Origin of the sequence: Rhodococcus spelaei (assembly GCF_006704125.1) — a bacterium.
GTDB classification, from domain to species: Bacteria; Actinomycetota; Actinomycetes; order Mycobacteriales; family Mycobacteriaceae; genus Rhodococcus_G; species Rhodococcus_G spelaei.
This window is the reverse complement of sequence record NZ_VIGH01000004.1, coordinates 1-57,426: the sequence shown is the minus strand read 5'-3', so window position 1 is coordinate 57,426 and position 57,426 is coordinate 1. Positions and strand designations below refer to the sequence as shown.

Here is a 57,426-nt window from a genome sequence, read left to right as displayed (position 1 = left end):
CCCGGAACACGCGACGCAGCCGAGGAACAACGCGCAGTGGTGGGCCGACAAACTGGCCGCGAACGTCGCGCGCGACCGGGACACCGACGCACGACTCGCCGATGCGGGCTGGCTGGTGGTCCGGGTGTGGGAACACGAGAACCCGTCGCCCGCAGCCGACCGGGTCGAGCGGGCGCTGACGGACGGCCGCTAGGACGAGACCGGCTCGCGGCCGTGGGCCGGTCCGGGCTCGCCGTGCAGGGGCACGAACCGCCGCACGAGCATCGCCGTCACCGGTGTCAGGGCCACCGCACACGCCAACGTGATGCAGGACCCGAAGACCAGTCCGGCGGCGACGTCGTGCGGGTAGTGCACGCCGCTGACCACGCGGGACAGACCGACTACCAGTGCGGTCAGGACCGCGAGCACGGACAGCCATACCCGTCCAGCCGCGTAACCGGCGAGTACCACGGCGGTCGCGAGGGCGGCGGCGATGCCGGAGTGGTTGCTGGGGAACGACCAATCGCCGAGCGGTGGACATTCCGACAGCGCGTGCACCCCGGGGATGGCGGTGCAGGGGCGTTCCTCGGTGACTACGGACTTGACCGCGAGGGTCGCAATCGCCGACCCGACCGCACCGGCGCCTGCCGCGATGCCGACCGCGAGGGTGCGGGCGTCGCCTCGTCCCCACCACAACACCAGCGCCAGCATCCCGGCGAGGGCGAACAGTCCGGCTTCGGCGACGAGGTCGCTGAGGGTGCCCGCAGCGCTGGGCCAGGAGGCGGTGGCCGAATCGATGCTGGTGTACAGCGAGGTGGACGCCCGGATGATCGGGTTCTCGCTCATGTCCCACGGACCGAACACGCCGAGGATTCCCGCCGCGACGATGAGAGCTGCGAGGCCCAGGGGCCAGTTACGGGGAAGGGCGAGATGTCGGGCCTGCATTTGACGGAATCTACTCATTCAAGCTGTAAGAACGCTGAGAGGCGGCTTCGCCGCCTGTGAGTCCTTCTGGTCCACCACGGGGCCAGAAGGACTCACGGGCGCGAAGCGCCTATCCCCAGCGGGACTGGCCGCCGTCGAGCGGCATGGTCGAGCCGGTGAGGTAGCGGGAGTCCTCGGAGCACAGGAACACCACGGCGCGACCGATGTCGGCCTCCGGGTCGCCGACCCGGCCCAACGGGATACCGGCGACAAACTCGGCGGCCTCCTCCGGGTTCTTTTCCATCCACCACTCCAGGGCGGGCGTCACGGCGTGCGGCGCAACGTTGTTCACGCGGATGCCCTCGCGGCCCCACTCGGCGGCGGCGGCGCGGGTGAGCACGCGGGTGCCCTCCTTGATGGAGCCGTAGACGCCGTAGTTGCTCGCATCCCAGCGCACCGCAGCGGACGTCACCAGGTTGACGATCGAGCCGCCGCCGCGGGCGACCATGTGCGGGTGGCAGGCGCGCATGAATCGCAGCGTTGCGAGCGGGCCGGAGGCGAATGCCCGCTCGAAGTCGGCGTCCACGACGTCGAGCAGCTTGCCGGGCTTCGAGTCGTTGGCGTTGTTCACCATGATGTCGATGCCGCCCAGCTCGCTGACGGTCTGCTCGACCGACGCGGTGATGTCCTCGCCGACCGAAACGTCACAGCGGACCGGGATCGCGCGGCCACCGAACTCCTCGATCTCGGCGACGGTCTTGTGCAGCTTGGACTCCGTACGGCCGGCGACCGCGATCGCGGCGCCCTCCTTGGCGAGGGCCAGCGAGATGCCGCGGCCGATGCCCTGGCCTGCGCCGGTGACCAGCGCGACCTTTCCGTCGAGGATTCCCATGGTCATGCTCCGATCATGAAGTGAGTCAGCCGATTTCGGGGTGAGTGGCGATGTAGCGAGCCGGGTACTCGCCACCGCCGTGGACGGCGATGTCGGCACCGTTGACGTACGACGCCAGCGGACCGGCCAGGAACAGGCAGGCGCCGGCGATGTCGGACGGCACCGCCATCCGGCCGATCGGCAGCGTGGCGGTGACGGCGGCGCCGCCGTCCTCGCCGTACACCGACGCCGCGGCCTCGGTGCGGATCAGTCCGGTGGTGATGTGGTTGACGCGGACCTTCGGCGCCCACTCCAGCGCGAGCGCCTTGGTGAGCATCAGCAGGCCGGCCTTGGCCGCCGAGTAGGCGGCGGTACCGGGCTGCGGGTCGTGCGCGGACACCGACCCGATGTTGACGATCGCGCCACCGGTCTCCTGCTGCTGCATGATCGCGTTGGCGGCCTGCGCGACGTAGAAGGGGGCCAACAGGTTCAGGGCGACGATCTTGTCGACGAACCGGGTGGACACGGTCGCCGCGTCGGCGTCCGGCGATCCGCCCGCGTTGTTGATCAGCACGTCGAGCCCACCCATCGCGGCGCGGGCGGCCTCGACCATCTCCTTGACCGCGTCTGCGTCACGGACGTCGACGGGCAGGAACTCGGCCCGTCGACCGTCGGTCTCCGGCAACGTCTCCGGCTCACTGCGCGCGCAGACGGTCACCCGCGCGCCCGCGGCGAGGAACGTCTCCGCGGTGACGCGGCCGATTCCCTTGGTACCGCCGGTGATCAGGACCGACTTGCCGGTGAAGTCGGCGGGATTCGCGATGGCCACCCGCTCAGCCCGCGAACTTCACGCGGGCGCCGGAGATCGCGTCGCCCAGCTCGAAATCGACGGCGCGGTCGGTCTGCCAGCCACGGATAGGCAGGCTCTGGCCCGGAAACACCGGCGCCGCAAAGCGACCCGACAGCTCGACCAGATCCGCGGGATGCACGCCCAGTTCCCGCGCGATCGGCAGCGTGCTCGCCGCGAGCGTGCACAGGCCGTGCATGATCGGGCGCGGCTGACCGATGTGCGCGGCCGCCTCGGGGTCGATGTGGATGTGGTGCTTGTCGCCGAGCAGGCGGTACAGCGCGGTCTGATTGGCGCTGGTGACCAACTCGGTCGTGACCGTCGGCTCCCCGACCGGGGCGGCGGGCTTGGACGGTCCCCGCTCCCCGCCGAATCCGCCGTAGCCGGGCGCGAACAGCGACCAGGTCGCCACGAAGTACTCGCTCTCGACGACCACCTCGAACACCGCGGCAGCGCCCTTGTCCCAGACCTCGCCGACGCTGGCCTTCAGCGTGATCTCACCGTTGCGGGGCATCGGTGCAAGCACCTTGAGCTCCTGCGAGCCGTGCAGCGCCGTCTTCATGTCGAAGGCACCTCGCAGCCCCAGCTCGTCCGGCGCCCACTGGGCCAGGGTCAGCGCGAACGTCGGCAGCACCCGCAGCCGCTCCTCGAAGACGAGGTCCAGCTCGGTGGCCTGGGCGCCGACCGCGAGCGCGTAGATGATCGCGTCGCGTTCGGTGTAGCTGACCGTGCGAGTGCCGAGGTCGACGCCCCGCCACTGGCCTGCATTCAAAGTCGTCGTCATCACGCTGCTCCCAGAATCAGTCCGCTGGTCGGCACGGCGGTGCCCGCGGTCACCAGTATGTTCTCCACGTCGCCCGGCTGGTTCGTCGAGGTTCCGCGGATCACGCGGACGGCCTCGGCGACGCCGTTGACGCCGTGCAGGTAGGCCTCGCCGACCTGGCCACCGTGGGTGTTGGTGGGCAGTCGGCCACCGATCTCCAGGTTGCCCTCGCGGATGAAGTCCTTGGCCTCGCCGGGCTTGCAGAAGCCGAGTTCCTCGAGCTGCGGCAGCACCAGCGGGGTGAAGTGGTCGTAGAGGACCGCGGCCTGGATGTCGTCGGGGGTCAGCCCGCTCTGTCCGTACAGCTGGCGGCCGACCAGTCCCATCTCCGGGATGCCGGTGATGTCGGGACGGTAGTAGCTGGTCATCATGTGCTGATCCTTGCCACTGCCCTGCGCGGCGGCCTTGATGACGACGGGCTTGTTGGCCAACGTCTTTGCCCGCTCCGCGGAGACGATGACGAGAGCCTGCCCACCGTCGGTCTCCTGGCAGCAGTCCAGCAAGTGCAGCGGCTCGGCGATCCAGCGCGAGTTCTGGTGGTCCTCGAGCGTGATCGGACGCTCGTAGAACCACGCGTGCGGGTTGTTGGCGGCGTGCTTACGCGCGACCACCGCGACCCGACCGAAATCCTCACTCGTCGCACCGTACTGATGCATGTACCGGCGGGCGAACATGGCGACCCACTGAGCGGGAGTCGACAAACCCTGCGGGGTCATCCACGCGTAGGCGGCGCGGTCCGCGGTGCTGTCCATCGGCCGATCGTGCTGGCCGAGTCCGTACCGCACACCCGACCGTTCGTTGAACGCGCGGTAGCAGACGACGACGTCGGCGACACCGGTTGCGACCGCCATCGCGGCCTGCTGCACCGGCCCGCAGGCGGCACCGCCGCCGTACCCGATGCGGGAGAAGAACTTCAGCTCGCCGAGGCCGCAGTTGCGGGCCACGTGAATCTCGCCGTTGGTTTCGGCGGTGAAGGTGGACAGGCCGTCCACCTCGGACGGGTCGATGCCGGCGTCGGCGAGCGCGGCGACAACAGCCTCGCAGGCCAACTGCAGTTCACTGCGGCCGGAATTCTTGGAGAACTCGGTGGCGCCGATACCGACGATCGCGGCGGCGCCGGACAGGGGGCTGATCGCCATCATCTGGTCCCTTCTGCGAATGCAACGGTGACTGTGCCGGAGAGGTGGTTGCCCATGCTGTTCGCGCCCTGCACCTTCACCTCGACCAGTCCGTCCGCCTTGGAGACGACCTCGCCGGTCATCGTCATGGTGTCGCCGGGGTAGTTCGGGGCACCGAGACGGATCTTCACCCGGCGCAGTACGGCGTGCGGGCCCGCCCAGTCCGTCACGAAGCGCCCCGCCAGACCGTTGCTGGTGAGGATGTTCATGAACACGTCCTTCGAGCCGCGCTCGCGCGCCAGCTCGGGGTCGTGGTGCACGTCCTGGAAGTCGCGGGTCGCGATCGCGGTGGCCACGATCAGCGTGCGGGTCAGCGGGATCGCCAGCTCGGGCAGCACCTCGCCGACCGTGATGTCGTCGTAGCTGCGCCCGGTCAGGGCGGGTGCGGTGATCATGAGACGAGGTCCTTCCGGAGCATCGCAGCGAGTACCGCAGCGCAGCGAGGAACGCAGCGAGGAGCGGATGGACGGGCCGAGATGGGAGTCAGGCTCATCCGACCACCTCGACACCGGCCGCGATCTGCGCGCCGAGGCGTGCGAGATCGGACGCGGAGCCGCCGAGGGTGGCACCGATCTGCTTGCCCCACAACAGGTGCCGGTGGACCGGGTAGTCGGTGTCGACGCCCATGCCGCCGTGCAGGTGGGTGGTGCGGTGCACGATGCGCTGGCCGCCGTCGGTGGCCCACCACTTCGCGACCAGCACGGAGGTGCCCGGATCGATGCCGTCGGCGAGGTTCTGCGCGGCCTGCGACAGCGTCACGCTCATCGCCTGGAGGTCGATGTAGCAGTCCGCCAGCTGGTGGTTGACGGCCTGGAACGTCGCGAGCGGGCGCCCGAACTGGTGCCTGCCGTTGAGGTAGGTGACCGTCTGCTCCACCGCCGCGGAGCCGACACCCAACTGGATCGCGGCGAGTGCGAGCTCGACGCGGTCGACCAGCCACTGCGCGGCGGTGCCGTCGGCGGGGCCGAGCAGCTCGGCCGGAGCGGACTCGAACGTGACGTTGCCGCAGATCTCCCAGTTCGTGGACTGCGTCTGCTCGACCGAGACGCCCGCGGCGGCCAGGTCGACGACGAACAGTGCGGCACCGGTCGGCGTGGTCGCCGAGACGATCGCGCGGTCCGCGACGTGGGTGATCGGGACGACGGCCTTCGCGCCGGTCAGCGTCCACTGGCCGGCGACCTCGGTGGCCGTGGTCTCCGGGTCACCGTCGACGTACGGGCCGAACTCCTCGAGTCCGACCGTCAGGAAGCTGGTGCCCTCGGCGACACCGGGGACCAGCGCTGCGGCCTGCTCGTCGGTGCCGAACTCGGCAACTGCGAGGGCCGCGAGGGCCGACTGCCAGATTGGCACGGGCGCGACATGCCGGCCCTGCTGCTCGAGCAGCACGTACAGCTCGGCGAGGCCGAGTCCGCCGCCGCCGAGGTTCTCGGGCAGGGCGATGCCGAGCAGGCCGGTGTTCGCCAGTTCGCGCCAGAGGTCGCGGTCGATGCGCTCGTCGCTCAGCTCGACCTGCTTGACCCGGTCGATGTCGGCCTTGCTGGTGAAGACCTCGCCGGCGAGGTTGCGAATTGCTTCTTGCTCTTCGCTGTACTTGAAATCCATTACGAGTCCTCCCGTGCGGCCGGCCGGAACGCGGGCAGCGTCAGATCCGGGTCGGCGTCGATCCAGTCCAGTACCACCGGCATGTCGATCTCGACGTCGTCCGGCGTCACACCGGTCATGTTCGCGATCAGTCGGGTGCCCTCTTCGAGTTCGATCGTCGCAACGACGAGCGGGTACTCGAATCCGGGGATCCGCGGGTGGTGGTTGACGACGAAGCTGTAGACGGTGCCGCGGCCCGAGGCGTCGACGGTGTCCCAGTCGAGCGACTGGCACGCCCCGCACATCGGTCCCGTGGGGTGGCGCAACGTGCCGCAGGCGGTGCAGCGCTGGATCACCAGTCGGTGCTCCTTGGCGGCCTCGAACCAGAAGGCGTTGTCGGCGTTGAGCGCCGGACGCGGGCGCAGGCCCTTGGGCTCTTCCGCGGCCTTCGGCTTGAAGCGGAGGGTGCGCCACCGCTGGGTGGCGACAACCTCGTCGTCGCCACTGTGCGCATTTGCGGCACCGCCGCGGCGGTACGTCTTCAGTGTCGTGACGAAGTGCCCGACACCGAGACCCGTCTTCTTCTCCTCGGAGATCGACTCGATCACCTCGGTGAGCGAAACCCGGTCGCCGGGGCGAAGTTCCACGAAGAACTCGAAGTCCGAGTCGGTCGCGACGACGGACGTGAAGCCCTCGGCGTCGAGCGTGGCGATCAGGTCGGTCCACACCTGCGACGGATCGTTGTTCGCCATCTTGTCGTTGAACGTGCGCATGGTCCACACCTGTGCCATCAGCGCGGGCGCGACGGCCCCGTCACGTCCGGTGGCGCGGGCGGCCTCGTCGTCGAGGTAGACGGGGCTGGTGTCGCCCATCGTCTCGACCCAGTGCCGGATCATCGGAGTGTTGACCGCGTCGGGGCCCCACGTCGTCGGGGTGAGGACCTGTCCCTCGAATTCCTTGAGTGTGGTGAGGAAGTCGCTCACTTGACCCTCTTCTCCCGCACCAGGCCCAGGCCCATCGTGCCGACCATGTCGCGCAGGACCTCGTTGACGCCGCCACCGAACGTGTTGACCATGCCCTGGCGGGAGATCTGCTCGATCTGACCGGCCAGCAGCGCACCCGGCGACTCGGGCCGGATTCGTCCCGCAGCGCCGAGGATTCCGAGCAGGGTGCGGTAGACGTCGATGTGCGTCTCCGTGCCGTACGCCTTGGTGGCGCCGGCGTCCGCGCCGGACAGGGTGTCCGCCGCGACGGCTGCCGTCATTTTCCAGTTCAACAGGCGCATGGCCTCGAGCTTCGCGTGGGTGCGCGCGAATTCCTGCTGCACCCAAGGGATCTCGATGGCGCCATTCTCCTTGGCCCAGGCGAGGACCTGGTGCCACAGGCCGTAGGTGCGGCCACCGATCGCGGCGAGGCCGATGCGCTCGTGGTTGAGCTGCGCGGCGATCAGCTGCCAGCCACCGTTGACCTCACCGATCACGTCGGCCTGCGGAACACGGATGGCGCTGTAGTACGTCGAAGTCACCGTCAGGCCACCGACGGTCGGGATCGGGGACCACGAGAAGCCGGCGTCGTCGGTGGGAACGACCAGGATCGAGATGCCCTTGTGCTTGGGGGCCTCGGGATCGGTGCGGCACGCGAGCCACACGTAGTCGGCGGTGTTGGCGCCGGAGGTGAAGATCTTGTTGCCGTCGACCACCCACTCCTCGCCGTCGAGGACGGCGCGAGTCTTGAGCGAGGCCAGGTCGGTGCCGGCCTCCGGCTCGGTGTAGCCGATCGCGAAGACGATGTCGCCTGCGAGGATGCCCGGCAGGAAGCGTTCCTTCTGCTCCTCGGTGCCGTACTTCATCAGCGTCGGGCCGACGGTGTTCACGGTGACGAACGGGAACGGCAGCCCGGCCCGCTGGACCTCGTCGAAGAAGACGAACTGCTCCTCGATCGAGCGGCCCTGCCCGCCGTACTCGACCGGCCACCCGATGCCCAGCCAGCCGTCCTTGCCCAGCAGCTTGACGACCTCGCGGAAGTACTGGCCGCCCACGCCCTCCTCGCCTGCCTTGCGGCGCTTCTCCTCCGGCAACAGCGCCGCGAAGTACGCACGCAGCTCCCTGCGCAGTTCGACCTGCGCTGCAGACTCCCTCAACTCCATCGATGCACTCCCGTTTCTCGCGCTGTATCCACGTACACCTCGCGCAGGATCGGACGCTACGGAGCGATGCGGATTCGGTCCTGACCAGTCTCACTGAGCGGTAGACCGGCGTCGATGCCGGCGTCGCGCGGAATGAGGGCCGCAACGACGAACGCGCACACCGCGGCCAGCGAGCCGATCGCGAACACCGCCGCGTAGGCACCCGCCGTCGGGAGGGTCACGCCCGCGACCTGCACCACCGAGGCGGTGGTGACCGCGGCAACGACCGCGCTGCACGTGGAGGTGCCGACGGACCGGGCCAGCGCGTTGAGACTGTTCGCGGCAGCGGTCTCCGACAGCGGGACTGCCCGCATGATCATCGCCGGGATCGCCCCGTACGCGAAGGCCGCGCCGATCGAGGTGACCGCGATCGTGACGACGACCACCACGAGTTGATGCGGAGCCACCGTGCGGACGAGATTGGCGGTGGCCAGGACCGCGGCGCCGACGAGGAAGGTGGTGCGGGGTCCACGCCTGCGGGACAGTCCCGCTGTCACCGGGGAGAAGGCGATCATCATCAACCCGCCGGGCAGCAGGGCCATGCCGCTGCGGGTGAGACTCATCCCGAAACCGTATCCACTGTCCGTCGGCGCCTGGAAGATCTGCGCGCTGACCATGAAGGACGTGAACATGGCGAAACCGATCAGCACCGACGCGATGTTCGTCAACAGCACCTGCGGGCGCGCCGAGACACGCAGGTCGACCAGCGGTTGCCGGGTGCTCCCGCCCGCGCGGCGCGGCAGCCGTAGCTCGTAGACGCCCCAGCCGAGGAACACCAGCATCGACCCGCCGAACAGCCCGAGGATCGCCGGGCTCGTCCATCCCCAGCCGTTGCCTTGCGTGACGGCGAGCAGCAGGCAGACCAGCGCCGCGGAGAGCCCGACCGCTCCGATCAGGTCGAAACGACCCCCGGTCCGGACCGGGGACTCCGGCACCAGCCGCCAGATCGCGACCAGCTCGACCACGCCGAGCACCGCGGCACCGCCGAACAGCCAGTGCCAGCTGAGGTTCTCGGCGACCACCCCGGTCAGCGGCAGGCCGATGGCGCCGCCCGCGCCGAGCGTCGAGCTCATCAGCGCGATGCCGGAGCCGACCTTCTCCTCGGGCAACTCGTCGCGCATGATGCTGATGCCCAGCGGCACCACACCCATCGCGGCTCCCTGCAGCGCCCGCGCGACGAGTACCACCAGGAAGTCGTCGGACACCGCACCGAGCATGCTGCCCGCGACCATCACGGCCAGTGCCACCAGCAGCATTCGTCGTTTGCCGAACATGTCGCCGAGGCGACCGAGCACCGGGGCGCAGACGGCCCCCGCGATGAGGTTCGCGGTGACCAGCCACGCGGCGTTGGTCGGCGTCGTGTTCAGCAGCCGGGGGAACTCGGGCAGCAGCGGCATCACAATGGTCTGCATCAGGGAGACCGCGATGCCGCAGGAAGCCAGCGCGACCACCACGAGCCGCGGCGACGACGTCCGATCGGCGTGTGACGGTGCTGGCAACGACCCTCCCGAGGTACTTCACTCACTTGTACGCCAACATTCGCGCACCGGACCGGGTTTCGGTACACCCGCTCCCGCCCAGCGGACGGCGCGCTCGCGCGGGACCGCATACTCGGGACTATGGATGTTGTGGACCGGATGGCCTTGTCGGATCTCGTGGGGCGGTACGCCGCGGCGGTCGACAGGAGGGACGCGGCGACGGTGGCGGGACTGTTCACCGCCGATGCGGAGTTCGTGCAGCCGCCGGCACTGGTGCGGCGTGGCGGCAGTGCGACCACGGTGGGTGGCGACGCGATCGCGAGCACCGTGCTGGCCGCGACCGCGCACCTGGACTCCACGCATCACGCGGTGCACCAGCAGGTCCTCGACTCCACCGACATCGACGCGGTTGGGCAGACGTACTGCACCGCGCACCACATCTACCGCGCGAAGGACGGCGCCCTTCGGGACAACGCCGTCGCGATTCGATACCAGGACCGCTACCGCAAGACCGACGGCCGCTGGCAGATCGCGCGCCGCGAGCTGGTGGTCGACTTCGCCGACGACCGCGCCATCACCGTCCCTTGACCCTCGTCCTGGGTCCTGATCTCCGAGCACCCCTGACGGGACCTACGACCTCCCAGTGGACTGCCGTCCGGCGGTCCGGTGCGAATCGCGGGCGCGGGCGGCCTGCTCCTCGGTGACATTGGGGCTCACCCGCAGCTCGGCCAGCGGCACCTCGCGGCCGGACTCGCTGCGCACCTCGACCCGGACCGGATCGCCCGTCGTGTCGTCGCTGAGCCCGAGCGGTCCCCCGCGACCGCCCTGCAGGTACTTGTCGCCCCACAGCATCAGGGCCAGCACGGCCGGCAGCAGATCGGAGCCCTTCTCCGTGAGTACGTACTCGTAGCGGGTCCGCTGGCCGGGTTCCTTGTACGGCGTGCGCTCGAACAGCCCCTCCGCCGTCAGCTCGCGCAGTCGGGACGCGGCGACTGCCTCGGTGATCCCGACCCTCCGCGCGAAGTCGTCGAATCTGGTTGTGCCGTAATAGGCCTCGCGCAGGATCAGCATCGCCGAGCGGGTGCCGACCACCTCCATCGCCCTGCCGATCGAGCAGTGCGTGGCCTGCCAGGCCTCTCGGTCCGCCAGGAATCCGTCCAGTGTTGCCGCCTTCATGCCGCCAGCCTACCCCTGGCTTGCCAATACCAGAGTCAGTGTCTACGTTGCTGGCTATGGCAATCAATAGTCAGATACCCGCGGGGCTCGCGCCGGGGAACACCCGTGTCGGCCCCCTGCTCGCGGTCCTGTCCGGAGCCTCCTTCCTCGCGAGCCTCGACCTCTTCGTCGTCAACGTCGCCTTCGCCGACATCGCCACCAGCTACCCCGGGCACACGCTCGGCCAGCTCAGCTGGGTGCTCAACGGCTATGCCATCGTGTTCGCGGCGCTGCTCGTCCCGCTCGGCCGCTGGTCCGACCGCGTCGGACGCAAGCGCGGGTTCGTGGCCGGGCTCGCGCTGTTCATCGCCGCGAGCGCGGCCTGCGCCGTCAGCCCCACGCTGTGGCTGCTCGTCGTCTTCCGGCTACTGCAGGCGGTAGGCGCAGCGGCTCTCACCCCGTCCAGCCTCGGACTCGTGATCAGCGCTGTCCCCGAGGCCAAACGCGCCGGCGCCGTACGCATCTGGGCCGCGACCGGGGCAGCGGCCGCGGCCCTCGGCCCGGTGATCGGTGGAGTTCTCGTCGAGGCGTCCTGGCGGTGGGTGTTCCTGATCAACCTCCCGATCGGACTCGCCTTCCTCATCGCGGCACTGCGGCTGGTGCCCGACGTCCGGCCTGCGCGGGGCGGAGCCGGCCTCGACCTGTTCGGCGCCGCGCTCCTGACGGTCGGAATCGGGGCGTTGGCCTTCGGCCTCGTACAGGGTCCCGAGTGGGGGTGGTCGGACCCGCCGATCCTCGCGGCCCTCGCCGTCGCCGTCGTCTCGGCCGCCGCGTTCTGGCGACGGAACACCCGGCACCCGGACCCGCTCGTCGAACCGGCCCTGCTGCGGGTGCGCACCTTCGCCTGGTCGAACGCCACGGCGCTCCTGTTCAGCGCGGCGTTCGCGGCCGGGCTGCTGGCGAACATCCTGTGGCTGCAGCAGGTTTGGGGCTACTCCGCACTGCTGACCGGGTTGGCGATCGCGCCGGGCCCGCTGCTGGTGCCGGCCTTTGCCGCGGTCGGGCAGGCATTGTCCCGACGAGTGCCACCCGGGACCATCACCGCCGCGGGGTGCGCCCTGTGGGCTCTCGGCACCGTCGCGATCCTCGCCTCCGTCGGCCCGGACCCGAGCTATGCGACGCAGATGCTGCCCGGTTGGCTGGTCGCGGGAATGGGGGTCGGGCTGGCCCTGCCGACGATCCTGTCCGCCGCGACCGCCGAACTGCCCGCCGACCGGTCCGCGACCGGCAGCGCGATCGTGAACATGACCCGACAGATCGGCACGGTGCTCGGAGTGAGCCTGCTCGTCGCCGTGCTCGCACAGGGCCGGGCTGCCGGCGACGAGGTGGCCGCGTTCCAGCACGCCTGGTGGCTGATCGCGGCGATGGCCGCCGTCGCGGCCGCCGTCGCCCTCGGCATGAACGCCCGCACCCGAACGGCCCGGTAGCCGGACACTTCGGAAGGATCGGCCCCGGATTCCGGGGCCGATCCTTCCCAGAAACGCGGTAGCCCGCAACTCGCGGACAATGGTCGTATGACCGAGCGCAAGCCGTGGGACGTGCCGTTCGAGTCGTGGGTCGAGCGGCAGATCCGCATCGCTCAGGAACGCGGCGAGTTCGACAACCTGCCCGGCGCGGGCAAGCCGATCCCGCACCTCGCCGACGACGACGAACTGTGGTGGGTCAAGAACAAGCTGCGAGCCGAGGGCCTGACGACCGAAGCGCTGCTGCCGCCGTCGCTACAGCTGCGGCGCGAGGTGCAGCGACTGCCCGACACGATCGCGGACTTGCCGACCGAGCAATCGGTCCGGGACGTTGTCGCGGATCTGAACCGCCGCATCGCCGACTACCTGCGGGCGCCGAGTACGCCGGTCGTGCCGGTGCACAAGGCCGACGCGGACGCGATCGTGGCCGAGTGGCGGGTCGGTCGCGCCGACCGGCGCCACTGAGAGTGCACGACCGGGACACTGTCGAAGCCTTCGCGTGCTATCTGGCGAGAACCTTGCGGACGGCGGCCCGCACGCCGTCGAAACCCCGTCCCGACTCAATCAGTTCGGTGCCCTTGTGCACGATCGCGTTGATCAGCTGAGCGGTCATTTCGGGGTCCGGGTCACCCTCGGCCCGGAGGGACTCGACCAGCGGCAGCACGAGACCCTCGTGCAGTGCGGTGAACCTCGAGTCCCGAAATGACTGCGGGGACAAGCTCGCAAGAGCGCCGACGATGGCATGCTCCCCGTCTGCCACGAGCTGCAAGTTGGTGTCGACATACGCCCAGACCGGGTCCTCCGAACCGGCCATCGCCTCGACGATCCTTCCGTTCCACCGCGGGAACATGTCCTCGACGACCGCGCTGAGCAGGTCCTCCCGGGAACTGAAGTAGTGATACGCGCTGGAGCGCGCCAGACCCGCCTTCGCCGCAACCTCCGCGAGCCCCGGCGTGCGCTCCGGACTCTCCGAGAGCAGGTCGTGGGCGGCGTCGAGGAGGGCCCGCCGCTGCGCGGCACGGTGCTCGGCGACCGTGGCTGCAGCAATCTTGGGCACGGGTCCTCCTCGACGCTCGCGAGCGAGCTACTTGTGTGGCTGCAGTTGGCCGTCAACCATTTCGAGGATGCGGTCGCAGTGCACCAGCACGTCGTGGTCGTGGGTAACCATGATCGTAGCGACGCCCACCTCGTGGGTCTCGCGCGCGAGCAGTTCGACCACTTCGTGGCTGCGCTTGCGGTCGAGCGCCGCCGTCGGCTCGTCCACGAGCAACAGCGACGGACCGCCCATGAGCGCGCGTGCGATCCCGACCCGCTGGCGTTCGCCGCCGGAGAGCTGTCCCGGCCTGCGGTCGGCGCGTCGGCTCATCCCGACCGAGTCGAGCAGTTCGTCGACGTCGCGGCCGGGCCGGCCGGTGATCTTCGGAACGAGCCGCAACTGGTCGCGCGCCGTCAGCGCGGGAACAAGATTCCCCGACTGGAAGACGAACCCGACCTTGTCGCGCCGTAGCTTCGCCAGCGCGCGGGCGGGCATGGCCGTGACGTCGACGCCGTCGACGTCCACCGATCCGCTCGACGGACGACTCAGCCCACCTGCGACCGCGAGAAGGCTCGATTTGCCCGCCCCGGATGGACCGACGATCGCGACGAGCTCGCCGCGAGGCACTCGCAGGTTCACCCGATCGAGGGCGAGGACCGTGTAGTCGCCGTCCCCGAACCGCAGGCTGACGTCGGTCAGCGCGAGGCCGGTGGTGGTCGTCGTGGTCGTGGTCATCGGTTCTCTCCCAACGCGGTCAGCGGGTTGACACGGGTGATGCGGACGATGGCGACCGCGGCGCCCACCAGGCCGAGGGCGGCGAGCAGGACGGCGCCGTTGACGACCGGTCCGGTCTCGAGCGCGAACGGCATGCCACTGCCCTCGAGTCCGGAACCGAGGCCGAGCCCCAGTGGCACACCGACGGCGATGGATCCGAGCAGCACGACGACGGCCTGCACCAGCCCGTCGCGCAGCAGGAATCCGGTGGACGCTCCCATTGCCCGCAGGACCGCCAGTTCACGACTGCGCTGCACCGTCCAGATTGTGAAGAACGCGCCGACGACGAGGGCTGCGATCGCGTAGAGGAACGTCTTGATCATCGACATGGTCATCATCTCGGCGGAGAAGCCCGGTGACGAGTCGAACGACTCGTCGAGCGTCTTCGCGGACGTCCCGGCGGCCGCGTCACCCGCGGCGAGGTTCGGCACCGAGCCGTCGATGCCGCGGACGGCGACGACACTTGCCTCGGAATATGCGCTGGGACCGGGCTTTTCGCCAACCTTGGCGCCGGCGTGCACCTCCTGCCAGGTGCGCAGCGGGAGGTAGGCGACGTCGACGTGACCGAAAGTGCGCTTGTCGTCGGTGAATCCGACGACATCGAGTGTGGTGCCGAGCCGGTCGAGGATGACGGTGTCACCGAGCGCCACCCCCTGGTCACGGAGCGTGGAGCTGACGATGATGTCGGTGTCCGACCGTAGGCCCGTCCCCTCGGCGGCGGCGGGCTCGAGGAACGAGCCCGGTTCGATGCCGAAGAGCGTGAGGTCGACCGGGGTGCCGCTGCCCGTCTTCGCGTTGACGATCATGTTGCCGAACAGCGCGGCATCCTCGACGTCGGGCCGGTCGCGCCACTGCTGCGCCTGTTGTTCGGTCACGACGGACCGTGAGAACGCCGAGTCGGTCTTGGTTCCCTGCTCGAAGGCGAATGCCTGGATCGGCGTGCGCTGCAGGGCGGACACACCGTCATTGACCAGGCCGGACGAGAGCCCGGACAGGATCACCATCAGGATGGAGATCAGGGCGACGACCGCGCCCATCAGGAGAAATCGGGTACGCGCGAACCACAGTTCGCGCAGGGCAAGGAACATGCTTCGGACTCCACTGGTCGTCGGTACGGTGCGCGCGCCGATCGCAGGCGGATACCCAGATTTATCGACACGTTGCCGACATCATATCGACACCGTGTCGACATGATGTGTGACATGCATTACTACCGCCAGTAGTAGAAGTGGTGTAGGCGTGGACCCTTTCCGTTGCCCCGCAGCGCGATCACACAGCGATCGACTCCACCAGCTTCGGAGCCCACACGACCTTGCCCAGGAAGCGGTCGGCGCCCGGAGCCGTCGCCAGCCACACCGCCGCCGCGGCGGGAACCGTTGCAGGCACGGCATCGAACCCGCTGCCCGTGATCGCGTCGGTGCCGCCGCGGGCCGCACCCGACTCGGTGACCACGAAGCCGGGGCTGAGATTGAACGCCCGCACACCGAGATGCCGGTACTCCGCGTTGACGGCGCCGGCAAGCCTGCCGAACGCGGCCTTCGACGCCGCGTACGACAGCCCCCAGCCGCCCTCGCCCGGTGCAGCGGGCGGATCAGTCGTCGCCGATCCGGACACCAGGTTGATCAGGACACCCGACCCCCGCCCGACCATCGCCGGCAGCAACCGCTGGATCAGCGCGAGCTGGTGCAGGTAGTTGCCGCGCATCATCGCCGTGGCGTCGTCGAGCTCGATGTCGAGCAGCCGGTCCATGTTCCCGGCGGTCTGCGCGTAGGCGTTGTTGACGAGAACGTCTACGCGGCCCCAGGTTTCGAGCACCCGGTCGGCGGCAGCGAACACCGACGCCCCATCAAGCAGGTCCATCGGGACGGCCAGCGCGTCGACGCCGAACGCCCGCACCTCCGCAGCCGTGGTCTCCAGGCTGCCCGGCACCGGGATCAGCTCACCGCGGGTGCGCGGTGCCACCCGACCCTCACCCTCCCGCACGGTTCGCGCCGTCAGCGCGACGTCGAATCCGTTGCGGGCGAAGGCGAGTGCGACCTCCCGGCCGATTCCACGGCTGGCTCCGGTCACGAGGACGACGGGGCGGCCGCTGGGTCCCTGCACCTCGGGCGCGGACAACTCAGGCCCCGAGGAACCGCTGTCGTCCCGACGCCACGAATTGCGCTTCCAGTTCACGCTTGTCATCGTCGGCCATCAGGACGTAGTCGGGCTCGCCTCGTCCCTCCCAGCGGTACACCGGTTCGTCACATCGCCACACCTGGGCCTGCAGCTCCCGCTTGAGCACCTTGTTCGACCCGGTGACCGGGAGGTTGGTTGACACGCGGACGAACCGGGGAGCGGACTTGGTGCCCAGGTCGTCCTGCGAGCCCAGGAAGGACGCGAACTCGGCCGGATCGAAGTCGGTCAGATCGGAGACCTCGATCGCGGCCATCACCTGATCGCCCGACTTCGGGTCCGGAATCGCGTACACGCCGGTCGCGATGACCTTCGGATGCCGACGGATGATCCGCTCGATCATCAGCGCGGACGTGTTCTCCCCGTCGACGCGGATCCAGTCGCCCTTGCGACCGGCGAAGTAGATGAAGCCGGCCTCGTCGATGTAGCCGAGGTCGCCCGTCCAGTACCAGCCGTGCTTGATGCGGTCCGCGACGGCCTGCTCGTTCTTGTAGTAGCCCTCGAACCGCTTGGCGCCGCCCTTGTCGATCATCTCGCCGATCGCCTCGTCCGGGTTCAGAACCCGGCCGTGCTCGTCGAGCTTCGCTCGCACGCACTCGACCCGGGTCTCCGGGTTGACGACCGCGATCTCGTCGTGCGCGGGACGGCCCAGCGCCCCCTCGGGGGCCTCCGGGTCGAGCTTCACCGAACCGGCGCCCTCCGACGAGCCGTAGCCCTCGAACAGCGAGGCTCCGAAGCGTCGCACGAACTCGGCCTGGTCCTCGGGGGACGCCTCGGTGCCGAAGCCGCGGACCAGGGAGTTGTCGATGTCGTCGGCCTTCTCGGGCGTCGCCATCAGGTACGACAGCGCCTTGCCGACATAGGTGAAGAAGGTCGCGCCGAAGAACTTCACGTCGGGCAGGAAGCCGGACGCGGAGAACTTGCGCGCCTGCGGCAGGCAGACGGTCGCGCCGTTGGCCAGCGCCGGCGCCCAGAGCGCCATCAGGGCGTTGCCGTGGAACAGCGGCATGCAGCAGTAGTCCACGTCCTCGCGGACGTGCCCGTACTTGGCGGAGTTGGCGTACGCCAGCCGGGAGAGCCGGCCCTGGCTGCAGCGAACGGCCTTGGACATGCCGGTGGTTCCGGAGGTGAACAGGAGCAGGAACAGCGTCGACTCGTCCACGGCCGGAGCCGCGACCGGCTGCTCGACGCGATGCGCGGCGACCCGGTCCAGGTACGCCGGGTCGTCGACGAGGATGAACCGGTCCTCGGTCAGCCCGAGGTCGAGTCTGCGGAGCTGATCCATGCCGGCCGCGTCGGTCACGATCAGCTGGCAGTCGACGTAGCGGACCTCGGCCTCGAGCTCGGCTCCGCGGCGGGTCGGGTTGATACCCACGATCGCGGCGCCGGACAGTGCCGCGCCACCGAGCCAGAACAGGAACTCGGGCGTGTTCTCGAGCAGCACGCCGATGTGGAACTGCCCCTCGACCCGCAGCGACGTGGCCAGCGCTCCGCGGGCCGCACTCTCGCGAACCGTCTGGTCCCACGTCCAGTCCTGCTCCCGGGTCCGCACGCCCAGGTGCTCGTCACCCAGACGGTCGAGCAACATCTCGGCAATGGTGGCGCGTTCCAACTCGACTCCTGTACTCGGTGACTGGGTAATCACTGCGGCCGTCTTCACGCGGCCACGGGCGGGTTTGCGGGCTTCGGATTCAGCGCGCAACGGGTGCCACCGTAAGTGGCAGACTTACATTTGTTGTGGTGATGACACGAGCCGGCGATCGGCAATTCCGGATCGGTCATGAACAGCTCCTCGTACAACAATGTGCGCCGACGGTATCCAGGCGTTCCGCGACCGACCTACCGAGTCTCGGTCAGTGGAAAAGCCCTCCGCGGCCCCGGGCCCACATGAGATGTTGCTCTGCAATTCGTAGCACGTGAGAAAGGTCATACCCCGCATGACGACTTCCACCGATCCGCAGGCCTACCTGGCCGCCGTTGTTTCCCGACTGACGGGACCGGACGCCCCGTTCGAGCTCGTCGAGGAGGACGTCCGGGGTGCGCGGATGCCGGTGATGCGCGAGCGGAAGCAGGCCGTGCACGAGCTGTTGACGGCGTCCCTCGCCCACGGCGACCGCGACTACCTGGTCACCGAGGACCGCCGGCTCTCGTTCCGTGAGCACGGCGAGCAGGTGGCGGCCTTCGCGAAGGTCCTCGCCGACGAGTACGGCGTCGGCAAGGGCGACCGGGTCGGCATCCTCGCCGCGAACACCGTCGAGTGGGTGATCGCCTTCTGGGCGACGCAGTCGCTCGGCGCGATCGCGGTCGGGCTGAACGCCTGGTGGGTGCCGCGGGAGATCGAGTACGGCGTCGCGCTGACCACCCCGAAGGTGCTGATCGTCGACGCCAAGCGCGCCGCGCTGGTCGCCGAGTCGGACGTCGACCTGCCCGTGCTCACCATGGAGCAGGACGTCCCGCGCCTGATCGAGGCCAACCGGGGCGCCGAACTGCGCACTGCCGACGTCGACGAGGACGACCCCTCGGTCATCCTCTTCACCAGCGGGACCAGCGGAAAGCCCAAGGGCGCGTTGCACTCCCAGCGGAACCTGATCGCAGTGTCGGACTACCATCGGTACAGCGACGCCATGATCGACGCGTTCTCCGGCCGCGAGTACGACCCGAACCGCCCCAGCGACGCGCGGTACCTGCTGAGCTCGCCGCTCTTCCACATCGCGAGCCTGCACAACATCATCGTGCCGAAGGCCGTGTCCGGCAGCGCGATCATCATGACCCAGGGCGCTTTCGACGTCGACCGGGTGCTCGCGCTGGTCGAGCGCGAGAAGATCACGAACTGGGGCGCGGTGCCGACGATGGCGGCCCGGCTGATCGAGCACGGCAACGTGCGGAAGTACGACACCTCGTCGATGACGGCGTTCTCGCTGGCGTCTGCCCCGTCGTCGGTGGCGTTCAAGCAGCGTCTGCGCGAGGAGGTGCCGTTCGCCAAGAACTCGCTCGTCGACAGCTACGGTCTCACCGAGTGCAGCACCGGCATCGCGGTCGCCACCCCGATCGACGTCGAGCAGTTCCCCGGCACACTCGGCAGGCCGATCTTCGGTGTCGCGCTCGAGATCCGCGACCCGTTCGGCGACGTTCTGCCGGAGGGTGAGGAGGGCGAGGTCTGCGTGCGCAGCCCCTACGTCATGCTCGGCTACTGGGAGAACCCGGAGGCCACCGCCGCGTCGATCCGCGAGGGCGGCTGGCTGCACACCGGCGACTTCGGCCGGATGGACAGCGGACGGCTTCGGCTGACCGGCCGCCGCTCCGACCTGATCCTGCGCGGCGGCGAGAACATCTACCCGACGGAGATCGAGCAGGTTCTCGACGAGCACCCCGACGTCGTCGAGTGCGCTGTCGTCGGCGAGGCACACGAGGATCTCGGCCAGGAGGTCGCAGCGATCGTGGTGGTTCGCGCCGGTGCCACCGTCGGCGAGGAGGAACTGCGTCAGTTCGCGACCGAGCGCCTGTCGTACTTCAAGGTGCCGACGCGGTGGCGTCTGACCACGGAGCCCCTGCCGCGCAACGCAACCGGCAAGGTGTCCCGCATGAAGGTCAAGTTCTGAGAATGGACCTGCAGCACAACGTCGAGCGGCTCGCCGCGACCGAGGCGATTCGCGACCTGATCTATCAGTACTCGCACCTGATCGACCGCGGCGAGCTGACCGTGGTGGCTGAACTGTTCGCCGACGCGACGTACGGCCAGTGCGACGCGAACGGGATCCCGATCGGTGGTCTCATCGATCGGGATCCGGCCGCGGTGCTGCGCGCCAACGAGTCGTTCGTCCAGATGCACGGCAACCCACCGACCCCGGGCACCAAGCACGTCATTACCAACGTTCGGGTCTCGGTGGCGGACAACAACATCGAGGCCAGCGCGCACTCCTACATCACCGTCCTGCAGGGCACCGACGAGCTGCCGCTGCAGCCGATCCTGATCGGCCGCTACTTCGACACGTTCGGCTGCATCGACGGGCGGTGGCGGTTCACCCAGAGGCTGTGCCGCATCGACCGCACCGGCGACCTGACCGCGCACGCCCGGCGCGCCCTGTCCTGAACCGGGGCCGTTCCGACGCGTACTCGACGAGCGGGAACTCCCCCGGCCGTAGTCGACAGAACGGAAACCCATGGCGCCACTCGAGATCGGGCTCAACCTGCTCGGGGCCGAGGCCCTCTACGATGGCCGGGCACGGTCGATGATCGAGCTCGCAGCCCTCGCAGATCGGGCGGGCGTCGACCTGATCTCGACCGGCGACCACCTCGGGTTCAACGCGACCGCGCACGCCGAGCGGGTCCGCGAGCACGGCTTCGCGTTCGCGCTCGACCATCCGTGGTACGAACCGATTTCGCTGCTCTCCGCGGTGGCCGCGGTCACCGAACGTGCCATGCTCGGGGTGTCTGTGCTGATCGCGACGGTGCGGCCGCCGGTCCTGCTGGCCAAACAGATCGCCACCCTTGACGCACTGTCGGACGGTCGGGTCGCGATCGGGATGGGCGTCGGCTGGCAGGAGGCGGAGTACACAGCCACCAACATGCCCTTCGACGCCCGATTCGGGCGGATGGAGGAGACCGTGGCTGCCTGTCGCGAGCTGTGGACCAAGGCGCCGGCCACCTTCCGCGGCCGCGACTTCTCCTTCTACGACTTCCACTGCCTGCCCCAGCCGATGCAGGATCGGCTGCCGGTCCTGTTCGGCTTCGGTCCCAGTAGGCGGAACTTCGAGCGGATCGCCCGAGTCGCGGACGGCTGGACCGTCAACCCGACCGACATGGCAGCGTTCGCGGAGAATGTGGCGCTGCTGCGCGAGTGCTTCACCGAGCACGGTCGTGATCCGCACTCGGCGCGCATCCAGGTGTCGGTGATACCCGAGCGGGACGCGAACGGCACGGTGAATCTCGACGCGACCGCGGAGAAGGCACTGCGCTGGCACCGGGCGGGCGCGACGGTCGTGGTGTTCCGGCCCGCGGCGTTCGCTGTCGGCGCCGAGCAGGTCCCGGCGCTGGTGGAGTGGATGGTCGGACTCAAGGAGGAGGCACGGTGACCACGGTCGAGTCGCGGGAGCTCAGGGATCTGCTCGACAAACAGGCCATCTACGAGGTGGTGATGCGGTACTGCCGCGGCATCGACCGCCTCGACTTCGAGCTCGTGCGCAGCTGCTACCACCCGGACGGCATCGACCACCACACCGGATTCGACGGAACCGTCGACGAGTACATCGCCTGGGTGCAGCCGAAACTCGAACTGCTCGGCGGCACCATGCACGCCGTCGGAAACCATCTGGTGGAGCTGTACGGAGACGTCGCGATCAGCGAGACCTACTCGACGAACACGCACTGGGAGCGACCCGGCGGCGACTTCACCAGCGGCTGCCGCTTCGTCGACCTCATGGAACGTCGGGACGGAAGGTGGGCGATCTCCGAGCGGTGGGCAGTGCGGGAGTGGACCCGCTCCGACACATTCACCCACCCCGAGGCCACGGGTCCGCGCGGCCGTCGCGACAACTCCGACCTTCTGGCCGAACTGCGGACGCGACTGGCCGCGCGGTAGTGGTGGTACCCGTCAGCTCGCGAAGAGCTTCTGCAGGCTGCCGGTCGAGCTACCGGTTTCGAGCGTGACACTACCCACGCTGCTGCCGGGGGCCGGATCACCAAGGGTGACCGGCACACCCGCCAGCGGTGTGAGGTAGGTCAGCCCGTCGCCGTCGATGCACGCGGCCCGGACGGTGTACTTTCCATCGGCGAGCACCGCGGAGGTGTACTTACCCGAAGCCGGGTTCCCGGTCAGGGCCACGGCGTTGCCGTCGACCAGGGTGCCACCGGGATCGGTCACCTGCGCCCAGCACAGCGACAGGGACGGGGAGGCGACGTCCGCGAACGCCACGGTCACCTTGTTGTCGGCGCTCGTCACCGTGGCGGTTCCTGCGACGGTAGCGGAACCGAGTGCCGGATTGGCGATCAATGCCAGGGCGGCGAAGCCGGCGACGGCGCCCATACGGGCAATGCTCTTACGGGATGTCTTCACAGTGATCCACTTCTCGATGAGTGACCGGCTCGATGGAGCGCGAGCAGGCAGGACAGCAGACATCATGCACGCCATGCACGGCCCGATATCGAACTCCCGGAAATTGGACCTGTTTGTCCAGTCATACTGTCTAACAATATAGTTCAGCGTACGACATCCATTCACCTTGCTCACGATGCCGGCAATCGCGCGACGGCCGTAGAATCAGCACGGTGTCCAGCTCACAGGCCGCGTCTTCCGCCGTTGCCGCGTTGCGCGCTCGCATTGCGGGCGAGGTGGACGACGCCCCGCGTCGCCTCGCCGAGTACAGCTCGGACGCCTCCAACTACCGCGTCGTCCCGACCGCGGTGGTCTTCCCACGTACCGACGAGGACGTCGCCGTGACACTGGAGACCGCGCGCGAACACGACCTCCCGATGACCGCACGCGGCGCCGGAACCTCGGTGGCGGGCAACGCAATCGGACCGGGCCTGGTGCTCGACTTCAGCCGCTACCTCAACCGGATCGTGGAACTCGATCCCCGGGAGCGCACCGCGCGCATCCAACCGGGCGTCGTGCTCAGCTCGCTGCAGCGCGCGGCCGCCACCCACGGACTCCGCTTCGGTCCCGACCCGTCCACCCAGGACCGCTGCACGCTAGGCGGCATGCTCGGCAACAACGCATGCGGACCCCGCGCGGTGGCCTGGGGCCGCACCGCCGACAACGTCCGCGAGCTCCGGATCCTGGACGGCGCGGGACGCGAGCGGGAACTTGCCGACGACCTGGGCGTCGTCCCTGGGCTCGACGCGTTCGTCACCGCCAACCTCGCCACCCTGCGCACCGAACTCGGCCGGTTCGACCGCCAGGCCTCGGGGTTCTCGCTCGAACATCTGCTTCCCGAGCGCGGCGGGCGGCTGGCGCGGGCGTTCGTCGGCACCGAGGGCGCGTGCGGGCTGATCCTCGAGGCGACCGTCGACCTCGTCCAGGTCCCGACCGCGACGGCCCTTGCCGTCCTCGGCTACCCGGACATGCCGACCGCGGCCGACGACGTACCCGCACTGATGGCCGCGGACCCGTTCGCCGTCGAGGGCATCGACGCGCGACTGGTGGACGTGGTGCGCAAGCACAAGGGCGCCGCGGCCGTCCCGGAGCTGCCCCGCGGCGGGGGCTGGCTCTTCGTCGAGATGTCCGGGGGCACCAGTGCCGAGGCGGTCGCCACCGCGACCGAACTGTGCCGGCGCTCCACCGCGGTGGACACCCGGGTGGTGCCGACCGGACCGGAATCGGCCGCCCTCTGGCGCATTCGGGCGGACGGGGTCGGACTGTCCGGGCGGACCCGCGACGGTCGGCCCGCGTGGCCGGGCTGGGAGGACGCTGCCGTCCCGCAGCACCGGCTCGGGCGCTACCTGCGCGATTTCGAGGACCTCACCCGCGAGCACGGCGTGGACGGACTGCTGTACGGACACTTCGGCGACGGGTGCGTGCACGTGCGACTGGACTTTCCGTTCGACCGCGCGCCGCAACGTTTTCGCACGTTTCTCCTGGACGCGGCCGCCCTGGTGGCGTCGCACGGCGGCTCGATGTCGGGCGAGCACGGGGACGGCCGTGCACGCTCGGAACTGTTGCCGCTGATGTACTCCCCCGCCGCCCTGTCCTGTTTCGCGGGGTTCAAGGCCCTCTTCGACCCGGCGGGCATCCTGAACCCCGGCGTCGTCGTCGACCCGGCCCTTGTCGACGCTGACCTGCGGGTGCCCGCGGCCCACCCGATCCCGCCCGCCGGCGGTCACGCGCTGACCCGCGACGGCGGCGACCTCTCGGTAGCCGTGCACCGGTGCGTCGGCATCGGCAAGTGCCGCGCAGACACCTCCGCCGCCGGCGGCTTCATGTGCCCCTCCTACCTGGCCACCCGCGACGAGAAGGACGTCACACGGGGACGCGCCCGGGTGCTGCAGGAGGTGGTCAACGGGTCGCTGGTCGCCGAGGGTTTCCGATCGCCGGAACTGGCCGAGTCCCTGGACCTGTGCCTGTCCTGCAAGGCCTGCGCCTCGGACTGCCCGGCCGGGGTGGACATGGCGACCTACAAGTCGGAGGCGCTGTACCGGAGGTATCGTGGGCGCCCGCGGCCGCTGAGCCACTACACCCTCGGCCAACTACCTCGCTGGACGAGGGTGGCGGCCCTCGCACCACGATTTATCAACGGCGCCAGCGCATTCGGTCCGCTGCGCCGGTCCGGCCTGCGCCTGGCGGGGCTGGACCCGCGCCGTGAGATTCCGGGCTTCGCAACGCAGACCTTCCGCAAGTGGTGGCGTCGACGCCCGACTCCTGCCGCGGCGGGGTCGCCTGAGGTACTGCTGTGGATCGACACCTTCACCGACGCCTTCTCGCCGGAGGTGGCGCGCGCGGCCGTGACGGTGCTCGAAGGCGCCGGATACCAGGTGCTCGTCACCGAACGGCGCACCTGTTGCGGCCTGACCTGGATCAGCACCGGCCAATTGGACGGCGCACGACGACAACTGGCCGCAACGCTCGATCAACTACAGCCGCACCTGGAGGCCGGCCGGCCCATCGTGGGACTCGAACCGTCGTGCACCGCCGTCCTCCGTTCGGACCTGCTCGAGCTGCTACCCGACGACCCGCGATCCACTCGAGCCGCCACGTCCACCCACACGCTGGCCGAATTCCTCACCGCGACAGTCGGACCCGACGGGATCCCGTGGTCGCCACCCAACCTGGCCGGCCTGGAGCTGGTGGTCCAGCCGCACTGCCACCAGCACGCGGTGCTCGGCTTCGCCGCCGACCGTGCACTGCTCGAGCGGGCCGGCGCACGGGTACGTCAACTCGCCGGATGCTGCGGCCTCGCCGGAAATTTCGGCATGGAGCGGGGCCACTACGAGGTCTCGGTTGCCGTCGCCGAGACCGGACTGCTGCCCGCACTCGCGCAGGCGCCACCGGACGCCGTTCTGCTGGCCGACGGCTTCTCCTGCCGCACACAGGCCGTCCAGCTCGCCGGGCGCGAGGGCATGCATCTGGCGCAGCTGCTCGCCGGCCGGTAGTCGTGTCGCCCACCCGTCCGCGCGCCCGACAAAGTTGCTGACTATTGTCTGGAGGCACGCCCCGGACCCGGGGCACTCATACAAGGGGGAAGTCTCCGTGTTGGATTCGATCTGGGATCTGTTCTGGTACACGCTCGTCGTCTTCGCGTTCGTGGCCTACCTGCTGATCCTGTTCCAGGTCCTCACCGACCTGTTCCGCGACCGCACGATGTCGAGCGTGGCTCGCATCCTGTGGATCATCGGCCTGATCCTGCTGCCGTACCTGACTGCCTTCGCCTACCTGCTGACCCGTGGTCGCGGGATTGCTGAGCGCAACCGCGAGTCCCACGAGGAGGCCAAGCAGGCAGCCGACGCCTACATCCGCGACGTTGCCGGCCGATCCGGCGCCGCGCAGATCGCCGACGCGAAGGCACTTCTCGATGCCGGCACGATCTCGCAGGCCGAGTTCGATCAGCTGAAGGCCAAGGCGCTGGCCTGATCCGACGCCAACACCGAACGAATCGCCGGGCCCCCAACCGACCTCGTCGGTTGGGGGCCCGCTCGTTCCGTAGCACGGGGGAATCTCTTCGCGTTGGCCCGAACATCCCGTCACGGAACCGATCGGTCTGGAATGATCCCGGGTGATTCGGACCGCTCGGAATCGAGTTCCTCCCGGAAGGGGATGATGGCGTGAGCGTTGTCAAAGCAGGCTCGAAGTCGATTCGCACGATCTGGGGTTTCGCGGCAACAGCCTCGCTCGCCCTCACACTCCTCGGGGCACCTGTCGCGGCGGCGGCCCCGGACCCGGCGTCTGTGCTGCCGGAGCCGGTGGCCCCCACGCTGACCACCACGGTGGACGGCAACCACCTGACGATTCATCTCGTCAACCCGAACACCTCACTCGCACACATCGCCACCGTCTGCACTGCCGCCCTGATCAACCCGGCGAAGGGAGTAGCCCTGCTGCCGGACCTGGCAGCGGGCACCATCCCGCCGCTCGACCAGCTCGACCCGGCGATCTTCCAGTGGGGCCCGGCCCTGAACGTCATGACCCGCTTCGTGAGCCAACGGACCTGGGAGGTCGAGGACGTTCCCGCGGGTGTCTACGTGGCGATCGGCGTCTGCACCAACCCGAACGTCACCAAGGCGGCCGTCGATTTCAAGCCCGTGTTCGTCGGCTCCAAGATCGAGGTGGGCTCCTCGGTGATCCAGCTCGGCAGTGCCGTGGTGGACACTCCCGGCGCAGTCGGCGCGGTCCTGGCCCTGCTCGGCATCGACACCGGCAGCCTCGGCTCGGCCGGCGGCGAGGGCAGCTCCGGCAGTGCGGGGAGCTCCGGAAGTTCCGGCAGCAACGGCTGAATGTCGTTCGACCGACCGTCTAACACCGACAAGGGGAGGGCGTAGATGTCCACAACGCCAGGCGCGAGAGCGACACCAACCGCGGGAACGAACGCGTCGTGGCTGCCACTGATCGTGGTGGTGCTGACGCAGATTCAGGCCTCGTTCGCCGTGAATGCACTGACGGTCTCGATGGCCGGCATCACCACCGACCTGGACACGCCGGCGACGAGCGTGGGCACCGCGATCACAGCAGGCACCTTCGCGATGGCCGCGTTCATCCTGCTCGGCGCCAAGATCGGCGCGAAGTTCGGCACCCGCCGCGTCTTCCAGATCGCGGTGGTCATCCACGGCGCGGCGATGGCCGCGGTCGGGGTGAGCGTCAGCCCGGCCATGCTTTTCATCGCACAGGCCGCCTCCGGTGCCGTGATCGCCCTGATCGCCCCCGCGCTGACAGTCTTCATCGCGGCCAACTACCAGGGCGACCAGCAGGCGAAGTCCATCGGATACCTCGCGGCCGCCATCCCCGCGGCAGGCGTCCTCGCGCTGCTCATCGCGGGTACCTTCGCCTCCACGATCGGCTGGCGGTACTCGTTCGCGCTGATCGTCGCACTCGCCGTCGTGAACCTCATCCTGAGCTTCCGTATCAAGATCGTGCCGCCTGCCCCCGAGGTCGAAATCGACTGGGTTGGAGCCGCGTTCGCCGCCGTTGCCGTCATCGCGCTCAGCTTCGGTTTCAGCGGCCTCAACGCGTGGGGCCTGGTCCTGGCGACGCCGTCCGCCCCGTTCGAGATCCTCGGCATCTCCCCCGCACTGATCCTGATCCTCGCGGGCGGCCTGCTCACCCAGGCCTTCTTCGCGTGGACCCGCAAGCAGAAGCGAGAGGGCAAACCGCAGCTGTTCAACCTCGACGTCCTCAAGACCGGCGCCGAGCGGGCCACCACGCTGTGCATGGCGCTGATGATGTTCGTCGGTACCGCCGCGAACTTCCTGATCCCGCTGTACATCCAGATCGTCCAGGGGCGCAGCAGCCTTGCGACGTCGTTCTCGATCATCCCGTACACGCTGTCGATCTTCATCGCCTCGACGGTCGTCGCCCGGCTCTACAAGACGTACTCGCCGCGGCAGATCGCCCGGGTCGGCTTCGTGGTCGTCGCCGCCGGACTCACCCTGCTCGCCTTCACGATTCGGATGGACTGGCACCAGATCCTGGTGGTCGTCGGCCTGATCACCCTCGGCCTCGGCCAGGGCGCGATCGTCGCGCTCGTCTTCAACACCCTGCTGACCTCCGCACCGAAGGAACTCGCCGGTGACGTCGGCGCGTGGCGAGGCCTGGTACACAACATGTCCGGCAGCGTCGGCATCGCCGTCGCGAGTGTGTTCGCGGTGGGCATCCTGGGCTCGCTCATCACGACCCAGCTCGTGGACAACCCGACCATTCCCGCTTCGCTGAAGTCCGAGGTCAATCTCGACGACATCAACTTCGTGTCCAACGACCACCTGAAGGACGTACTCGATCGGACCTCGGCCACACCCGAGCAGGTCGACGAGGCGGTCGTGATCAACACCGACGCCCGCGTTCGCGCGCTGCGGACCTCGCTGATTGCGCTGGCCGGACTGGCGTTGCTGGCGATCATCCCGGCCGGCCGGATGCCCGGCGAGGTCGCGCTGGACACCACCAACGCCGCGCAGCCGCCGGGCCCCGGTCGGCGGCCGGGGAAGAAGCAGAAGGCCCGCAGCAGGTAGCGGCACCGTCGCGATCGCGGTGCTCGTCGGTACCCGCCTGCTGCCGAACTGCACACCCGCGACGACGACGGCCAACATGACGATCCTCGGTCCGGGCAGCTATCGGTTCGGCGACTACTGGCGCATGGGTCGGGCCATGACGGCGTGGTTCCTGGTGGTCGCGGTGGTGGTGATCCCGATCTTCTGGCGGTTCTGAGCCACGTTCCTCGCCGAAGTGGACGGCCAGATCCGCCCCGAACGACTGTATTGGTCGGCGAAATCAATCTGTACAGATCGTGCAGTCTGTACAGATTGCACGATCTGTACAGAATGAATTTGCGCCCGGATCAGTACTTTCCGAGCCGACCGGCAATCCGCGGGCATCCGACCGCGCCTGGGTCTGACGCCGACGAGTTGCTTCCTCGCATCCCGTTCCTCGCATCCCGGTCCCGGCACGCGCCCGCGCTGTTAGCGTCGATCGTGAGGAGATCGGCTCCGCGGACCGGCGCTCGCCGGAGTCTGGAGGACAGATCGTGCTGATCGGACCCAAGGCAGCGCCCCGCCGGCCTGCGTACGCACGTCAGCATCGCCGGCAGGCACTGACTGTCGCGCTGGCCGTCGTCCTCGGGCTGACCGCCGCCGCGTGTTCGGGTGCCACTACGAGCAACGACGCCGCCTCCTCCACCACAGTCTCGGGACCCGAGCAGCAACAGGTCGAGGCCATCGCCAGGGACGCGATGACGAAGTACAACCTGAAGTCGCTCATCGTGCGGGTGACCACCGATGGGCAGGACACCTACACCGGTGCTCTCGGCGAATCGATGACAGGTGTACCCGCAACGCCGGACATGCAGGTACGCAACGGATTCGTCGCGTACACCTACCTCACGACGATGCTGTTGCAGTTCGTCGACCAGAAGAAGATCAGCCTCGACGACAGGCTGTCGAAGTACCTGCCGGACCTGCCCCAGGCGGACGCCGTCACCATCGAGATGCTCGCCAACTCCACGTCCGGCTACGCCGACTACGTCTACCAGCCCGCGGTCACCGACGGCACATACCTGGACCCGTTCCGGCAGTGGACGACCGGGGAGCTGATCACGATCGGCACGTCCGCGCCGCCGACCTTCCCACCCGGCACCAACTGGGCCTACTCCCACACGAACTACGCGATTCTCGGCACCGTGCTGGCGAAGGTGGGCGGTAAACCGCTGAGCGAGTTGATGTCCGAGTACATCGTCGGCCCGATGGGACTCAAGCACACCCACGGTTCGGACACCCCGCAGATCCCCGAACCGGTACTGCACACCTTCAGCTCCGAGCGCCGCGAGACGCTCGGCGTCCCACCGGACAAACCGTTCTACGAGGAGTCGACGTTCTGGAACCCGTCCTGGACGGCCCCGGAGGGCGCACTGCAGACCACCGACGTCACGGACCTCACCACCTCGATCCAGGCGGTCGGGGAGGGCACACTGCTCTCCCCCGAGTCGCACCGGGCCCAGGTCGACCCGAACCTGGCCGGCTTCGGCCACCCCGCACAGGGCTGCGCCGCGTGCGCGCAGAACACCGCCGAGCACTCGTTCGGGATGGCGGTACTGCTGCAGGGACCGTGGATCGGTGGAAACAAGCTGTACGCCGGCAGCGGAGCGATCGTCGGGTACCTGCCGCCGAAGAAGCTCGCAATCGCGGTCGTCACCAGCTATCAGCCGGCCGGGTTCGATGACCAGGGCAACGTCAAGGATGCCGGTGCCGCGGTCCTGGCGTCACTGAGCAAGGCCCTGGCGCCGGACAGCCCCCTCCCGGGGTGACCCGGCGGACGCGTTCAGTCCACCTGCGGCGCCCACTGCACGCCGTTGATGTGCCCGCCGCCGTCGACGAACAGCGTGTTGCCGGTGAGGTAACGAGACTCGTCGCTCGCCAGGAAGGCGGCGACCGGACCGATGTCGTCGAGTGGGTCGCCGATGCGTCCCATCGGGTTCGCCGAGGCCATCGACGCCGCCATCTGCGGGTTCGCGTCGGCCACCCGCTTGTACGCCGCGCTCTGCGCACCGGGACAGATCACGTTGCAGCACACCTGGTTCGGCGCCCACTCGCGGGCGGCGGTCCGGGTCAGTGCGCGCAGGGCCTCCTTGGCGGCGTTGTACGCGACCGAGTACATGTGGGCATTGACTCCGTTGAGACTGGCCAGGTTGATCACCCTCCCGGTGCCGCGCTTCTCCAGTTCCGGGAAGGCGCGCTGCATCGCCCAGAATGCGGCCATCACCCCCATGTCGAAGCCGGCCGTCATGGTGTCGGGATCGGTCTTCTCGAGCCGCGCGTAGCCGAACGAGCGCCAAGCGTTGTTCACGAGAATGTCGAGTTGGCCGAACTCCGCGACCGCGGCATCCACCATGGCCTCGACCTGATCGCGATCGGTGACGTCGGTGCGCACGAACGTCGCTCGCACACCCCATCTTTCGGTCAGCCACCGCACGGTCTCCGCGCCCGCGGCCTCGTCGATCTCCGCGACCAGCACGTCCGCGCCCTCGCGGGCCAACGCACCCGCGATGCCCCGGCCGATCCCCATGCCGGCGCCGGTCACGATCGCCGCGCGCCCGTCCAACTTTCCCATGTCTTCTCCCAAAGTCAGAAACGGGTGAAGGGAACCATCAACCGGTCAGGCCGAATGATGGTTCCCTTCACCCAGGATGTGATCGTGTCCCGTGACCGCGACCCGTTAGCGGGGGCGCGGTACGCCCGCGTCGATGAACAGCCCCTCTACCGAGACACACACCTCGCCGGCGGCGTTCTTGATGTCACCGACGGTGTGAATCTTGCGGCCGTCCACCGAGATCTGCCTACCGGTGATCGTCAGCGGCTCGAACAGCGGTGTCGGCTTGTGGTAGCGCGTGTTCAGCTGCGCCGTCATCCCGGCCTTGCCACCCCACGCGTTCGCGACGCCGAGCACGTGGTCGAGCAGCATCGCGGACACGCCGCCGTGCACGCACCCCGGAGGGCCCTGGTACGGCAGCGTCATCGTCACCACACCCTGCACCGATCCGTCCTCGAGACCCTCGAGCACCAGGGGCGGCGCAATCGCGTTCTCCGGACCGGTGATCGGGTCGTGGCGAGTGACGCCCTCGCCGCTCCACATGTCGATCATCCGCTCGGCCACCTCGGGGGCATGCTCCTCGAGATGGTCGGCGATGCTGTTCAGTTCCTCCGCGACCCTGTCCAGATTCGCGTTGCCGCGGTCGGTTCGCAGCATCGCGTCGATCACTCGGCGCGCCGCCGCGGTCGCGCGGTCCACCGGCGCATCCTGCGGCGCCGACGTCAGCACCGTCCGGTGCGGATGGGTCGCGGCGGTCGGGTGGTCCCCGGACTCCATCACGAGCGGATCTCCATCGTCGCGTGGGTGAGCACCGGCTGCCCGTCCCGCTCGGGGCAGGTGGCCAGCAGGGTGAGGGTGTCGCCGTCGCGCCAGACGGACGTCTCGATGGTCTCGCCCGGGTAGAGCGACCCGGCGAACCGCACCGAGAAGTTCTGCACCCGAGTCGGATCCCCGTCGAGGACACCGTCGACGACGGCCTTGCAGACGACGCCGTACGACGCGAGCCCGTGCAGGATCGGCTGGTCGAAGCCGGCCATCTTCGCGAATGTGGGGTCGGCGTGCAGCGGGTTCAGGTCGCCGCTGAGCCGGTAGACCAGCGCCTGCTGGGTGCTGGTCGGCGAAACCAGCACCTTGTCGGCGGCCCGCTCCGGCGCCGCGGCGGCAACGTCCGGTCCGGCGTCGCCGCCGAAGTCACCCTCGCCCCGCGCCCAGATCTGCATCGCCGTGGTCCACAACGGGTTTCCGTCCGCGTCGGCCGCGGACTGCTCGAGCACGATCACCGCCGCCTTGCCCTTGTCCCAGACGTCGGCGACCCGCGACGAGATCGTCGCCGAACCCGACGCCGGGATCGGGGCGTGCAACGTGAGCGCCTGCCCCGCGTGCAGGATCTTGCGGAGGTCGATGTCGATGCCGGGCATGTTCATCCCGGCCGGCTTCAGTGTTCCGGCCGAAACTCCCTGCCCCGCAACCATCGCGAAGGTCGGCAGAACCTTCAGGCCCTTCTCGTAGACCCAGCCGAGCTCGGCGGGGTCCAGCGCGTTCACTCCGGCACCGAGGCCGAGGTGGTAGAGCAGTACGTCGCGCTCGGTCCAACTGGCCTCGCGGACGGTGGGGGCGGCCGACAGTGCGGCGCTCACGTCGATCGGCATGTGTCTATGACTCCTTGGAAATGGTTCCGGACCGGTAGAGCGTGACGACGCACGCCCCACCGAGACCCAGGTTATGTTGCAGGGCAACGGAAGCACCGTCGACCTGACGGGCATCGGCCTGCCCGCGCAGCTGCCAGTTCAGCTCCGCGCACTGCGCGAGACCGGTGGCACCGAGCGGGTGGCCCTTCGAGATCAGGCCACCGGACGGGTTGACCACCCAGCGGCCGCCGTACGTGGTGGCGCCGGACTCGACCAGCTTGCCGCCCTCACCGGGGGCACACAGGCCGAGGCCCTCGTAGGTGATGATCTCGTTGATCGCGAAGCAGTCGTGCAGTTCGATCACGTCGACGTCGTCGATCGTCAGACCCGACTCGGCGAACACCTGCTCGGCAGCCGCGCGGGTCATCGGAGCACCCACGACGTCGATCATCGACTGCTCCGCAAACGCCTCGGCGGTGTCGGTGGTGAGCGCCTGCGCGACGATCTCGATCGCCTGGTCCTCGAGTCCGTGTTCGCGGACGAACTTCTCGCTGACGACCACGGCGGCACCGGCGCCGTCCGAGGTCGGCGAGCACTGCGAACGGGTGAGGGGCGCGTGAATCATCTTGTCGCCCAGCACCTGGTCGAGGGTGTACTCGTTCTGGAACTGGGCGTACGGGTTGTTCACCGAGTGCTTGTGGTTCTTGACCGCCACTGCGGCGATCTGCTCGGCGGTGGTGCCGTAGCGGTCCATGTGCTCGACCGCCGCGTTGCCGAACAGTTGCGCCGTCATCGGGCCCTTGCCCCAGCCGAACTTCGAGACCATCACCTTCAACTGGTCGTCGAGGGTGGTGACCTTCGGCATCTCACCGGTGCCGGTCATCGACGTCTTCGTCATCTTCTCGAAACCGACCGCCAGCGCGCAGTCCACGAAACCGGCCTGCACCCACTCGCGGGCCATCAGCAGCGCCGTCGATCCGGTGGCGCAGTTGTTGTTGACGTTGACGATCGGGATGCCGGTGAGCCCGGTCTCGTACAGCGCCCGCTGACCCGCGGTGGACGCACCGAACACGTACCCTGCGGCGGCGCGCTGGACCTGCGAGTAGTCGATACCGGCGTCCGCGAGCGCCTTGCCCACGGCCTCCGTCACCATGTCCGGGTACTCCCAGTCACGGCTCTCGATCTTCTCGAACTTGGTCATGCCGACGCCGACCACAAAGGTACGGTTCATGTGCTGTGTGCCTACTTCCCTGGTTCAGGATCGCGAGGCAGACCGAGGATCCGCTCGCCGATGATGTTCAACTGAACATTCGTCGTACCACCAGCGATGGACATGCACTGCGAATTCAGGAACATCTGCGTCGCCGAGGTGCGTCCCTGATCGCCGAGCAGGGACGACGGTCCCGCCCAGTCCATCGCGACCTCCCACGTCTGCTGGATGTGCTCGACTCCGAGGAGCTTCGCGACGGACGACTCGGCGCCCGGCTGTGCACCGGTCAGGGACCGCAGCGTGGTGCGCAGGCCCATGAGGCCACCGGACTGCGCGTCGCACAGCACCTGCCCGAGCACGGTGCGCTGCTCGTCGTCGATGCCGCCGGGCAGGCTGCTGCCGAGCGCGACGAGCGCTTCGCCGCCGTCACCGAGGGACGATCCGCCGGTCATCGAGACCCGCTCGTTGGCGAGGGTGGTGCGGGCCAGCTTCCAGCCGTCACCCGGCTGGCCGACGAGGCAGTCGTCGGGCACGAACACGTCGTCGAGGAACACCTCGTTGAACAGTGCCTCGCCGGTGATCTCACGCAGCGGACGGATGTCGAGGCCGCTGTTCTTGATGTCGATCAGGAAGTACGACAGGCCCTTGTGCTTGGCGGCGTCACCGTCGGTGCGCGCCAGGCAGATTCCCCAGTCCGCTTCCCGGGCCATCGACGTCCACACCTTCTGGCCGTTGAGCTTCCAGCCACCCTCGACCTTGGTGGCCTTGGTGGACAGGCTCGCGAGATCGGAGCCCGCTCCTGGCTCGGAGAACAACTGGCACCAGACGATGTCGCCGCGCAGCGACTGCGGGACGAACCTCTGCAGCTGCTCCGCGTTGCCGTGCGCGATCAGGGTGGGGATCACCCAGTTGCCGATGATCATGTCGTGCGGCTTGACCTTGGCCGCGCGCAGTTCCTCGGCGATGACCAGCTGGGTGACAGCGTCCGCGCTCTTGCCCCACGGCGCGGGCAGATGCGGCGACGTGTAGCCCCGCTCGGCCAGGTATGCCTTGCGCTCGGCGCCTTCGAGAGCCTTGGCCAGCTCGAGCTCCGCGCGGACGTCGGCGCGGATCTGCTCCGCCTCTGCGGGCAGGTCGATGCTCAGCACTCGGCGTGCGCCCTCGAGCGTGAGGCTCGCGACCCGTCGCCGCCAGGATGAGGTGGAGCCGAGCAGGATTCGCAGCGACTGCGCGCGACGCATGTACAGGTGCGCGTCGTGCTCCCACGTGTAACCGATGCCGCCGAGGACCTGGATGCAGTCCTTGGTCACCTGGAGCGCGGCCTCGGGCGCGACGGACGCGGCGACGGCGGCGGCGAGCGACGACTCGGCGGCCGAGACGTCCTCGCCCAGTGCGCGGGCGGCGTCCCACGCGGTGACGCGGGCCTGCTCGGTGCGGCCGAGCATCCGGGCAATCTTGTGCTTGACGCCCTGGAACTGGCCGATGACCCGGCCGAACTGCTGACGCACCCGTGCGTAGTCGGCGGCGGCGGTGGTGGCCCAGTCCGCGAGACCCGACGCCTCGGCGGCGAACAGGGTGGCGGCGATGTCGACGGCACGCTGTGCGGCGAGGGTGAGCACGTCACCGTCGGCCAGCGCGATGCCGTCCGCCGTGATCTCGGCGTTGCGGCGGACCACGTCGTGGCTGGGCAGTTCGGTGATGTCCAGGCGATCGCGGTCGACGACGACGAATGCGAGCTCGCCCGCGTCGTCCGCCGCGAGCAGGAAGACGTCGCCGACCTGGCCGCCCAGGATCAGGCTCGACGTGCCGGACAGGGTGACATCGTCACCGTCGCGGACGATGCGCAGCCCGCCGGGCTGCAGCGCGACCGCGCCGAACAGCGAGCCGTCGGCCAGGCCCTCGAGCTCGCCCGTGCGTCCGGCCTCGTGCAGCACCGCGGAGACGACGACGGTGGGCAGGAACGGTCCCGGCACCATCGCGCGGCCGAGTTCCTCTGCGACGATGGCGGTTTCGAGCACGGTGAAGCCGGCGCCGCCGACCTCCTCGGGCAGGTGCAGGCCCAGCATGCCGAGCTCGGCGAGGGAACCCCAGTAGGTCGGGCGAACCTCGACCTTGGCCTCGACGGCCTCCCGGATCACCTCGGGGGTCGCGTGGCGTGCCGCCCAGCCGCGCACGGAGTCGCGGAGCTCGCGGTCTTCGTCACTCAGTCCAATAGTCATGAATGGATCCTTAAGTAGAAGAAATTCTAGCCGTTTGCGTCGACCTCACCGAGTGAACGGACCGTTCAGGCTCCTGGAGGACCTGAACGGTCCGTTCACGCCGCGGTGGGGGTCGAACAACGGGAGGTCAGATGCGCTCGATGATGGTGGCGGTCGAGAGGGCGCCGCCGGCGCACATGGTGATCAGCGCGGTGGACTTGTCGGACCGCTCGAGCTCGTGCAGCGCGGTGGTGATCAGGCGCGAGCCGGTCGAGCCGACCGGGTGACCGAGGGCGATGGCACCGCCGTTGACGTTGACCTTCGACATGTCGGCCTTGTGCACCTGCGCCCAGGACAGCACCACGGAGGCGAAGGCCTCGTTGATCTCGACGATGTCGATGTCGCCGAGGGACATTCCGGTGCGCTCGAGCACCGCACGGGTGGAGTCGATCGGGCCGTCGAGGTGGTAGTACGGGTCCGAGCCGACGAGGGTCGAGGCCAGGATCCGGGCGCGCGGGCGCAGCCCGGACTCGCGGGCCTTGTCCTCGCTCATCAGGAGCACCGCTGCGGCACCGTCGCTGATCTGCGACGAGTTGCCGGCGGTGTGGATGCCGCCCTCGATGACCGGCTTGAGGCCGGCGAGGCCCTCGGCGGTGGTCTCGCGCAGGCCGCCGTCGCGGGTCACGTCCACGAACTCGCCGGTCGGGGCGAAGGTCTCCTTGTCGATGACCGGCGCCTTGACCGGCACGATCTCGCGGTCGAAGCGGCCCTCGGCCCACGCGACGGCGGCGCGACGCTGCGACTCGAGGCCGAGCGCGTCGACGTCGGCCCGAGTGATGCCGCGGTTGGTGGCGATCCGCTCGGCGGAGGTGAACTGGTCACCCATGTCGATGGTCCAGTCGTCCGGGTACGGGTTGCCGGTGCCGGGGGCGTTCGCCTGTCCGAGGAACACGCGGCTCATCACCTCGACGCCGCAGCCGATGCCGGCGTCGATCTGGCCGGAGGCGATCAGCCCGGCGACCATGTGGACGGCCTGCTGGGAGGAGCCGCATGCGCAGTCGATCGTCGTCGCGGCGGAGGTGTACGGCAGGCCGGCGTGCAGCCAGGCCTGGCGGGTGACGTTGTTGGACTGCTCCCCGGCCTGGGTGACGGCGCCGCCCACGAGCTGGCCGATCTGGTCGGCGGGCAGCCCGGTGCGGTCGAGGAGCGCCTTCTGGGCGTGGCCGAGCAGCACGGCGGGGTGCACCCCGGCGAGCTGTCCGCGGCGGCGGCCGCTCGGTGTGCGTGCTGCCTCGACAATGACGACGTTACTCATGTTTTCTCCCCTGACGAAGACGTTTCTGAAACGTATTCTATTAATCGCCGGGCGGCAATGTCCGGGGTCGTCCCACCGAGCGAGATGCGGTGCTTCCGGCACCCAGGCCGGAAACAGACCGGCACGACGGTTTCGGCTCGCGGCGGCCGCGGCGCGACGGTACCGTCCCTGGTCGTGCACCCGAATCGTGGAGATCTCGGAATACGCAGCCTCTGGTGCGGTGACGGCCCTTCCGGCCCGACGACCGCACGCTCCACAACCCGCCGCGTCACCATCGCGGCCCTCGCCACCGCACTCACCGTCGCATCCTCGCTCGGACTCGCCGGGGTCGGCCAAGCCGCCGAGGCCGTGTCCTTCAACAATGGCTCGAACGTCGGAGACGAGAAGGAGCAGCAGGCCGTAGCCGCGGCCGTACAGCAGCACCTCCTGAGCATTCCTGGCTCGGCAATCGCGATCACGAAACCGTCACCCGACGACCCCGGAAAGTCGATCGTCACGACGTACTACGTCGGCCAGGCCGACAAGGCCACCGGCCGACTGGTCGGACCCGACACCCAGTTCCAGCTCGATTCGCAGACGAAAACCTTCACCGCAGCGCTCCTGGCCCTGAGGATCGCCCAGGGCAAGGCAGGTCTCAATGACACCGCCCAGAGCCACATCCAGGCGAACTCCGGCGCGACCGTACCGACCCTTCCGAGCCCGGGTGGACCGCCCATCACGCTGGGCGAGTTGGTCACCCATCGGTCCGGGCTTGCCGACTATCCCGTCAACCTAGGGGCCGGCTGCGATGCGGAGGCCACGTACGACGTCGCGAAACTGGGTGCCGGCCTGGGACTGCCCAACAGCATGGTCTTCGAGCCGGGAACTGATTGGCTGTACTCGGATTGGGGTTACGGACTGCTCGGTTCCGTGCTGACGACGCCCTTCGGCAACGCTGACTCGACGTTCGCTGAGGCCGTCGCGAAGGAACTGACCGGCCCGCTCCTCATGGCCGACACCAAGCTCGAGACGGAACCGAATCCGAATCTCACCGTTCTGTACGACGACGGAGTGCCCACCTGCTATCGCAACAACACTGCGGCGCTGGCAGGGGCCGGCGGCCTGGTCAGCACCGCTGAGGACATGGCCAAGTGGGCGGTCGCCACGATGGGCAGGGGACCGGGCACGCTGGCGCCCACCCTGAAGAAGACACTCGAATACATCGCACCGGGGAAGCCCGGGACCGACATGCAGATGGGCATGGCCTGGCAGCTCTACCCGGCCCTTCCCGTCGAGCTGCCCTACGCGTTGAAAAACGGATCGGGCGCGGGCTCACAGAGCGTCACCGAACTCGTCCCGACCACGGGATGGTCGGTCACCGTGCTCGCCAACGACGGGAAGGCCACACCCGTCGCCGTCGCGGACCAGCTGCGACGACAACTGTCCGCTGGCGGTGCGGTCCCCGCATTGCCCGCCGGATCCTCGGGCAACACCGGGTCCAGCTGGAACATCAACCCCAACCCGTTCGGCAGCTGAAACAGCCGACGGCGTGACCTGGCTGCAAGCTCAGGTCACGCCGTCGGCCGGTTCGGAGTCGGTCAGAACGGGTGCACCGGCAGCTCGCCGAGCAGCAGGTCGCACGCGATCCGCAGGTCGGACTCGATCTCGGGGATCGAGGTACGGCTGTTGAGGCCCGACTGGATCAGGCCGAACCACAGCGCGACCACCAACCGGAGCACCGTCGCGTCCCGCACCGTCGGCTCCTCGATCCGCGCCGCGTCGAGCAGCAACCGGTCGAACTGCTGGTCGATCTTGGCGACGTCGGGAATGGTCGCGGCGTTGGACGTCGCGGCGGACTGGATCATCGCCGTCGCGAGTAGCGGTGTCCGCAGCAGCGCACGGGTGGCCTGCAGCAGTGCGTCGTAGACGGCGTCGGACGGGCCCGTGTGAGCCCGCGACCGCCGGGACAGCTGATCCCCCATCCGCTGGATCTGGTCGACCATGACGGCAACGAAGAGGTGGGTCTTGGACGGGAAGTAGCGATACAGGGTGCCGATCGCGACGCCCGCGAGCTTGGCCACTTCCTGCATCTGCACTCGCTCGAGTTCCTTCTCCGCACCCAACTGGGCGGCGACCTTCAGGATCCGGCCGTGCCGCGCCCGCTGTTCCACCGAGCTCGGCTCGGCCGCGTCCCGTGCCTCCGCAAGCCTCGGCATCACTGTCCCCCACTTCTTCCACTTCCGACGAACTGAGGGTAGATCCTGACACCTGTAGAGGCTCGCCGGAGTCCGGTTCCGCTCAGTGGGAGCCACGCCCCTTCCGGCCCACAGCCTGCGATTGCCTGTCACCACACACGATGCGATGGAGGTTGCAGGAACATGCAGGACTGGACGGACGAATTCGACGTAGTGGTGGTCGGCTCGGGTGGCGGCGCCCTGACCGGTGCTTATGCGGCCGCTTCGCAGGGCCTGCGCACCGTGGTGCTGGAGAAGACCGCCCTGTTCGGCGGCACCTCCTCCTACTCCGGCGGCTCCGTCTGGCTGCCGGGCACGCAGGTACAGGAGCGTGCCGAACTTCCCGACTCCACCGAATTGGCCCGCACCTACCTGCGCAACCTGCTCGGCGACGCCGAGGCCGATCGCCTGGACGCGTATGTCGAGACTGCGCCCGTGGTCGTCGAGTTCCTGGAGCGGGATCCGAACATCGAGTTCGAGTTCCGCGCGTTCCCCGACTACTTCAAGGCCGAGGGCCGCCTGGACACCGGGCGATCGATCAACGCGCTCGACCTGGACCCCGCCACGATCGGCGATCTGGCCGCGAAGGTGCGCCCCGAACTCGACCAGGACCGCACCGGACAGGGCCACAAGCCGGGCAAGCTGATCGGCGGTCGCGCCCTGATCGGGCGACTGCTGGCGGCCGCGGCCGGCACCGGCAACGCCGACCTGCGCACCGGCACCGCGTTGACCGGTCTGGTCGTCGAGGACGGCCGCGTCGTCGGCGTCGAGGCCGTGCAGGACGGGAAGCCGGTCCGGATCAAGGCGACCCGCGGCGTGCTGATGGCCGCGGGCGGAATCGAGGCCAACGCCGAAACGCGCGCGGCGAACGGCACTCCCGGCAAGGCGGAGTGGTCGATGGGCCCGATCGGCGCCAACACCGGCGTTCCGATCGCGGCCGGCGTCGCGGCCGGTGGCGCAACCGCACTGCTGGATCAGGCGTGGTTCTGCCCGGGCGTGGAGCAGCCGGACGGCACCGCCGCCTTCCTGGTCGGCATCCGCGGCGGCATCGTCGTCGACGAGAAGGGCGAGCGCTACCTGAACGAGTCGCTGCCGTACGACCAGTTCGGCCGGGCGATGAAGGCGCACAGCGGAAATGACGCCGTGTCCTGGATGATCTTCGACTCCCGCGAGCGCGGTGGACTGCCCGGCATCAGCATCCCGAACACCGCACCGGCCAAGCACCTCGAGGCCGGCACCTGGGTGCAGGGTGACACCCTCGAGGACCTCGCCGCGCGGGCAGGCCTGCCCGCGGACGCGGTGCGCGCCAGCGTCGAGCAGTTCAACGACTACGCCAAGCACGGCGTGGACGAGTCCTTCCACCGCGGCGAGGATCCGTACGACAACTTCTTCTGCCCGCCGAACGGCAACCCGAACAGCGCGCTGACCGCGATCGAGACCGGCCCGTTCTACGCGGCCCGGATCGTGCTGTCCGACCTCGGCGGCAAGGGCGGCCTTGTCACCGACGCCGACGGTCGGGTGCTGCGCGCCGACGGCAGCGCGATCGACGGCCTGTACGCGGCCGGAAACACCTCCGCGTCCGTCAGTGGCGAGGTGTACCCGGGTCCCGGTGTGCCGCTCGGCACCGCGATGGTGTTCTCCTACCGCGCAGCCCAGCACATGAAGGGCTAGCCGACTCCGTCGGCCGTGAGTCCTTCTGGTCCCCCAGCGGGCCGGAAGGACTCACGGGCGCGCAGCGCCTATTCGCCCACGAACCTCACCGAACCCGATCCGCGTGCCGCCCGGGCCGGGCGCGCTCGCGGTGAGCGTCACCTCGTCACCGTCCTCGAGAAACGTCCGGACCTGATCGCCTACCGGCACGGGTTCGGTTCCGTTCCAGGACAATTCGATCAGCGAGCCGTACTCGCCACGCTCGGGCCCCGACACCGTCCCGGACGCCAGCAGGTCACCGGTACGCGCGCGGGCACCGTTGACTGTGGCGTGCGCCAGCATCTGCGCCGGCGACCAGTACATGCCGCGGTACTGCGGCCAGGAGACCGCCTGCCCGTTCACCGACAGCGTCAGGCGCACGTCCAGCCCCCACTGCCCCGACCCACGCAGGTACGGCAGCGGCTCGGGATCCTGTGCCGGGAGATCGATCCGGGCCGCGCCCAGGGCCGCGAGCGGTACCACCCACGGCGAGATCGACGTCGCGAACGACTTGCCGAGGAAGGGCCCGAGCGGGGCACCCTCCCAGGACTGGATGTCGCGCGCCGACCAGTCGTTGACCAGGACCGCGCCGAAGACGTGCTCGCCGAACTCGTCCGGACCGATCCGCGACCCGGGCGCCGACGGCACCCCGACCACGAATCCCAGCTCGACCTCCAGATCGAGCCGGCGGGTCGGTCCGAACACCGGCGCACCACCGCCATCGGGAACGAATTGTCCACAGGGCCTGACTATCTCGGTGCCCGAGACCACCACCGTGCCCGACCGCCCGTGGTACGCGACCGGCAGGTGCCGCCAGTTCGGCAGCAGCGGCGGCTGTCCCGGCCGCAGCATCCGCCCGAGGTTGCTCGCGTGCCGCTCGCTGGCGTAGAAGTCGACGTAGTCGGCCACCTCGAACGGCAGATGCATGACCACCGTGTCGGCAGCGTGCACGGCATCGGACCGCACCGACCCGGCGACCAGTTCGGTGACCCGCGCGCGCACCGCGGCCCAGGTGTCCGGCCCCCGCGCGAGGAACGCATTCAGGGTCGGCCGCGCGAACACCTCGTCGCCCAGCAGGACGGACAGGTCAATGACGTTCTCCCCCAAGCGCACCCCCACCCGCGGACCGATACCCGGCGCCGAGAACACCCCGTACGGCAGGTTGTCGACGCCGAACTGCGCTGCCGGACCGGCCTGCGCGGCGGTCATCGCGCCGGGCCCCTGCCCGACCACGTCCACGCGTAGGCGTGGTCCTCGCAGGCGCGTGCGCCCTCACCCAGACCGAGCGGACGGAAGGTGTCGACCATGACGGCCAGTTCGTCGAAGTAGTCGACGCCGATGCTGCGCTCGTAGGCGCCGGGTTGCGGACCGTGTGCGCAGCCCCCGGGGTGGACGGAGACCGAGCCGGGCCCGATGCCGGACCCCTTGCGCGCCTCGTAGTCTCCGGCAACGTAGAAGATGACCTCGTCCGAGTCGACGTTGGAGTGGTAGTACGGAACCGGGATCGAGAGCGGGTGGTAGTCCACCTTGCGGGGGACGAAGTTGCAGACCACGAATCCCGTGCCCTCGAAGACCTGGTGCGCGGGCGGCGGCTGGTGCACGCGGCCGGTGATCGGTTCGAAGTCGGCGACGTTGAAGGTGTAGGGGTACAGGCAACCGTCCCAGCCGACGACGTCGAAGGGGTGCTGCTGGTACACCAGCCGGGTGCCGACGACGCCGGCCGCGGTGCGGTGCCGCACGAGGACCTCGACCTCGGGCTCGGCGGCCGTGAGGAGGTCGTCGGGGCCGTGCAGGTCGCGCTCGCAGTACGGCGCGTGCTCGAGCAGCTGCCCGTACCGGGACAGGTACCGCTTGGGTGGCGTGATGTGCCCAGTGGCCTCGATCACGAACGCGCGCAACGGTTCCGCTCCGGCGGGGATCCACAGATGGGTGGTGGACATCGGGATCAGCACGTAGTCCCCCGACCGCGCCTCCAGCGGTCCGAACACCGTCTCGATTCGCGCCTCGCCGCTCTCGAGGTAGACCAGTTCGTCACCGATGGCATTGCGGTACAGCGGCGATTCCTCCGCCGCCACCACGTAGGACAGTCGCACGTCGGCGTTGCCGAGCAGCACCCTGCGGCCGGTGACCGCGTCCGTGCGGACGTCGTCGTGCGGGAGGTCGTGCAGACGTAGGTGCCGCGGCACCAACGGATGGTTCGGAGTGAACGTCTGGTCCGGCAGTTCCCACTCCGTCGCGTCGACAATCGCAGTCGGGATGTGCCGGTGGTAGAGCAACGAGGAGTCGGAGCTGAACCCCTCCTCGCCCATCAGCTCCTCGTAGTAGAGCCGGCCGTCCTCGTCGCGGTGCTGCGTGTGCCGCTTCGGCGGGACGCTGCCCACTCGCCGATAGAACACCATGACCGACCTCCCGAGGTCTCGGCGCCAGGCAGGCGCCTGGTCTGCGGATCCGACCAGATGGAGCAGCGGCAGCACGATCGGGCGCGTCAGCGCTCACATCGTCGTAATAGTCAGAATAACGACGTTTCGCGCCGATTCGCGCTCGTCGGGCGGCGGTTCCGGCAGACCGGATGCCACCGGCATTTCGGAACCTCGGTCAGGAACCGCCCCCGACGATGCCGATCACAGCGGCGTACACGCCGAGGCCCGCGGTGCCGGCGATGATCGCCAGCACCACCCAGCGATATGTTCCTGCCAGCCGAAAGCGGTCGGGCAGCGCCCTGCGGGCGAGCAGGTACAGGAAGGTCAGCACCGTCGGAAGAAGCAACGCATTCATCACCTGGACGTACAGGTTGAGCTGAATCAGGTTGACTCCCGACAGCACGGTGATGGCGCCGACCGCTATCACCACGGCGAACACCATGTAGAACCACGGCGCCTCACGCGGGGAGTGCTCGAGTGACCGTTTGTACCCGGTGACCTCGCCGATCCCCCAGGCCGCCGTCAGGCTGGCCACGATGGCCGCGATCAACGCGGCGCCGACCATGCCGAGGGAAAACAGCACCCGCCCGGCAAGGTCTCCCAGGTGCGGCGTGATCGCACTCGAGATGTCCCGCACGGTGTCCAGGCTCGCGTCACCCTCGCTGTTCGCCCACAGGGTCGCCGCAACCGTGACGAGCATCCCTACCATGACCAGCTGGGTGACGACCGCACCGATGGCGGTGTCCCACCGGGCAATTCGCAGGTGCTTGACCGTCAGTCCCTTGTCCACCACCGCGGACTGGTGGTAGAAGATCATCCAAGGCATCACGACCGCCCCGATGTTCGCGGCGACCAGGAACATGTAGTTCGGATTGGACAGCGGCATGTCGACCATTCCTCGCGCCACCTGGTTCGGGTCCGGCCCGGCAAGCAGCATCGTCACCAGGAACACCGCTTCGAACAGCCCCACCCCGATCGCGATCCGTTCGACCCGGCGATAGCTGCCGGTCGAGACCATCGTCACGAGGAACACCACGACCGCCGAGGTACTGACCCATTTCGGCACGCCCCACATCAGACCGACCCCGGCGATACCGCTCATCTCGGTGACGATCGCCCCGGCGCACGCGATCACCAACGTCGACACCGACAGCCACGCCCAACCGACCCCGAACCGTTCTCGGATCAGCTCACCGTGTCCACGACCGGTGACCAGCCCCAACCGGACGGTCAGCTCCTGCACGACGTAGACGATCGGGATGAGCACGATCTGAACCAGCAGGAGGGAGTATCCCCAGGTGGCACCGCTCTGTGCCGCGGTGATCAGGCTCCCGGCGTCGGTGTCCGCGAGCATCACCGTCAGGCCAGGCCCGGCGACCGCCAGCCACATCAGTACAGCGGTCCGGGCCGTCACCCGGCGTGTGGTCCTGCGGGTCAACGTATCGAGCATCGAGTCACCTCTCGCGTGTTTGGGCAGGCTAATCTTAGAAATCGGTTCCTGAAAGCGCGCTGAGTCTCTCGTCCCCGCCCGCGCGGATCCGTGTTTCGCAACCGCGCCCGGAGCGCGTTACTCGCCGGTAGGCTGATAGTTGTCGCCCGTCGGAGGAGGCGGATCATGGTGACACCGATCCAAGTCAGTGAGGAACAGGCGCGAGCGGTCGCCGAAGAGGCACGCGAGAGCGGCTGGGACAAACCTTCCTTCGCCAAGGAACTCTTCCTCGGCCGGTTCCGGCTCGACCTGGTGCACCCCTTCCCACAGCCCGCGCCCGCCGAGGCCGACAAGACCGCCGCATTCCTGGCGAAGCTCGAGCAGTACTGCGCGAGCCTCGACGGCGCAGTCATCGAGCGGGACGCCCGCATTCCCGACGACTACGTCGCGGGCCTCACCGAACTCGGCTGCTTCGGGCTGAAGGTGCCGGAGGAGTACGGCGGGCTCGGTCTGTCGCAGGTCGCGTACAACAGGGCGCTGATGCTCATCTCGTCGGTGCACCCGAGTGTCGGCGCGCTGCTGTCGGCACACCAGTCGATCGGTGTCCCGGAACCGCTCAAGCTGGCGGGCACGCCCGCCCAGAAAGCGGAGTTCCTGCCGCGCTGCGCCAAGGGTGCGATCTCGGCGTTCCTCCTCACCGAACCGGACGTCGGCTCGGACCCGGCGCGGATGGCATCCAGCGCAATCCCGATCGAGGACGGCGCCGCCTACGAACTCGACGGCGTCAAGCTGTGGACCACCAACGGCGTCGTCGCCGAACTACTGGTGGTGATGGCCCGGGTACCGCGCAGTGAAGGGCACCGCGGCGGTATCAGCGCCTTCGTCGTCGAGGCAAACTCGCCCGGCATCACCGTCGAGCGCCGCAACAGTTTCATGGGCCTGCGCGGCATCGAGAACGGCGTCACCCGGATGCACCAGGTGCGGGTGCCCGCCGAGAACCTGATCGGCCGTGAGGGCGACGGCCTCAAGATCGCGCTGACCACCCTCAACGCGGGTCGCCTCGCGATTCCCGCGATGTGCACCGCGGCGGGCAAGTGGTCGCTGAAGATCGCGCGGGAATGGTCCGTCGAGCGCGTGCAGTGGGGCAAGGCGGTCGGCCACCACGGGGCGGTCGCCGCGAAGATCTCGTTCATCGCCGCGACCACCTTCGCCCTGGAGTCGGTGCTCGAACTGTCCGGGCAGATGGCCGACGAGGGCCGCAACGACATCCGGATCGAGGCAGCGCTGGCGAAACTGTGGGCCAGCGAGATGGCCTGCGAGATCGCCGACGAACTGGTCCAGATCCGCGGTGGTCGCGGCTACGAGACCGCCGCCTCGCTCGCCGCGCGGGGTGAGCGGGCAGTGCCCGTCGAGCAGTTACTGCGGGACCTGCGGATCAACCGGATCTTCGAGGGGTCCAGTGAGATCATGCGACTGCTGGTGGCCCGCGAGGCGGTCGACGCGCACCTGACGGCGGCCGGCGACCTGGCCGACCCCAAGTCCGACCTGCAGCACAAGGCGAAGGCGGCCCTCGGGGCCAGCGGCTTCTACGCCAAGTGGCTGCCGCACCTCGTCGCCGGCAAAGGTCAACTGCCCAATTCGTACGACGAGTTCGGCTCGCTCGCAACGCATCTGCGCTTCGTCGAACGCAACGCCCGCAAGCTGGCCCGCTCCACGTTCTACGGCATGGCCCGCTGGCAGGCGGGGATGGAGAAGCACCAGGCATTCCTCGGCCGGGTCGTGGACATCGGCGCCGAACTGTTCGCGATGTCCGCCAGCTGCGTGCGCGCGGAGATGCAGCGCGCCGACGAAGCCGCGGGCGAGGGCGCGACGGGTACGGGTGCCGCGGCCTACGAGCTGGCCGGCGCCTTCTGTCAGCAGTCGCGACTGCGGATCGACCGGCTGTTCGCCGCGCTGTGGGACAACTCCGACGAGGTCGACCACACCCTGACCGAGGCGGTGCTCGACGGCCGCTACAGCTGGCTCGAGACCGGGGTGATCGACCCGAGCGAGGGCACCGGTCCGTGGATCGCGCAGTGGTCGCCGGGCGCCTCGACGGAGCAGAACGTGGCACGCAGATTCTCCTCCGAGCCGAAGGAGGACACCTCAGCGGCGGGGGCGGCGACGTAGTGGCAGCAACGGCGCCCGAGGTGGCAGCTTCATGGCCCGAGGCTTCGCCCGAGGTGGCTGCGTCACCGCCCGAGGTCGCGTCAGACCATGTTGTCTTCGACCGGCAGGCCGAAGGCCCCCCGGCCGTACAGCGCGAGCGCACGGTCGGCCTCGTTGGCGACGTGCACCCCGCCCGCGTGCGCGTCGCGCCAGGCGCGCTCGATCAGGTTGCCGCGCTCGAGGGAGTGTCCGCCCGCGGTCTTGAACAGCTTGTCCATGGCGTCGAGCGCGCGTTCGGTCGCGAGCACCTGGTCGCGACGCGCGCGGAGGCGCAGCTGCATCGGAACCTCCCGTCCGGACGACGCCGCGGCCATCAGTGCGCGCACGTTGCGGTCCATCTGCAGGATCGACGCGTCGATCTCCGACGACGCCCGCCCGATCATCACCTGCGCGAACGGGTCGTCGGCGAACCGGCCGCCGCCCAGGCTCAGTCGCACCCGGTCCCGCATCGCGGCCAGGTAGCTCTCGTAGCAGCCGGACACCACGCCGAGCACCGGCGCCGCGATCGCGGAGGTGAACACCGTCGCGAACGGAATCCGGTACAGCGGACTCGTGTTCACGGCCTGGCCGGGACCGCGCAGCTGCGAGAACTCGAAGTTGCGCATCACCCGGTGGTCGGGAACGAAGGCGCGTTCGACAACGATCTCGTTGCTTCCGGTGCCGCGCAGGCCCACCGAGTCCCAGATGTCGCGGACCTCGTAGTCCGAACGAGGCACGAGCAGCGTGGTGGTGTCGATCGGCGCGCCCGTGTCGGAAAGGAGCATGCCGCCGAGCACTGCCCACCCCGTGTAGTCGACACCGGAGGAGAACCGCCACGTCCCCGAGATCTCGTAGCCGCCCGCGACGCGGTTCATCGACCCGATCGGGGCGTACGACGAACTGATCAGCATGTCCGGATTCTCGCCCCACACCTCCGCCTGCGCGCGGTCGTCGAAGAGGGCGACGTGCCAGGGGTGCACACCGAGCACCGAGGTGACCCAGCCGGTGGACCCGCAGGCGCCGGAGATCGCCCGCACGATCTCGTAGAAGTGAACGGGGTCGGACTCGGAGCCGCCGTAGCGTGCCGGCTGCAGCATCCGGAAGACGCCCGCGCCGGTCAGCGCCCGGATCGTTTCCTCGGGTACCCGGCGGGCTTCCTCGGTGTCCCGGGCCCGCTTCGCGATGTCGGGGAGCAGCTCCAACACACGCTCGAGATACTCGTTCTCCATTTGTCCGATGTTAACGGCGGAGTGGAGTCCGGTCGACGGCGGATGTGGCTGGTCAGCCGGTCTCGGCCAGTGAGATCGGCGCACTCGTCGGTGACAAGCCTCACTAGCTTCGAAAATACTGATCGAGATAGGTCGTCGCCGCCCGTCGCAGGTGGCTTCGTTCGAAGGGATGAATGAACCGTGACCAGCACGCAGTCCGCAGACGAAGAAGTTCGCGTAATCGATGCCGGTGCCGCGCCGACCAGGTACGCGCGGGGCTGGCACTGCCTCGGCCTCGTCAGGGACTTCCAGGACGGCAAGCCGCACGGCATCGAGGCCTTCGGCACGAAGCTGGTGGTGTTCGCCGACAGCGAGGGCAAGCTCAACACCCTCGACTCGTACTGCCGGCACATGGGTGGTGACCTGAGCCAGGGCACCGTCAAGGGCGATTCGGTCGCCTGCCCGTTCCACGACTGGCGCTGGGGCGGCAAGGGCAAGTGCACCGCCATCCCCTACGCCCGGCGCGTGCCTCCGCTGGCCCGCACCCGGGCGTGGACCACGATGGAGCAGGACGGCCTGCTGTTCGTGTGGAACGATCCCGAGGGCAACCCCCCGCCGGCCGACGTGACGATCCCGCTGATGCACGAGCCCGGCACGGAGTGGACCGACTGGGTCTGGAACTCCATCGTCATCGACACCAACTGCCGCGAGATCGTCGACAACGTCGTCGACATGGCGCACTTCTTCTACGTGCACTTCTCGTTCCCGACGCGGTTCAAGAACATCTTCGAGGGCCACACCGCGATCCAGTACTTCGAGGGCCTGGCCCGCGAGGACGTCCGGCCGCCGTCGAACGACCCGACCCAGCCGAAGCTCCTCGGCAGCCACTCCACCGCCGCGTACCACGGCCCGTCGTTCATGATCGACGAGCTGATCTACCGCTACGACACGTTCGACGTCGAGTCGATTCTGATCAACTGCCACTACCCGATCGCACCCGACAAGTTCGTGCTGATGTACGGCGTGATGGTCAAGAAGACCGACCAGCTGCCGGCGGGCGAAGCCGAGTCCATCGCCAACGGCATGACGACCTTCATCGCGACCGGCTTCGAGCAGGACGTGGCGATCTGGAAGAACAAGTCCCGGATCAACAACCCGCTGCTGTGCGAGGAAGACGGTCCGGTCTACCAGCTCCGCCGCTGGTACGAGCAGTTCTACGTCGACGTCGCCGACATCAAGCCTGAGATGACCGAACGCTTCGAATTCGAGATGGACACCACCAAGGCGAACGAGGCCTGGCGCCGCGAGGTCGACGCCAACATCGCCGCGAAGGCGGCCGCAGCAGCACAGTCGGTCTGACATGCAGCCGTTGGAATGTCGGCGCTGCGGCACACGAGTGCTGGTGGAGAAGAACAGCTTCCACCACACCGCGATCCAGTGGACCTCGGACGCCGAGTCCTCGTGTGCCGAGTTCCGGGAGGGCGTGCCGTCGCGCGCTCGGACCGTCAAGGTGCGAGTCTGTGGTGCACTGCAGGATTCGATAAACATGGCCGTCGTCGAGGGACTCCTCGACGTCCCCGACAACGAGCAGAGCCCTCGAGGAGAACAATGATCGACATCAACCAGTACGGGCCCTGGGCCGTCATCGCCGGCGGCTCCGAAGGCGTCGGATCGGCGTTCGCCGACGAGCTGGCCCAGGCCGGCTTCAACCTCGTCCTGATCGCCCGCAAGCCCGGTCCGCTCGAGGAGACCGCGGAGAAGGTGCGCACGCACGGCGGCGAGGTCCGCACGCTGTCGCTGGACCTGCTCGCCGCGGACGCGCTCGCGCAGATCCGCAAGGTCACCGACGACGTAGAGGTCGGGCTGCTGATCTTCAACGCGGGCGCGAACTCCTACGGCCACGAGTTCGTCACCGGCGACCTCGACGGCTTCCGCGGCGTGATCGAGCTGAACATCGGCAAGCAGCTCGAGCTCTCGCACCACTTCGGCGGGCTGATGAAGGACCGCGGCCGCGGCGGCATCATGCTGCTCGGCTCCCTGGCCGGCTACATGGGCTCCGAGCACCAGAGCATCTACGCGGCCTCGAAGGCGTTCAGCCGGGTCTTCGCGGAGAGCCTGTGGCTCGAGCTCGAGCCGCACGGCGTGCACGTCGTCGAATTCATCCTCGGCGTCACCCGCACCCCCGCGATGATCCGCGCCGGACTGAACTTCGACATCCCCGGCATGATCGTGCAGGAGCCCGAGGACGCCGCCCGCGAGGGTCTCGAGCACCTGACCGACGGCCCCGTGTGGGTGGCAGGCGGCAACTACGAGGCGGCCGTCAAGCGCAGCGGCTTCCCCCGCGACAAGATGGTCAAGGGTGCGGCCGTGGCGATGCGCAAGCTGCTGAACCGCAAGTAAACACGGCATACGCCTGGTCAGACTGTGGCCGCACCCGGCATCGGGTGCGGCCACAGTCGTCTCCAGCTTTCACGCAGCCCGCACCGTGCTCCGTCGACTGGGCGGATCTGACACGAAGGCGTGCGCTCCCGGATGCTCCGACGACCTGAGCCGGGAGGCGCCTGCCGAAGTTGCGAAGCAAATCTATGCTCCGATTGATCCGCGCGACATCCGGAACGAACGGTAGGATCGAGCCGACCAGCTGCCAACCGCCCGATCGGCGACAACAGCTCACCCACACATTCCCCGGTCACCATCTCGCCGGGAATCCGAGGGTCTCGCGTGATGGCATCGATTGGCCGAAGCAGTTGAGTAACAAAACAAGTCACACCTCGGGAACGATACGGAAAGCGGTGCATTCAGTTGGGTGGTCGCGTATCTGGAAAGGTCGCGTTGGTTACCGGCGCGGCGCGTGGTCAGGGTCGGGCCGAGGCGGTCCGGTTGGCCGACGAGGGCGCAGACGTCATTGTCGTCGACGTGTGTGCACCACTGCCGAGCGTGGCATACGACTCCGCAACCCCGGAAGACCTCGAGGAGACGGTGCTCCTCGTCGAGAAGACCGGCCGGCGGGCAGTATCCGGCATCGTGGACGTTCGGGATCTCGAGAAGCTCCGGGGCATCGTCGATTCCGCGGTCAGCGAGTTGGGCCGGCTCGACGTGGTGGTGGCCAATGCCGGGATCTGCGTGCCGAAGGCCTGGGACGAGGTGACGCCGCAGATCTATCAGGACACGATCAGCACCAACGTCACCGGCGTGTGGAACACGGTCATGGTCGGAGCCCCGCACTTGGTGGAGGCGGGCGGCGGTTCGATCATCCTGATCAGCTCGGCCGCTGGACTCAAGGTGCAGCCCTTCATGGTTCCGTACACCACGAGCAAGTTCGCGGTCCGCGGCATGGCCAAGGCGTTCGCTGCCGAGTTGGCACGGCACAGCATCCGGGTGAACAGCGTCCACCCGACTGGGGTCAACACCGCGATGGGCACAGGAAACATGCAGGTGGACCTCCAAGCAGCGATGGCAAGGGATGAGCGTCTCGGTGCGATGTTCATGAACATGCTTCCGGTCGACATCACCGAACCCGAGGACGTCGCGGACACCGTGCTGTTCCTCGCGTCGGACGAGTCGAAGTTCATCACCGCCCACGAACTTGCCCCGGACGCCGGCGTCACCGAGTTCTGACCAGAGCGGAAGCGACACTCGGAGGCGGAGACCTGATCGCAACTGGTCTCCGTCTCCCGCTGTCATGCGGGGACAGCCTGACTCGCCTGCGGCACAGACACCTCTGACGGCGCGAGCGACGTTCGAGATCCTCCGAGTTTGACTATCAAGCGAGGGCGAACGAACATTTCCTCACGTTGGCGGCATTTCTCGGCCACAACGCCCTGTTCAACAGCGAGGATGACTCAGCAGATGCTGGACGAGAAGGAAGTCGACCGACGCCCCGGAGCCGGGATCCGGGCGGTTGAGGTACACTGGGCCGTAAGCGCACTCTTCCTCAGCAAGGGATACTCCGGCACGACGATGAGCGACATCGCTGACGCGGTCGGCATCCTTCCCGGCAGTCTGTATCACCACTTCGAGTCCAAAGAAGCTGCTGCCGTTGCCATCCTCGACGAGTTCAACGAGGACATGCACGGGCTAGCGGTGCAGTTGCGCAGGTCGGGTCACTCGTCGAAGAATCCGGAGGCCCGACTCCGCGAGCTGTGCTCGACGGCAACATCGCTCGCCCAGCGCCACGCCACCGCTGTCCGACTCCGAGCCTTCGACCCACCCACCTCGTCCAGTGATCGGTTCCGCGCCGCCATTCACTATCGCCCCGCCGGGCTGTACCGGTTGTGGCGGTCCGCCGCTGACGACCTCGCCGCCACCGTGCCGGACGAGTACTTCGATCCGGGAATGCTCGCACACGCCCTGCAGGTCGCGTCGATCGCTGCCGTCACCGACCGACCGAGCACGATCGACTCGCAGGAGTCGTCTCGGATCTTCTGCGACTCGCTGCTCTACGGAGTCGTCGAAGACTGCCCGGACGACGCGGACCTCGACACTTCCGCGCCGATGGCCGCGGTGCGTGAACTGGTCGCCGAGTGGACACTGCCGTCGGCCACCGACGACATCAGGGGCGTGATCATCGCTGCAGCCCGCACCGAGTTCGCCCGACGTGGATTCGCGAACACGACAGTCCGTGACGTCTCCGATGCGGCGGGTGTCCCGATGGGCACGATCTACCGACGAATCGACTCGATGGAGGCGCTCTTCGTCGAGATCGCACAGAACTACTCGGACCAGGTCGATCGCGCCCTGCATGCGGCACTGACGACGGACCCGTCGGCGAAAGCGGCGACCCTCGACGCCCTCAGCTTCGTGACCGCCAATGCAAACAAGAAGTTCCGCGAGGAGACCAGCATGATGGCGCTGGCGTGGAGCCAGGGTACCGAGGGCCAATCGTCGTTCGACCGCACGTACAGGAAGAGCGCGAGCGAGCGCATGTCCATGCTCGTCGAGATCCTGGCGAACGGATTCGACGACGGCACACTCCGTACCGCCTGCAGCCCGGCCGTCTTCGCGCCACATTTGCGCACCATGTTGTGGATCCCCTTCGATGATCACGACCGGGCAAGCATGAAGCGGATTCGACGCTTCACCCGCGGCCATCTGCTGCGTGGTGCGCTGCCGACTCCGTAACCTCCCCGATTGCGGCTCCCGGCGAGTCGTCTCCCGGCATCCGCTGGGTGCGAATTGTCTGACAGGTGTAGTTTCAGTTCGCCTTGAAGGTGACACTGTGGGGGGTTGTTCAATGAGTGGTTCAGGCTGGATGAGCAGGGCGCGGGCCCGACACACCGGCGTCGTCGGCGTCTCGCTTGCCGCTCTCGTGGCTCTGACGATCGCTCCGCCCGCGCTGGCCGCATCGGATGCCGGGAGTTCGGGCAGCGCGAGCGGCAGCCTGGCCAGCGGTAGCGGCGGCGCCAGCTCGGACGGGGGCAGCGTCAGCGCCGGGTCGACGATCCCCGGTCCGCTCCAGAACGAGCACCCGCCCTTGCCCGCACTCCGCGACGACATCACCACTGCTTCGATCGTCGGCGAGGAGCGCAAGTCCGACCAGTTCGTCCGCTTCACGGTGGCCTCGCCCGCCCTGCGTCGCGACGTCGGCGTGGAAGTGCTGCTGCCGAAGGACAACTCGGTGCCCCGGCCGTCGATCTACGCACTCGAGGGCGTCGACGCGCGGGAGGACACCAGCGGTTGGGTCACCATCGGCGGCGCACCCCAGTTCTTCGCCGACAAGAACGTGAACGTCGTGATGATCGACGGCGGCGTGTCCGGCATGTACACCGACTGGGACCGGATCGACCCCGGCGTCGGCCTGCACAAGTGGGAAACGTTCATCACCGAGGAACTGCCGCCGTTGCTGGACACGCGCCTGAAGACCAACGGCGTCAAGTCGCTCCTCGGCGCCTCCATGGGTGCGCAGGGAGCGATGATGCTCGCCCACCGCCACCCCGAGATGTACCGCGGCATCGCCACGTTCAGCGGATGCTATTCGACGACCGACGACCTGGGACGCATCAGCGTCCAGGCGACGGTGTCGTCGCGGGGCGGCGACCCGGCGAACATCTGGGGACAGGTCGGCGGGCCGGGCTGGGCGGCACACGACTCACTGCGCAACGCGGAAGCCCTGCGCGGCAAGGATATCTACGTTTCGGTGGCATCGGGCCTGGCCGGCCGGTACGAGACACCGGGCATGGCCGACTACAGCGACCGCGTGCTGGTGGGCGGATCCATCGAGGCGGCCGCGAACGCCTGCACCCACAGGATGCAGTCCCGACTCGAGGACCTTGGCATCCCGGCGACCTTCGACTTCGAGCCGAGGGGCACGCACGCCTGGGCATACTGGGTGGACCAGCTGCCCAAGGCATGGCCGACGTTGGCGCGGTCGCTCGGCCTCGCGTAGGGACGCGCACGCGCCGACACCGGTCCCCGCCGTCGACCTCAGGCGAACCATCACCGGTCTGATCGAGTGCCGTTCCCCTACCGGTAGTCGGGATTCGGGAAGTCCGGGTGACAGCCCGCGTCCCACAACGACCGCTGATTCCCGAACGCCGGAATTCCCCCGGCGCCCTTGATCATTGCCGCCAGGTGCATGAGGTTGTAGGTCATGAAGGTGGTGTTGCGGTTGGTGAAGTCGTTCTCCGGCCCACCGGAACCCTCGTCCAGGTAGGACGGTCCCGGGCCGGCCTCGCCGATCCATCCCGCGTCGGCCTGCGGCGGGATGGTGTACCCGAGGTGCTGCAGGCTGTACAGCACGTTCATCGCACAGTGCTTGACGCCGTCCTCGTTGCCGGTGACCAGGCACCCGCCGACCCGACCGTAGAAGGCGTACTGCCCCTTGTCGTTGAGGATCGACGAGCACCCGTAGAGCCGCTCGATGACTCGCTTCATCACGGAACTGTTGTCGCCCAGCCAGATCGGTCCCGCCAGCACCAGGATGTCGGCCGCGAGGATGCGCTCGAACAGCCGCGGCCACTCGTCGCTGGGCCAACCGTGCTCTGCCATGTCCGGGTACACCCCGGTGGCGATGTCGTGGTCGATCGCCCGGATCTGGTCGACTGCCACCCCGGCGTCGCGCATCAGCCCGACGCTGCGGTCGATCAACCCCTGCGTGTTGCTGCGCTCCGGTGAGCGTTTGAGCGTGCAGTTCACATACACCGCGAGCAGCCCGTCGAAACGGGGCTCCTCGTCCGGCACCGACGGACTGGACATCAGACTCCTCCCGAAAGGTGGATCCCGACAGTCCACGATAGGCGAGCGGGCCTCGAGTGAGTAGGCCCGCCGAAATGCGAAACGCGGCGGCCGCATCATGTGCGACCGCCGCGTCGGCAGTGTGATCGATCCCGGCGGGACTACGCCTTGGGGGTGAACGCCGCGAGCGGCTCGCTACCGGACCAGTCGTGGCCCCAGTAGCTGTCCGCGGTGATCTCCTCCGCGGTGAAGTGGCTCTCGTCCACGATCATGCCCTCGGTGCCGAACTCGAGGTCCCAGCCGCCCGGCGCGCGCACGTAGAACGAGACCATCTTGTCGTTCGTGTGCCGGCCGAGGGTCGAGGACAGCGAGAACCCGAGCTTGTTGACCCGGTCCAGGGCCTGGCCGACGGCGTCGAGGGTGTCGACCTCCATCATCAGGTGCACCATGCCGGGCACCTCGGTCGGCGGCGCCGGGCAGATCGCCAGGCTGTGGTGACGCTCGTTGACGCCGAGGAACCGCACCCGACGCGCGGGGCCGGGGGCACCCGGTCCGCCGAGCCGGATCGCGCCGCGGGGCAGGAATCCGAGGACCTCGGTGTAGAAGTCGTAGGTCTCCTGGAAGAGGGGCGTCGGCAGCACCACGTGACCGAAACCGGCGGCACCCGTGACGAACCGGCCACCGTGCGGGGTCACGACCGGGCTGTGGTCGAGGACCGGCCCGAAGAACACCTCGACGGCCGTCCCCGACGGGTCGGTGAACGTGATGCCCCGCTCGAAGGCGCGGTAGTCCGCCTCCTCCAGGGTGAACTCGCGGACCTCGATGCCGGCCTTCTCCACCTTCTCGCGCACGGCCTGGAGCCCGAACTGGTCGCGCACCTCCCAGCCGACCGCCTGCACCTTGTCCACGTCGCCGGGCAGCACCGCCAGGCGTGCCTGACGCTCGTCGACGCGCAGGTACAGCCCGCCCTCCTCCGGGCCGGAGCCGACGGCCATGCCGAGCCCGTCCACGGCCAACTCGCGCCAGCGCGCGACGTCCTGCGTCTGCACCCTCAGGTAGCCGAGGGATCGAATGTCAGACATGTTCTCCACCAATCCTTTTTCGTGTCAGACGATCAGATCATCGAGCGGTGGACGCCCTGCGGCTCGCCACCGAGCTGGGTCAGCGCCGACGAGTGGAAGATCGACCCGGGCACGTGAATCGCATGCGACAGACCCGCATGCGCATCCCGCCAGAACCGCTGCAGCGGCGTCTTCATCTGCAACGCACCGCCACCCGAGCGAGCGAAGATCTCGTCCACCGCACGCACCGCACGCCACGCCGCCGCGGCCTGCGTACGCCGACCGATCGCCCGCTGCTCGAAGCTGACCGCCTGACCCTTCTCCGTCATGTCCCAGAACCGGTCCACCGTCTCCAGGATCGCCGCCCGCGAGGCCGCGATCTCCGCCGCCGCGTCACCGATCGCGTACAGCACGTACGGATCCTCCTTGATCGGCACACCGGTGATCGCG

At 68.6% G+C, this 57,426-nt stretch carries 53 protein-coding genes and 1 pseudogene (1 of these 54 only partly in view); 23 read left to right on the top strand and 31 right to left on the bottom strand.

Features of this window, described 5'->3' with window-relative positions:
* A protein-coding gene (locus FK531_RS09670; protein WP_142098421.1) for a very short patch repair endonuclease crosses the window boundary here: on the top strand, positions 1-193 show its 3' end. It extends 224 nt beyond the left edge of the window; the window shows 193 of its 417 coding nt (coding positions 225-417); its start codon lies off the left edge, out of view; it ends in the stop codon at positions 191-193.
* On the opposite strand, the gene FK531_RS09665 is transcribed toward FK531_RS09670, so the two are convergent.
* The 10 genes from FK531_RS09665 to FK531_RS09620 form a co-directional block, all read right to left on the bottom strand.
* Positions 190-924 (bottom strand): phosphatase PAP2 family protein, encoded by a 735-nt coding sequence (locus FK531_RS09665; protein WP_181762890.1) that lies wholly within the window; start codon positions 922-924, stop codon positions 190-192. The genes FK531_RS09670 and FK531_RS09665 overlap by 4 nt on opposite strands.
* A gap of 109 nt (positions 925-1,033) precedes the next feature.
* A complete protein-coding gene (locus tag FK531_RS09660; RefSeq protein ID WP_142099517.1) occupies positions 1,034-1,795 on the bottom strand; it encodes an SDR family NAD(P)-dependent oxidoreductase in 762 nt (253 codons plus the stop codon).
* A gap of 25 nt (positions 1,796-1,820) precedes the next feature.
* A complete protein-coding gene (locus FK531_RS09655; protein ID WP_142098416.1) occupies positions 1,821-2,603 on the bottom strand; it encodes an SDR family oxidoreductase in 783 nt (260 codons plus the stop codon).
* Between the two features lie 4 nt (positions 2,604-2,607).
* Complete coding sequence (locus FK531_RS09650) at positions 2,608-3,405, bottom strand: MaoC/PaaZ C-terminal domain-containing protein (protein WP_142098414.1); 798 nt, start codon at positions 3,403-3,405, stop codon at positions 2,608-2,610.
* Positions 3,405-4,583 (bottom strand): lipid-transfer protein, encoded by a 1,179-nt coding sequence (locus FK531_RS09645; protein ID WP_142098411.1) that lies wholly within the window; start codon positions 4,581-4,583, stop codon positions 3,405-3,407. The genes FK531_RS09650 and FK531_RS09645 overlap by 1 nt, the downstream gene beginning before the upstream one ends.
* Positions 4,583-5,017, bottom strand: a complete 435-nt coding sequence (locus FK531_RS09640; protein ID WP_142098409.1) for a MaoC family dehydratase — start codon at positions 5,015-5,017, stop codon at positions 4,583-4,585. The genes FK531_RS09645 and FK531_RS09640 overlap by 1 nt, the downstream gene beginning before the upstream one ends.
* Positions 5,018-5,111: 94 nt before the next feature.
* Complete coding sequence (locus tag FK531_RS09635; protein WP_142098407.1) at positions 5,112-6,224, bottom strand: acyl-CoA dehydrogenase family protein; 1,113 nt, start codon at positions 6,222-6,224, stop codon at positions 5,112-5,114.
* On the bottom strand, positions 6,224-7,186 hold the full coding sequence (locus FK531_RS09630) for a bifunctional MaoC family dehydratase N-terminal/OB-fold nucleic acid binding domain-containing protein (RefSeq protein WP_142098404.1): 963 nt from the start codon (positions 7,184-7,186) through the stop codon (positions 6,224-6,226). Before FK531_RS09630 ends, FK531_RS09635 begins: the two co-directional genes overlap by 1 nt.
* Positions 7,183-8,349, bottom strand: coding sequence for an acyl-CoA dehydrogenase family protein (locus tag FK531_RS09625; RefSeq protein ID WP_142098401.1), 1,167 nt, complete (start codon positions 8,347-8,349; stop codon positions 7,183-7,185). Before FK531_RS09625 ends, FK531_RS09630 begins: the two co-directional genes overlap by 4 nt.
* 56 nt (positions 8,350-8,405) lie before the next feature.
* Complete coding sequence (locus tag FK531_RS09620; protein ID WP_181762889.1) at positions 8,406-9,887, bottom strand: MFS transporter; 1,482 nt, start codon at positions 9,885-9,887, stop codon at positions 8,406-8,408.
* 120 nt (positions 9,888-10,007) lie between these two features.
* Here FK531_RS09620 and FK531_RS09615 point away from each other — a divergent pair, with 120 nt between their 5' ends.
* Positions 10,008-10,454, top strand: coding sequence for a nuclear transport factor 2 family protein (locus FK531_RS09615; RefSeq protein ID WP_142098398.1), 447 nt, complete (start codon positions 10,008-10,010; stop codon positions 10,452-10,454).
* Positions 10,455-10,496: 42 nt separating this feature from the next.
* Here the strand turns inward: FK531_RS09615 and FK531_RS09610 are convergent, their stop codons facing one another.
* Positions 10,497-11,042 (bottom strand): winged helix-turn-helix transcriptional regulator, encoded by a 546-nt coding sequence (locus tag FK531_RS09610; protein WP_142098395.1) that lies wholly within the window; start codon positions 11,040-11,042, stop codon positions 10,497-10,499.
* Between the two features lie 56 nt (positions 11,043-11,098).
* On the opposite strand from FK531_RS09610, the gene FK531_RS09605 reads away from it, so the two are divergent.
* Both FK531_RS09605 and FK531_RS09600 read left to right on the top strand, forming a co-directional pair.
* Positions 11,099-12,508: an MFS transporter gene (locus FK531_RS09605; protein ID WP_142098392.1), complete on the top strand. Its 1,410-nt coding sequence runs from the start codon at positions 11,099-11,101 to the stop codon at positions 12,506-12,508.
* A gap of 87 nt (positions 12,509-12,595) precedes the next feature.
* Positions 12,596-13,003 (top strand): annotated as a pseudogene (locus FK531_RS09600) (DnaJ family domain-containing protein); the annotation flags it as partial.
* A gap of 43 nt (positions 13,004-13,046) precedes the next feature.
* Here the strand turns inward: FK531_RS09600 and FK531_RS09595 are convergent.
* The 5 genes from FK531_RS09595 to casI all read right to left on the bottom strand — a co-directional run bounded on the left by FK531_RS09595 (position 13,047) and on the right by casI (position 18,117).
* On the bottom strand, positions 13,047-13,601 hold the full coding sequence (locus FK531_RS09595) for a TetR/AcrR family transcriptional regulator (protein WP_142098386.1): 555 nt from the start codon (positions 13,599-13,601) through the stop codon (positions 13,047-13,049).
* Positions 13,602-13,628: 27 nt separating this feature from the next.
* Positions 13,629-14,315: an ABC transporter ATP-binding protein gene (locus FK531_RS09590; protein WP_142098384.1), complete on the bottom strand. Its 687-nt coding sequence runs from the start codon at positions 14,313-14,315 to the stop codon at positions 13,629-13,631.
* Positions 14,312-15,442: an ABC transporter permease gene (locus FK531_RS09585; protein ID WP_142098382.1), complete on the bottom strand. Its 1,131-nt coding sequence runs from the start codon at positions 15,440-15,442 to the stop codon at positions 14,312-14,314. Before FK531_RS09585 ends, FK531_RS09590 begins: the two co-directional genes overlap by 4 nt.
* Positions 15,443-15,623: 181 nt before the next feature.
* A complete protein-coding gene (locus FK531_RS09580; RefSeq protein ID WP_246098073.1) occupies positions 15,624-16,424 on the bottom strand; it encodes an SDR family NAD(P)-dependent oxidoreductase in 801 nt (266 codons plus the stop codon).
* 49 nt (positions 16,425-16,473) lie between these two features.
* A complete protein-coding gene (gene casI / locus FK531_RS09575) occupies positions 16,474-18,117 on the bottom strand; it encodes a steroid-22-oyl-CoA synthetase (protein WP_220126940.1) in 1,644 nt (547 codons plus the stop codon).
* A 349-nt stretch (positions 18,118-18,466) separates the two neighbouring features.
* Here casI and casG point away from each other — a divergent pair, with 349 nt between their 5' ends.
* From casG to FK531_RS09555, 4 genes are all read left to right on the top strand, one after another.
* Entirely contained in the window at positions 18,467-20,128 is a 1,662-nt protein-coding gene (casG, locus tag FK531_RS09570) for a steroid-24-oyl-CoA synthetase (RefSeq protein WP_142098374.1), read from the top strand.
* 2 nt (positions 20,129-20,130) lie between these two features.
* The gene (locus FK531_RS09565) at positions 20,131-20,619 is read left to right on the top strand and encodes a nuclear transport factor 2 family protein (protein ID WP_142098371.1); all 489 of its coding nucleotides are present in this window, start codon (positions 20,131-20,133) and stop codon (positions 20,617-20,619) included.
* A 70-nt stretch (positions 20,620-20,689) separates the two neighbouring features.
* Complete coding sequence (locus FK531_RS09560) at positions 20,690-21,601, top strand: TIGR03619 family F420-dependent LLM class oxidoreductase (RefSeq protein ID WP_142098369.1); 912 nt, start codon at positions 20,690-20,692, stop codon at positions 21,599-21,601.
* Complete coding sequence (locus FK531_RS09555; RefSeq protein ID WP_290367618.1) at positions 21,598-22,107, top strand: nuclear transport factor 2 family protein; 510 nt, start codon at positions 21,598-21,600, stop codon at positions 22,105-22,107. The genes FK531_RS09560 and FK531_RS09555 overlap by 4 nt, the downstream gene beginning before the upstream one ends.
* Before the next feature lie 12 nt (positions 22,108-22,119).
* Here the strand turns inward: FK531_RS09555 and FK531_RS09550 are convergent, their stop codons facing one another.
* On the bottom strand, positions 22,120-22,551 hold the full coding sequence (locus FK531_RS09550; protein WP_142098366.1) for a copper resistance protein CopC: 432 nt from the start codon (positions 22,549-22,551) through the stop codon (positions 22,120-22,122).
* Between the two features lie 242 nt (positions 22,552-22,793).
* On the opposite strand from FK531_RS09550, the gene FK531_RS09545 reads away from it, so the two are divergent.
* From FK531_RS09545 to FK531_RS09520, 6 genes are all read left to right on the top strand, one after another.
* Positions 22,794-25,613 (top strand): FAD-binding and (Fe-S)-binding domain-containing protein, encoded by a 2,820-nt coding sequence (locus tag FK531_RS09545; protein WP_142098363.1) that lies wholly within the window; start codon positions 22,794-22,796, stop codon positions 25,611-25,613.
* A 97-nt stretch (positions 25,614-25,710) separates the two neighbouring features.
* Positions 25,711-26,091, top strand: coding sequence for an SHOCT domain-containing protein (locus tag FK531_RS09540; protein WP_142098360.1), 381 nt, complete (start codon positions 25,711-25,713; stop codon positions 26,089-26,091).
* A 191-nt stretch (positions 26,092-26,282) separates the two neighbouring features.
* A complete protein-coding gene (locus tag FK531_RS09535; protein ID WP_142098357.1) occupies positions 26,283-26,951 on the top strand; it encodes a hypothetical protein in 669 nt (222 codons plus the stop codon).
* Between the two features lie 45 nt (positions 26,952-26,996).
* Positions 26,997-28,676 (top strand): MFS transporter, encoded by a 1,680-nt coding sequence (locus FK531_RS09530; RefSeq protein WP_142098355.1) that lies wholly within the window; start codon positions 26,997-26,999, stop codon positions 28,674-28,676.
* Positions 28,677-28,695: 19 nt separating this feature from the next.
* Positions 28,696-28,872 carry an anion permease gene (locus FK531_RS22320; protein ID WP_181762888.1) on the top strand — a complete coding sequence of 59 codons (177 nt, stop codon included), beginning with the start codon at positions 28,696-28,698 and terminating at the stop codon, positions 28,870-28,872.
* A gap of 316 nt (positions 28,873-29,188) precedes the next feature.
* Positions 29,189-30,463 carry a serine hydrolase domain-containing protein gene (locus FK531_RS09520; protein WP_142098349.1) on the top strand — a complete coding sequence of 425 codons (1,275 nt, stop codon included), beginning with the start codon at positions 29,189-29,191 and terminating at the stop codon, positions 30,461-30,463.
* A 14-nt stretch (positions 30,464-30,477) separates the two neighbouring features.
* Here FK531_RS09520 and FK531_RS09515 read toward each other — a convergent pair whose 3' ends face one another.
* From FK531_RS09515 to FK531_RS09490, 6 genes are all read right to left on the bottom strand, one after another.
* Complete coding sequence (locus FK531_RS09515; RefSeq protein ID WP_142098346.1) at positions 30,478-31,266, bottom strand: SDR family NAD(P)-dependent oxidoreductase; 789 nt, start codon at positions 31,264-31,266, stop codon at positions 30,478-30,480.
* Between the two features lie 105 nt (positions 31,267-31,371).
* Positions 31,372-32,022: a PaaI family thioesterase gene (locus tag FK531_RS09510; RefSeq protein WP_142099511.1), complete on the bottom strand. Its 651-nt coding sequence runs from the start codon at positions 32,020-32,022 to the stop codon at positions 31,372-31,374.
* Complete coding sequence (locus FK531_RS09505) at positions 32,022-32,894, bottom strand: MaoC/PaaZ C-terminal domain-containing protein (protein ID WP_142098343.1); 873 nt, start codon at positions 32,892-32,894, stop codon at positions 32,022-32,024. The genes FK531_RS09510 and FK531_RS09505 overlap by 1 nt, the downstream gene beginning before the upstream one ends.
* 4 nt (positions 32,895-32,898) lie before the next feature.
* Positions 32,899-34,104, bottom strand: a complete 1,206-nt coding sequence (locus FK531_RS09500; protein WP_142098341.1) for a lipid-transfer protein — start codon at positions 34,102-34,104, stop codon at positions 32,899-32,901.
* A gap of 11 nt (positions 34,105-34,115) precedes the next feature.
* Positions 34,116-36,302, bottom strand: a complete 2,187-nt coding sequence (locus FK531_RS09495) for an acyl-CoA dehydrogenase family protein (protein ID WP_142098338.1) — start codon at positions 36,300-36,302, stop codon at positions 34,116-34,118.
* A gap of 127 nt (positions 36,303-36,429) precedes the next feature.
* Positions 36,430-37,596: a steroid 3-ketoacyl-CoA thiolase gene (locus FK531_RS09490; RefSeq protein WP_142098335.1), complete on the bottom strand. Its 1,167-nt coding sequence runs from the start codon at positions 37,594-37,596 to the stop codon at positions 36,430-36,432.
* A gap of 174 nt (positions 37,597-37,770) precedes the next feature.
* On the opposite strand from FK531_RS09490, the gene FK531_RS09485 reads away from it, so the two are divergent.
* Complete coding sequence (locus FK531_RS09485) at positions 37,771-39,111, top strand: serine hydrolase domain-containing protein (RefSeq protein ID WP_181762887.1); 1,341 nt, start codon at positions 37,771-37,773, stop codon at positions 39,109-39,111.
* A 62-nt stretch (positions 39,112-39,173) separates the two neighbouring features.
* Here FK531_RS09485 and FK531_RS09480 read toward each other — a convergent pair whose 3' ends face one another.
* Entirely contained in the window at positions 39,174-39,791 is a 618-nt protein-coding gene (locus FK531_RS09480; RefSeq protein WP_142098329.1) for a TetR/AcrR family transcriptional regulator, read from the bottom strand.
* A gap of 162 nt (positions 39,792-39,953) precedes the next feature.
* On the opposite strand from FK531_RS09480, the gene FK531_RS09475 reads away from it, so the two are divergent.
* On the top strand, positions 39,954-41,480 hold the full coding sequence (locus FK531_RS09475) for an FAD-dependent oxidoreductase (RefSeq protein ID WP_142098326.1): 1,527 nt from the start codon (positions 39,954-39,956) through the stop codon (positions 41,478-41,480).
* A gap of 51 nt (positions 41,481-41,531) precedes the next feature.
* Here FK531_RS09475 and fahA read toward each other — a convergent pair whose 3' ends face one another.
* From fahA to FK531_RS09460, 3 genes are all read right to left on the bottom strand, one after another.
* A complete protein-coding gene (gene fahA, locus FK531_RS09470; protein ID WP_142099509.1) occupies positions 41,532-42,707 on the bottom strand; it encodes a fumarylacetoacetase in 1,176 nt (391 codons plus the stop codon).
* Positions 42,704-43,897, bottom strand: coding sequence for a homogentisate 1,2-dioxygenase (locus FK531_RS09465; RefSeq protein WP_142098324.1), 1,194 nt, complete (start codon positions 43,895-43,897; stop codon positions 42,704-42,706). Before FK531_RS09465 ends, fahA begins: the two co-directional genes overlap by 4 nt.
* 196 nt (positions 43,898-44,093) lie before the next feature.
* Complete coding sequence (locus FK531_RS09460) at positions 44,094-45,368, bottom strand: NRAMP family divalent metal transporter (protein WP_246098071.1); 1,275 nt, start codon at positions 45,366-45,368, stop codon at positions 44,094-44,096.
* A 165-nt stretch (positions 45,369-45,533) separates the two neighbouring features.
* Between FK531_RS09460 and FK531_RS09455 the strand changes: the two genes are divergently transcribed.
* On the top strand, positions 45,534-47,516 hold the full coding sequence (locus FK531_RS09455) for an acyl-CoA dehydrogenase family protein (protein ID WP_142098321.1): 1,983 nt from the start codon (positions 45,534-45,536) through the stop codon (positions 47,514-47,516).
* An 80-nt stretch (positions 47,517-47,596) separates the two neighbouring features.
* Here the strand turns inward: FK531_RS09455 and hsaA are convergent, their stop codons facing one another.
* Positions 47,597-48,763, bottom strand: a complete 1,167-nt coding sequence (gene hsaA, locus FK531_RS09450) for a 3-hydroxy-9,10-secoandrosta-1,3,5(10)-triene-9,17-dione monooxygenase oxygenase subunit (protein ID WP_142098318.1) — start codon at positions 48,761-48,763, stop codon at positions 47,597-47,599.
* Between the two features lie 180 nt (positions 48,764-48,943).
* On the opposite strand from hsaA, the gene FK531_RS09445 reads away from it, so the two are divergent.
* The 6 genes from FK531_RS09445 to FK531_RS09420 all read left to right on the top strand — a co-directional run bounded on the left by FK531_RS09445 (position 48,944) and on the right by FK531_RS09420 (position 55,127).
* Positions 48,944-50,101: a 3-ketosteroid-9-alpha-monooxygenase, oxygenase component gene (locus FK531_RS09445; RefSeq protein ID WP_142098315.1), complete on the top strand. Its 1,158-nt coding sequence runs from the start codon at positions 48,944-48,946 to the stop codon at positions 50,099-50,101.
* A 43-nt stretch (positions 50,102-50,144) separates the two neighbouring features.
* Positions 50,145-50,354, top strand: coding sequence for a hypothetical protein (locus FK531_RS09440; protein ID WP_246098069.1), 210 nt, complete (start codon positions 50,145-50,147; stop codon positions 50,352-50,354).
* Entirely contained in the window at positions 50,351-51,142 is a 792-nt protein-coding gene (locus FK531_RS09435; RefSeq protein ID WP_142098309.1) for an SDR family NAD(P)-dependent oxidoreductase, read from the top strand. The genes FK531_RS09440 and FK531_RS09435 overlap by 4 nt, the downstream gene beginning before the upstream one ends.
* 402 nt (positions 51,143-51,544) lie before the next feature.
* On the top strand, positions 51,545-52,360 hold the full coding sequence (locus FK531_RS09430; protein WP_142098306.1) for a mycofactocin-coupled SDR family oxidoreductase: 816 nt from the start codon (positions 51,545-51,547) through the stop codon (positions 52,358-52,360).
* Between the two features lie 219 nt (positions 52,361-52,579).
* Positions 52,580-53,863, top strand: coding sequence for a TetR/AcrR family transcriptional regulator (locus FK531_RS22875; RefSeq protein ID WP_142098303.1), 1,284 nt, complete (start codon positions 52,580-52,582; stop codon positions 53,861-53,863).
* A 112-nt stretch (positions 53,864-53,975) separates the two neighbouring features.
* Positions 53,976-55,127 (top strand): alpha/beta hydrolase, encoded by a 1,152-nt coding sequence (locus FK531_RS09420; RefSeq protein WP_142098300.1) that lies wholly within the window; start codon positions 53,976-53,978, stop codon positions 55,125-55,127.
* Positions 55,128-55,204: 77 nt separating this feature from the next.
* Here FK531_RS09420 and FK531_RS09415 read toward each other — a convergent pair whose 3' ends face one another.
* From FK531_RS09415 to FK531_RS09405, 3 genes are all read right to left on the bottom strand, one after another.
* Positions 55,205-55,936 (bottom strand): flavodoxin family protein, encoded by a 732-nt coding sequence (locus FK531_RS09415; RefSeq protein WP_142098298.1) that lies wholly within the window; start codon positions 55,934-55,936, stop codon positions 55,205-55,207.
* 140 nt (positions 55,937-56,076) lie between these two features.
* A complete protein-coding gene (locus FK531_RS09410) occupies positions 56,077-56,997 on the bottom strand; it encodes a VOC family protein (protein WP_142098295.1) in 921 nt (306 codons plus the stop codon).
* Positions 56,998-57,029: 32 nt separating this feature from the next.
* A partial coding sequence (locus FK531_RS09405; protein ID WP_494338131.1) for an acyl-CoA dehydrogenase family protein occupies positions 57,030-57,426 on the bottom strand: 397 nt, incomplete at its 5' end.

Coding starts and splice junctions, on each gene's coding strand:
- FK531_RS09665 (WP_181762890.1), bottom strand. CDS start 924: ATGCAGGCCCGACATCTCGCCCTTCCCCGTAACTGGCCCCTGGGCCTC.
- FK531_RS09660 (WP_142099517.1), bottom strand. CDS start 1,795: ATGGGAATCCTCGACGGAAAGGTCGCGCTGGTCACCGGCGCAGGCCAG.
- FK531_RS09650 (WP_142098414.1), bottom strand. CDS start 3,405: ATGACGACGACTTTGAATGCAGGCCAGTGGCGGGGCGTCGACCTCGGC.
- FK531_RS09645 (WP_142098411.1), bottom strand. CDS start 4,583: ATGGCGATCAGCCCCCTGTCCGGCGCCGCCGCGATCGTCGGTATCGGC.
- FK531_RS09640 (WP_142098409.1), bottom strand. CDS start 5,017: ATGATCACCGCACCCGCCCTGACCGGGCGCAGCTACGACGACATCACG.
- FK531_RS09635 (WP_142098407.1), bottom strand. CDS start 6,224: ATGGATTTCAAGTACAGCGAAGAGCAAGAAGCAATTCGCAACCTCGCC.
- FK531_RS09625 (WP_142098401.1), bottom strand. CDS start 8,349: ATGGAGTTGAGGGAGTCTGCAGCGCAGGTCGAACTGCGCAGGGAGCTG.
- FK531_RS09615 (WP_142098398.1), top strand. CDS start 10,008: ATGGATGTTGTGGACCGGATGGCCTTGTCGGATCTCGTGGGGCGGTAC.
- FK531_RS09610 (WP_142098395.1), bottom strand. CDS start 11,042: ATGAAGGCGGCAACACTGGACGGATTCCTGGCGGACCGAGAGGCCTGG.
- FK531_RS09605 (WP_142098392.1), top strand. CDS start 11,099: ATGGCAATCAATAGTCAGATACCCGCGGGGCTCGCGCCGGGGAACACC.
- FK531_RS09590 (WP_142098384.1), bottom strand. CDS start 14,315: ATGACCACGACCACGACGACCACCACCGGCCTCGCGCTGACCGACGTC.
- FK531_RS09585 (WP_142098382.1), bottom strand. CDS start 15,442: ATGTTCCTTGCCCTGCGCGAACTGTGGTTCGCGCGTACCCGATTTCTC.
- casI (WP_220126940.1), bottom strand. CDS start 18,117: ATGTTGCTCGACCGTCTGGGTGACGAGCACCTGGGCGTGCGGACCCGG.
- casG (WP_142098374.1), top strand. CDS start 18,467: ATGACGACTTCCACCGATCCGCAGGCCTACCTGGCCGCCGTTGTTTCC.
- FK531_RS09565 (WP_142098371.1), top strand. CDS start 20,131: ATGGACCTGCAGCACAACGTCGAGCGGCTCGCCGCGACCGAGGCGATT.
- FK531_RS09560 (WP_142098369.1), top strand. CDS start 20,690: ATGGCGCCACTCGAGATCGGGCTCAACCTGCTCGGGGCCGAGGCCCTC.
- FK531_RS09550 (WP_142098366.1), bottom strand. CDS start 22,551: ATGGGCGCCGTCGCCGGCTTCGCCGCCCTGGCATTGATCGCCAATCCG.
- FK531_RS09530 (WP_142098355.1), top strand. CDS start 26,997: ATGTCCACAACGCCAGGCGCGAGAGCGACACCAACCGCGGGAACGAAC.
- FK531_RS09515 (WP_142098346.1), bottom strand. CDS start 31,266: ATGGGAAAGTTGGACGGGCGCGCGGCGATCGTGACCGGCGCCGGCATG.
- FK531_RS09510 (WP_142099511.1), bottom strand. CDS start 32,022: ATGGAGTCCGGGGACCACCCGACCGCCGCGACCCATCCGCACCGGACG.
- FK531_RS09505 (WP_142098343.1), bottom strand. CDS start 32,894: ATGCCGATCGACGTGAGCGCCGCACTGTCGGCCGCCCCCACCGTCCGC.
- FK531_RS09500 (WP_142098341.1), bottom strand. CDS start 34,104: ATGAACCGTACCTTTGTGGTCGGCGTCGGCATGACCAAGTTCGAGAAG.
- FK531_RS09495 (WP_142098338.1), bottom strand. CDS start 36,302: ATGACTATTGGACTGAGTGACGAAGACCGCGAGCTCCGCGACTCCGTG.
- FK531_RS09490 (WP_142098335.1), bottom strand. CDS start 37,596: ATGAGTAACGTCGTCATTGTCGAGGCAGCACGCACACCGAGCGGCCGC.
- FK531_RS09480 (WP_142098329.1), bottom strand. CDS start 39,791: ATGCCGAGGCTTGCGGAGGCACGGGACGCGGCCGAGCCGAGCTCGGTG.
- FK531_RS09475 (WP_142098326.1), top strand. CDS start 39,954: ATGCAGGACTGGACGGACGAATTCGACGTAGTGGTGGTCGGCTCGGGT.
- fahA (WP_142099509.1), bottom strand. CDS start 42,707: ATGACCGCCGCGCAGGCCGGTCCGGCAGCGCAGTTCGGCGTCGACAAC.
- FK531_RS09465 (WP_142098324.1), bottom strand. CDS start 43,897: ATGGTGTTCTATCGGCGAGTGGGCAGCGTCCCGCCGAAGCGGCACACG.
- FK531_RS09460 (WP_246098071.1), bottom strand. CDS start 45,368: ATGCTCGATACGTTGACCCGCAGGACCACACGCCGGGTGACGGCCCGG.
- FK531_RS09455 (WP_142098321.1), top strand. CDS start 45,534: ATGGTGACACCGATCCAAGTCAGTGAGGAACAGGCGCGAGCGGTCGCC.
- hsaA (WP_142098318.1), bottom strand. CDS start 48,763: ATGGAGAACGAGTATCTCGAGCGTGTGTTGGAGCTGCTCCCCGACATC.
- FK531_RS09435 (WP_142098309.1), top strand. CDS start 50,351: ATGATCGACATCAACCAGTACGGGCCCTGGGCCGTCATCGCCGGCGGC.
- FK531_RS22875 (WP_142098303.1), top strand. CDS start 52,580: ATGACTCAGCAGATGCTGGACGAGAAGGAAGTCGACCGACGCCCCGGA.
- FK531_RS09420 (WP_142098300.1), top strand. CDS start 53,976: ATGAGTGGTTCAGGCTGGATGAGCAGGGCGCGGGCCCGACACACCGGC.
- FK531_RS09415 (WP_142098298.1), bottom strand. CDS start 55,936: ATGTCCAGTCCGTCGGTGCCGGACGAGGAGCCCCGTTTCGACGGGCTG.
- FK531_RS09410 (WP_142098295.1), bottom strand. CDS start 56,997: ATGTCTGACATTCGATCCCTCGGCTACCTGAGGGTGCAGACGCAGGAC.